Annotated in this window: 48 protein-coding genes, 1 tRNA gene and 1 pseudogene (2 of these 50 only partly in view); 29 read left to right on the top strand and 21 right to left on the bottom strand. The window is 62.0% G+C overall.

Annotated features, from left to right (window positions below; all coding sequences use genetic code 11):
- The 4 genes from GTK09_RS18975 to GTK09_RS18960 all read right to left on the bottom strand — a co-directional run.
- Positions 1-443, bottom strand: the 5' portion of a protein-coding gene (locus GTK09_RS18975) for a DUF7146 domain-containing protein (RefSeq protein WP_163465002.1). It extends 622 nt beyond the left edge of the window; the window shows 443 of its 1,065 coding nt (coding positions 1-443); it begins with the start codon at positions 441-443; its stop codon lies beyond the left edge, outside the window.
- A 68-nt stretch (positions 444-511) separates the two neighbouring features.
- Entirely contained in the window at positions 512-2,638 is a 2,127-nt protein-coding gene (locus tag GTK09_RS18970; RefSeq protein ID WP_163465001.1) for a ParB/RepB/Spo0J family partition protein, read from the bottom strand.
- A gap of 179 nt (positions 2,639-2,817) precedes the next feature.
- On the bottom strand, positions 2,818-3,189 hold the full coding sequence (locus GTK09_RS18965) for a DUF2958 domain-containing protein (RefSeq protein ID WP_163465000.1): 372 nt from the start codon (positions 3,187-3,189) through the stop codon (positions 2,818-2,820).
- Positions 3,186-4,148 carry an ArdC family protein gene (locus tag GTK09_RS18960; RefSeq protein WP_163464999.1) on the bottom strand — a complete coding sequence of 321 codons (963 nt, stop codon included), beginning with the start codon at positions 4,146-4,148 and terminating at the stop codon, positions 3,186-3,188. Before GTK09_RS18960 ends, GTK09_RS18965 begins: the two co-directional genes overlap by 4 nt.
- A gap of 311 nt (positions 4,149-4,459) precedes the next feature.
- Between GTK09_RS18960 and GTK09_RS18955 the strand changes: the two genes are divergently transcribed.
- The 3 genes and pseudogenes from GTK09_RS18955 to GTK09_RS18945 form a co-directional block, all read left to right on the top strand.
- Complete coding sequence (locus GTK09_RS18955) at positions 4,460-5,077, top strand: type IV toxin-antitoxin system AbiEi family antitoxin domain-containing protein (RefSeq protein WP_163465020.1); 618 nt, start codon at positions 4,460-4,462, stop codon at positions 5,075-5,077.
- Positions 5,070-5,942, top strand: coding sequence for a nucleotidyl transferase AbiEii/AbiGii toxin family protein (locus GTK09_RS18950; protein WP_163464998.1), 873 nt, complete (start codon positions 5,070-5,072; stop codon positions 5,940-5,942). Before GTK09_RS18955 ends, GTK09_RS18950 begins: the two co-directional genes overlap by 8 nt.
- Positions 5,943-6,010: 68 nt before the next feature.
- Positions 6,011-7,777: pseudogene (locus GTK09_RS18945) on the top strand (TrlF family AAA-like ATPase); the annotation flags it as partial.
- 128 nt (positions 7,778-7,905) lie between these two features.
- Here the strand turns inward: GTK09_RS18945 and GTK09_RS18940 are convergent.
- The 5 genes from GTK09_RS18940 to hemP form a co-directional block, all read right to left on the bottom strand.
- Positions 7,906-9,249 carry a tyrosine-type recombinase/integrase gene (locus GTK09_RS18940; RefSeq protein WP_163464997.1) on the bottom strand — a complete coding sequence of 448 codons (1,344 nt, stop codon included), beginning with the start codon at positions 9,247-9,249 and terminating at the stop codon, positions 7,906-7,908.
- 433 nt (positions 9,250-9,682) lie between these two features.
- The gene (locus GTK09_RS18935) at positions 9,683-10,483 is read right to left on the bottom strand and encodes a heme ABC transporter ATP-binding protein (RefSeq protein WP_163464996.1); all 801 of its coding nucleotides are present in this window, start codon (positions 10,481-10,483) and stop codon (positions 9,683-9,685) included.
- A gap of 5 nt (positions 10,484-10,488) precedes the next feature.
- Positions 10,489-11,574: a FecCD family ABC transporter permease gene (locus tag GTK09_RS18930; protein WP_163464995.1), complete on the bottom strand. Its 1,086-nt coding sequence runs from the start codon at positions 11,572-11,574 to the stop codon at positions 10,489-10,491.
- Positions 11,571-12,467 carry a heme/hemin ABC transporter substrate-binding protein gene (locus GTK09_RS18925; RefSeq protein WP_163464994.1) on the bottom strand — a complete coding sequence of 299 codons (897 nt, stop codon included), beginning with the start codon at positions 12,465-12,467 and terminating at the stop codon, positions 11,571-11,573. The genes GTK09_RS18930 and GTK09_RS18925 overlap by 4 nt, the downstream gene beginning before the upstream one ends.
- An 11-nt stretch (positions 12,468-12,478) precedes the next feature.
- Positions 12,479-12,670, bottom strand: coding sequence for a hemin uptake protein HemP (hemP, locus tag GTK09_RS27860; RefSeq protein WP_312869924.1), 192 nt, complete (start codon positions 12,668-12,670; stop codon positions 12,479-12,481).
- 194 nt (positions 12,671-12,864) lie between these two features.
- Here hemP and GTK09_RS18915 point away from each other — a divergent pair, with 194 nt between their 5' ends.
- From GTK09_RS18915 to GTK09_RS18900, 4 genes are all read left to right on the top strand, one after another.
- Positions 12,865-15,084, top strand: coding sequence for a TonB-dependent hemoglobin/transferrin/lactoferrin family receptor (locus GTK09_RS18915; RefSeq protein ID WP_163464993.1), 2,220 nt, complete (start codon positions 12,865-12,867; stop codon positions 15,082-15,084).
- 170 nt (positions 15,085-15,254) lie between these two features.
- Positions 15,255-15,572 carry a heme-degrading protein HmuQ gene (hmuQ, locus tag GTK09_RS18910; RefSeq protein ID WP_163464992.1) on the top strand — a complete coding sequence of 106 codons (318 nt, stop codon included), beginning with the start codon at positions 15,255-15,257 and terminating at the stop codon, positions 15,570-15,572.
- Between the two features lie 439 nt (positions 15,573-16,011).
- Positions 16,012-16,461 (top strand): plasmid mobilization protein, encoded by a 450-nt coding sequence (locus GTK09_RS18905; protein WP_163464991.1) that lies wholly within the window; start codon positions 16,012-16,014, stop codon positions 16,459-16,461.
- Complete coding sequence (locus tag GTK09_RS18900; protein WP_163464990.1) at positions 16,458-19,232, top strand: AAA family ATPase; 2,775 nt, start codon at positions 16,458-16,460, stop codon at positions 19,230-19,232. Before GTK09_RS18905 ends, GTK09_RS18900 begins: the two co-directional genes overlap by 4 nt.
- A gap of 21 nt (positions 19,233-19,253) precedes the next feature.
- Here GTK09_RS18900 and GTK09_RS18895 read toward each other — a convergent pair whose 3' ends face one another.
- The 5 genes from GTK09_RS18895 to GTK09_RS18875 all read right to left on the bottom strand — a co-directional run bounded on the left by GTK09_RS18895 (position 19,254) and on the right by GTK09_RS18875 (position 23,456).
- Positions 19,254-19,661 (bottom strand): hypothetical protein, encoded by a 408-nt coding sequence (locus GTK09_RS18895; RefSeq protein WP_203561107.1) that lies wholly within the window; start codon positions 19,659-19,661, stop codon positions 19,254-19,256.
- Positions 19,658-20,047, bottom strand: coding sequence for a hypothetical protein (locus tag GTK09_RS18890; RefSeq protein WP_163464989.1), 390 nt, complete (start codon positions 20,045-20,047; stop codon positions 19,658-19,660). Before GTK09_RS18890 ends, GTK09_RS18895 begins: the two co-directional genes overlap by 4 nt.
- Positions 20,048-20,054: 7 nt before the next feature.
- Positions 20,055-21,428, bottom strand: coding sequence for a DUF8370 family protein (locus GTK09_RS27550; protein WP_246217996.1), 1,374 nt, complete (start codon positions 21,426-21,428; stop codon positions 20,055-20,057).
- A gap of 461 nt (positions 21,429-21,889) precedes the next feature.
- Positions 21,890-22,555 carry a hypothetical protein gene (locus tag GTK09_RS18880; protein WP_203561106.1) on the bottom strand — a complete coding sequence of 222 codons (666 nt, stop codon included), beginning with the start codon at positions 22,553-22,555 and terminating at the stop codon, positions 21,890-21,892.
- Positions 22,527-23,456: an ArdC family protein gene (locus GTK09_RS18875; protein WP_163464988.1), complete on the bottom strand. Its 930-nt coding sequence runs from the start codon at positions 23,454-23,456 to the stop codon at positions 22,527-22,529. Before GTK09_RS18875 ends, GTK09_RS18880 begins: the two co-directional genes overlap by 29 nt.
- 570 nt (positions 23,457-24,026) lie before the next feature.
- Between GTK09_RS18875 and GTK09_RS18870 the strand changes: the two genes are divergently transcribed.
- The 4 genes from GTK09_RS18870 to GTK09_RS18855 all read left to right on the top strand — a co-directional run bounded on the left by GTK09_RS18870 (position 24,027) and on the right by GTK09_RS18855 (position 29,124).
- On the top strand, positions 24,027-24,305 hold the full coding sequence (locus GTK09_RS18870) for a type II toxin-antitoxin system TacA family antitoxin (protein ID WP_163464987.1): 279 nt from the start codon (positions 24,027-24,029) through the stop codon (positions 24,303-24,305).
- Between the two features lie 15 nt (positions 24,306-24,320).
- On the top strand, positions 24,321-24,803 hold the full coding sequence (locus GTK09_RS18865; RefSeq protein WP_163464986.1) for a GNAT family N-acetyltransferase: 483 nt from the start codon (positions 24,321-24,323) through the stop codon (positions 24,801-24,803).
- A gap of 108 nt (positions 24,804-24,911) precedes the next feature.
- Entirely contained in the window at positions 24,912-27,206 is a 2,295-nt protein-coding gene (locus tag GTK09_RS18860; protein WP_163464985.1) for an ATP-dependent nuclease, read from the top strand.
- Complete coding sequence (locus tag GTK09_RS18855) at positions 27,199-29,124, top strand: UvrD-helicase domain-containing protein (protein WP_312869923.1); 1,926 nt, start codon at positions 27,199-27,201, stop codon at positions 29,122-29,124. Before GTK09_RS18860 ends, GTK09_RS18855 begins: the two co-directional genes overlap by 8 nt.
- A gap of 320 nt (positions 29,125-29,444) precedes the next feature.
- Here the strand turns inward: GTK09_RS18855 and GTK09_RS18850 are convergent, their stop codons facing one another.
- On the bottom strand, positions 29,445-32,771 hold the full coding sequence (locus tag GTK09_RS18850) for a tetratricopeptide repeat protein (RefSeq protein WP_163464984.1): 3,327 nt from the start codon (positions 32,769-32,771) through the stop codon (positions 29,445-29,447).
- A gap of 709 nt (positions 32,772-33,480) precedes the next feature.
- Here GTK09_RS18850 and GTK09_RS18845 point away from each other — a divergent pair.
- The 6 genes from GTK09_RS18845 (at position 33,481) to GTK09_RS18820 (ending at position 38,469) form a co-directional block, all read left to right on the top strand.
- Positions 33,481-34,002, top strand: coding sequence for a hypothetical protein (locus GTK09_RS18845; RefSeq protein ID WP_163464983.1), 522 nt, complete (start codon positions 33,481-33,483; stop codon positions 34,000-34,002).
- 363 nt (positions 34,003-34,365) lie between these two features.
- Positions 34,366-35,619 carry a hypothetical protein gene (locus tag GTK09_RS18840; protein WP_163464982.1) on the top strand — a complete coding sequence of 418 codons (1,254 nt, stop codon included), beginning with the start codon at positions 34,366-34,368 and terminating at the stop codon, positions 35,617-35,619.
- Between the two features lie 188 nt (positions 35,620-35,807).
- Entirely contained in the window at positions 35,808-36,350 is a 543-nt protein-coding gene (locus GTK09_RS18835) for a hypothetical protein (RefSeq protein ID WP_163464981.1), read from the top strand.
- A gap of 3 nt (positions 36,351-36,353) precedes the next feature.
- Positions 36,354-36,728, top strand: coding sequence for a hypothetical protein (locus GTK09_RS18830; protein ID WP_163464980.1), 375 nt, complete (start codon positions 36,354-36,356; stop codon positions 36,726-36,728).
- Positions 36,725-37,033 carry a hypothetical protein gene (locus GTK09_RS18825; protein ID WP_163464979.1) on the top strand — a complete coding sequence of 103 codons (309 nt, stop codon included), beginning with the start codon at positions 36,725-36,727 and terminating at the stop codon, positions 37,031-37,033. The genes GTK09_RS18830 and GTK09_RS18825 overlap by 4 nt, the downstream gene beginning before the upstream one ends.
- Positions 37,030-38,469 (top strand): type IV secretory system conjugative DNA transfer family protein, encoded by a 1,440-nt coding sequence (locus GTK09_RS18820; RefSeq protein WP_163464978.1) that lies wholly within the window; start codon positions 37,030-37,032, stop codon positions 38,467-38,469. Before GTK09_RS18825 ends, GTK09_RS18820 begins: the two co-directional genes overlap by 4 nt.
- Positions 38,470-38,716: 247 nt before the next feature.
- Here GTK09_RS18820 and GTK09_RS18815 read toward each other — a convergent pair whose 3' ends face one another.
- On the bottom strand, positions 38,717-38,968 hold the full coding sequence (locus tag GTK09_RS18815) for a hypothetical protein (protein ID WP_163464977.1): 252 nt from the start codon (positions 38,966-38,968) through the stop codon (positions 38,717-38,719).
- 62 nt (positions 38,969-39,030) lie between these two features.
- Here GTK09_RS18815 and GTK09_RS18810 point away from each other — a divergent pair, with 62 nt between their 5' ends.
- The 4 genes from GTK09_RS18810 to GTK09_RS18795 all read left to right on the top strand — a co-directional run bounded on the left by GTK09_RS18810 (position 39,031) and on the right by GTK09_RS18795 (position 42,151).
- Positions 39,031-39,510 (top strand): hypothetical protein, encoded by a 480-nt coding sequence (locus GTK09_RS18810; RefSeq protein WP_163464976.1) that lies wholly within the window; start codon positions 39,031-39,033, stop codon positions 39,508-39,510.
- Positions 39,511-39,536: 26 nt separating this feature from the next.
- The gene (locus GTK09_RS18805; RefSeq protein ID WP_163464975.1) at positions 39,537-40,139 is read left to right on the top strand and encodes a hypothetical protein; all 603 of its coding nucleotides are present in this window, start codon (positions 39,537-39,539) and stop codon (positions 40,137-40,139) included.
- 139 nt (positions 40,140-40,278) lie between these two features.
- Positions 40,279-40,617 carry a hypothetical protein gene (locus tag GTK09_RS18800; RefSeq protein WP_163464974.1) on the top strand — a complete coding sequence of 113 codons (339 nt, stop codon included), beginning with the start codon at positions 40,279-40,281 and terminating at the stop codon, positions 40,615-40,617.
- Entirely contained in the window at positions 40,610-42,151 is a 1,542-nt protein-coding gene (locus GTK09_RS18795; RefSeq protein WP_163464973.1) for a recombinase family protein, read from the top strand. Before GTK09_RS18800 ends, GTK09_RS18795 begins: the two co-directional genes overlap by 8 nt.
- Here the strand turns inward: GTK09_RS18795 and GTK09_RS18790 are convergent.
- Positions 42,130-42,201, bottom strand: a tRNA-Leu gene (locus GTK09_RS18790). The genes GTK09_RS18795 and GTK09_RS18790 overlap by 22 nt on opposite strands.
- Before the next feature lie 590 nt (positions 42,202-42,791).
- On the opposite strand from GTK09_RS18790, the gene GTK09_RS18785 reads away from it, so the two are divergent.
- Positions 42,792-43,025, top strand: a complete 234-nt coding sequence (locus GTK09_RS18785) for a hypothetical protein (RefSeq protein WP_163464972.1) — start codon at positions 42,792-42,794, stop codon at positions 43,023-43,025.
- 240 nt (positions 43,026-43,265) lie between these two features.
- On the opposite strand, the gene GTK09_RS18780 is transcribed toward GTK09_RS18785, so the two are convergent.
- Positions 43,266-44,102 (bottom strand): class I SAM-dependent DNA methyltransferase, encoded by an 837-nt coding sequence (locus GTK09_RS18780; protein ID WP_163464971.1) that lies wholly within the window; start codon positions 44,100-44,102, stop codon positions 43,266-43,268.
- Between the two features lie 157 nt (positions 44,103-44,259).
- Positions 44,260-44,916 carry a pyroglutamyl-peptidase I gene (locus tag GTK09_RS18775; RefSeq protein WP_163464970.1) on the bottom strand — a complete coding sequence of 219 codons (657 nt, stop codon included), beginning with the start codon at positions 44,914-44,916 and terminating at the stop codon, positions 44,260-44,262.
- Between the two features lie 291 nt (positions 44,917-45,207).
- Here GTK09_RS18775 and GTK09_RS18770 point away from each other — a divergent pair, with 291 nt between their 5' ends.
- Positions 45,208-45,420: a cold-shock protein gene (locus GTK09_RS18770; protein ID WP_163464969.1), complete on the top strand. Its 213-nt coding sequence runs from the start codon at positions 45,208-45,210 to the stop codon at positions 45,418-45,420.
- Between the two features lie 608 nt (positions 45,421-46,028).
- On the opposite strand, the gene GTK09_RS18765 is transcribed toward GTK09_RS18770, so the two are convergent.
- Positions 46,029-47,168, bottom strand: a complete 1,140-nt coding sequence (locus GTK09_RS18765) for a site-specific DNA-methyltransferase (RefSeq protein ID WP_163464968.1) — start codon at positions 47,166-47,168, stop codon at positions 46,029-46,031.
- Positions 47,169-47,391: 223 nt separating this feature from the next.
- Here GTK09_RS18765 and GTK09_RS18760 point away from each other — a divergent pair, with 223 nt between their 5' ends.
- Positions 47,392-48,072, top strand: coding sequence for an HAD family hydrolase (locus GTK09_RS18760; protein ID WP_163464967.1), 681 nt, complete (start codon positions 47,392-47,394; stop codon positions 48,070-48,072).
- Between the two features lie 517 nt (positions 48,073-48,589).
- On the top strand, positions 48,590-50,374 hold the full coding sequence (locus GTK09_RS18755; RefSeq protein ID WP_163464966.1) for a methyl-accepting chemotaxis protein: 1,785 nt from the start codon (positions 48,590-48,592) through the stop codon (positions 50,372-50,374).
- 140 nt (positions 50,375-50,514) lie between these two features.
- Here the strand turns inward: GTK09_RS18755 and GTK09_RS18750 are convergent, their stop codons facing one another.
- Positions 50,515-51,099, bottom strand: a complete 585-nt coding sequence (locus tag GTK09_RS18750; protein WP_163464965.1) for a hypothetical protein — start codon at positions 51,097-51,099, stop codon at positions 50,515-50,517.
- A gap of 129 nt (positions 51,100-51,228) precedes the next feature.
- On the opposite strand from GTK09_RS18750, the gene thrC reads away from it, so the two are divergent.
- The 4 genes from thrC to GTK09_RS18730 all read left to right on the top strand — a co-directional run.
- Entirely contained in the window at positions 51,229-52,647 is a 1,419-nt protein-coding gene (gene thrC / locus GTK09_RS18745) for a threonine synthase (protein WP_163464964.1), read from the top strand.
- Positions 52,644-53,945 carry a M16 family metallopeptidase gene (locus GTK09_RS18740; protein ID WP_163464963.1) on the top strand — a complete coding sequence of 434 codons (1,302 nt, stop codon included), beginning with the start codon at positions 52,644-52,646 and terminating at the stop codon, positions 53,943-53,945. The genes thrC and GTK09_RS18740 overlap by 4 nt, the downstream gene beginning before the upstream one ends.
- A gap of 82 nt (positions 53,946-54,027) precedes the next feature.
- Positions 54,028-54,672 carry a GNAT family N-acetyltransferase gene (locus tag GTK09_RS18735; protein WP_163464962.1) on the top strand — a complete coding sequence of 215 codons (645 nt, stop codon included), beginning with the start codon at positions 54,028-54,030 and terminating at the stop codon, positions 54,670-54,672.
- A gap of 152 nt (positions 54,673-54,824) precedes the next feature.
- Positions 54,825-57,671 carry the 5' portion of an EAL domain-containing protein gene (locus tag GTK09_RS18730; protein ID WP_163465014.1) on the top strand. Its footprint extends 42 nt past the window's final position, so 2,847 of the gene's 2,889 nt are visible here — the first part of the coding sequence; its start codon is at positions 54,825-54,827; the stop codon falls past the right edge of the window.

The raw sequence follows: 57,671 nt of genomic DNA, 5'->3' as shown, positions 1-57,671 counted from the left end.
CGCATACGGAAATACGATTCTGCGAGTGTGCCCATAATCGGCTGCGCCATCGAGAACAGACGTTTGGCTGCGAGCGGTGAACCCGTTGGCGCGGGTGACTTTCGCCCCGGTGAAGATGCCGGCTCCGTCTCGGGATGCGGCAGACTGAGAAACCGCCGCGCCTCGTTCGCCACCTCCCTGAACTCCGTCAAACCGCAGCTTTCACGGATGACGTCGAGCAAATCGCCGTATTCGCCTGTCGCGGCGTCGGTCCATTTGCCCGCCGCACCCTTTCCGGTTTCGGGACCGGTCAGCCGCACGAACATCGAGCGACCCTTGGTGTTGCGCACGTCGCCCACGATCCAGTACCGGCCGGATTTGTAACCGTTCGACAGATATTCGCGGCACACCGCCTCGGCCTCCCGGGCGAGACGCTGCGCCAGTTCGGATGCGTTCTCCGGCATCGTGTCCTCCGAAACGAAAAAGGAGCCGCCATCGCTGGCGGCTCCTGACAGTGCAGTTGGCTCCTTGGTTATTCGGCCGCGGTCGCGAGGCGTTCGAGCGCGACCGAGTCATCCTCCGCCATGTCTTCGTCTTCGGCCATGGCCGTTTCGCCACCCGTTGCCGCCGTTTCCTCGACCGTCGTATCGGTGCCCGCTTCGGCGGGATCGATGGCGGCGGGTTCCACGGCCTCCGGCGCTTCGCGGCCCGGCGTGCGCAGCGGTTCCGGAAGCCACCCAGTCTCGGCCAGCAGCGTCTCCGCCTGTTCCGCCATCTCGGCCTTCTTCAGGTGCTCGATCCGGTCGGCGACACGCTGGCCTTTGGCTTCAGCGACAGCCTGGAGAATGCGGGCCTTGGTGACGCGGCCAAGGAACGTATCGACCGTCGGCCGCCACCCGGCCGCAGCCATGTCGAGCCCGACCGCTCGCGCCAGTTGGTCGGCGTGGGCGAGCGCGCGCGGCCGCCGGTTCCAGGCCTCGTGCACGGCGTTGACCGACAGGCTGACGACATGGGCGAAGAGCATCGCCTGGCTGTCGCCATCCCACTCCTGGAGCGCGTCCCAGAGGTCGGCGGAGTCCTTCGGCAGAACCTTCGCCCAAGTCTCGTGCCGGACACGGATCGCCTCGGCCGAGGCGCTGCCGTTCAGCCCCGGCGCCTGCGTCCCAAAGCCGACGCTCTTCAGGTCCAACTCCAGGCAACTGTCCGACCCATAGTGATAGAAGACCCTGAGCGTCAGCGCGTGGAGCGCCGCGTGGAAGGCGATCTGCGGATGCTCGCCGAGTGCGTGCCGCAAGCCGAGCGTGCGATGAGCGGTCAGCTCCGTCATCAGCCGGTCGGAGATTGGCGACAGCGTCTCGTCCTCCTCAGGCTCCGGCGCGGAGGTATCGGCCTCGGTCTCAGGATCCTCCTCGCCGTCATTGCCGGATTCGGCCCCAGAGTCTTGGCCGCTATCGTCTTCCTCGGGATCCGTCTCGACCGACCGATCGTCCTCCGGGCGAACATAGCCGCGCTCGACTCGGAGCCGCCCGTCGGGCGCAATGCTGACGAACGCGCCGGCCCGGCCGATCTCGTCGGGATCGAACGACAGCGGCCGCTCCGAAAAGGCCTCGAGCGCCGTTTCCAACTCGCCGAGCCGTTCATCGACATCGTCCGGCAGTTCGTCGGCGTCTTCGTGCTCGGCGACCAGGCGATCGTATTCGGCCTGCAGGGCGTCGCGCGTGGATTGCGCCTCGGCCGTGAGCGGTACGGGCTCGCCGCGTAGCTGACGGAGGCCGAAAGTATGGCCGTAGGCGAAGTCGGGCGCGACCTCGATCCACTTCCAGCCTTCCGCGGCGATCGCCTCGGATTCCGCCTTCAGCTTGGCCGCGACCATCTCGTCGAGCAGCGCCACGTCCTGAAGCCAGCCGCCGTCGTCGCCCTGGAACAGATCGCGAAGCACGGTGCCGCCGGCCTCGATGTAGGCATCGACGCCGATAAACTCGGCGCGCTTGTCGGACGCTCGCACCGCGCCCTCGGTCAGCATGCGGCGGATGACGTAGGGCTGCTTGTCGTAAGACGCCTTCAGACGCTCGAACACCTGCTCCTGGCGCTCGTGATCGCCCGAGACGGTGAAGGCCATGAGCTGGTCGAGCGTCATGCCGTCCTCGGCGTAGATATCGAGCAGCGCCGGTGAGACCGAGGCGAGCTTCAGCCGCTGCTTGACCACGTTGACCGAGACGAAGAACGCGGCGGCGATCTCCTCCTCGGACTGGCCCCTTTCGCGAAGCGCGAGGAAGGCGCGGAACTGTTCGAGCGGATGCAGCGGCGCGCGCTGGACATTCTCCGCCAGCGAGTCCTCCTCGGCGATGCCGCCCTCCCTGATCACGCAGGGCACCGGCGCCGTCTTGGCGAGGCGCTTCTGCTTCACCAGCAGTTCGAGGGCGCGATAGCGGCGGCCGCCGGCGGGGATCTCGTACATGCCGGTCTCGGCGCCGGCCTCGTCGACAACGGCCCGCACGCTCAGCCCTTGCAGCAGCCCGCGCCGGGCGATGTCCGCCGCCAGCTCCTCGATCGAGACGCCGGCCTTGACGCGCCGGACATTCGACTGGCTAAGCACAAGCTTGTTGAAGGGGATGTCGCGCGAGGACGACAGGGCGATTTTCTTTACAGCAGTCGCCATGGGGATTTACTCCGCGACGGGCGCCGAGAGCCTCTCTCTCAGCCCTAAACCCGTCACGAAGCGAAGCGCCGCCCTCTACCTCTGAGGACGGCGCCGCCTGCCGGCGATCCGGAGACGCGCAGAGCCGGAGACGCGGATACGCGCATCCCCGGCTTCGCGGATTTCAGGACGGAAGGGCGTCACCCCCCATCACGAGGAGGCTGCGCCGCGCGATGGAGGATGCGCTCGGCCGCGCGAATGCCTCCGGCCTCGCGGGCGGCTTCCGCCCAGACCGAGATCGGGAAATCGCCGGTGAAGAGGATGTCGCGCTCGATCCCCATGCCGAACGGCAAGCGGATCGAGGTCAGCTCCTCGAGCGAGAAATTGCCCAATTCGGGATAGCCGATATCGGCGAGGCCGAAGAGCGTATCGCCGTCCGCGTCGAGCTCGGTCGCGAGCCAGACGCCTTCGCCCAGCGGGTTGAAGAACTTGACCACCGGCACGTGGTCGACATCGCGCTGCCGACCATTGGCGAGCAGGAGATCGCGCTGGTCGTCGATCAGGAGGATCATGCCACCCTCCTGTCGAGAGAGAGCTCTTTCCCATCGCACCGCTGCTCGTCTTGAGGCAGGAAGGCCAGAAGCCAGTCGGCGGCCTTGCTCGCCTGGCTGGCGGCGCGAACGATGGCGCGATTGTCCTCGCGCAGCACCTCAAGCCAGGACCCGATGTAGTCGGCATGCCGGACCGTAGGCTCGATGCCGAGCGACGCGCAGCAGAAGGCGGCGTTGATCTCGGCGATCAGTTCCTCGAAGGCGTATTTCTTCGATCCAAAGGAGCCGGAGAGATCACGGTTGAGCCGGTGGGGGGCGCCGCTGGCATGCCCGAGTTCGTGCAGCGCCGTGCGGTGCCAGTTGATCGCTTCGAAATAGGCCTGCGGCGGCGGCACCTGCACATAGTCATGTGCGGGCACGTAGAAGGCCCGATTGCCGCCGATTCGGAAATCGATCCCCGTCGCCGCGATCAGCGCCTCGACGCGCGGTTCGATCAAGCCCGTCGGTGCCGGCGGCGCGGCAGTCGCCACATCGTCGGGCAGGTTCTCGCACTGGTCGGTGTTGAAAACGGTGAAGCGCTTCAGGAACGGGATCGCCTGGGCGTCCTCGCCGGTCTCGTGAGCGCGCCGCTTCTCGTCTTCGGGCACGAAGCGGTCGGCATAGACAACGGTGGTGCCGCGCTCGCCCTTCTTGACATTGCCGCCGAGCGACAGCGCCTGGCGGAAGGTGAGCCAGCTCTGGCCGGAAAAGCCGCGCTCGATGACGGCGCCCCAGAGGAGCAACACGTTGATGCCGGAATAGGTCCGGCCAGTCGAGGCGTTCTGCGGCATCGAAAGCGGCGCCTTCGCCGCCGCCGTGCCCCATGGCTGGACCCAGGGCACACCGCCGGCCTCCAGCTCGGCAATGATCTTGTCGGTGATTTCGGAATAGAGATTGGTCCGGTCGCGCCTGGCGCCGGCGTTTCGCTTGTGTCTGGACATCGCGGGTCTCCGCGACGGGCGCCAAGGGCCTCTCCCTCGGCTTCCAACCCGTCACGGCAAACCCGTCCGCACTCTCACTCTCGGGGCGTTGCGGGGTGTCCCCGCAGAAGGGGTCGGCGGAGACTACAGGCTCGGCCGCAGGGGAAGGCCTTCCCCTCCCGGGCTTTCCACGTCGCGGTCCATTCGCTTCCAATCCGCGGCGCGGTGGCTTCCAATCAGCCGATTCAACAACCTCGTTGGTCTTTTCCTTTAGTGCTCCACGCGATACAAAACCTCGCACTATGGATGTTGAAGTGCAAGAGTATGTATCTATGTCTCAGGCCCGATCCCAGCGCGAGATAGCCCGCGACCTTCTCGCGGCGCGTGGGATTCTGCGCCTTGCGGAACTCAGGGCCGCCGGCGTGACCGCCGCAACCGTCAGCCGCATGGAGAAGGATGGCGAGGTCATCCGCCTGGCGCGCGGGCTCTACCAGCTTCCCGACGCAGAACTCGACGCAAACCACAGCCTCGCCGAGGCGGCCAAGCGTTTCCCCAAGGGCGTGATCTGCCTCGTCTCGGCGCTTGCCTTTCATGAACTCACGGATCAATTCCCCAAGAAGGTGTGGATGGCGATCGGTCGGAACGACTGGACGCCGAAACCGAGCGACATGCCGATCCGTGTGCTGCGTTTCTCGGACGATCTGCTTGCCGACAGCGTGGAAACCCACGTGATCGAAGGCGTATCGGTAAAGGTGTTCGGCGTGGCGAAGACCGTTGCGGACTGCTTCCGGCATCGCGGCAAGATCGGTCTTCCTGTCGCGCTCGAGGGCCTGCAGGAAGCCCTGCGTCAACGCAAAGTCACGCCGGCAGAGATCGCGAGGGCGGCGGATACAGGCGGGGCCGGCACGGTCATCCGCCCCTATCTGGAGGCGCTGACCGCCAATGGCTAAGGAGATCAAGAATATCGGCGCCTCGGTGCGCGCCCGGCTCCTCAACCTCTCCAAGGCGAACGGACAGAGCTTCGATCTGGTGCTCACGCGCTTCGCGCTGGAGCGCCTTCTGTTCCGGCTCAGCCAGTCACCCCATGCCGACCGCTTTGTGCTGAAAGGCGCGATGTTGATGATGAGCTGGTTCGACGATCCGCACCGCGGGACGCGCGATCTTGATCTCCTTGGTTTCGGCGACCCGAGCGAAGCTGCGATGCTAGCGACATTCCGGGACATCCTCGCTCAGGACGCCGACGACGGCGTCGTGTTCGATCCGGACACGCTGCGTGTCGACCGCATTCGCGAGGAGCTCGACTATGGCGGTCTCCGGCTGCGTGCGATCGCTTCGGTCGGCGGCGCCCGGATCAACCTGACGATCGATATCGGCTTTGGCGATGCGCTGGAGCCTGGGGCGGAAGTCGTCGACTACCCCGTCATGCTCGATCTCCCCGCGCCGAGGCTGCGCGCCTATGCGCGAGAGACGGTCATCGCCGAGAAATTCCAGGCGATGGTGGCGCTTGGGCGGGCGAACAGCCGGATGAAGGACTTCTACGACATCTGGATTCTCAAGCGGTCGTTCAGCTTCGATGATGACCGGCTCGCCCGCGCCATCGCGGCCACGTTTGCGCGGCGTGGAACGGCAATTCCGATCGAACCGCCCGACGCGCTGACGCAGGCATTCGCTGCGGATGAACAGAAACGGAGGCAGTGGCGGGCTTTCGTTGAGGATGTTGCGGTTGATCCAGGATCTCTTGCGCTGGTTCTTGAGGAACTCGCCGGCTTCTTGATGCCACAGGCCAGTCGAGCCAACGAATTCGGGCGATACTAGTATATTAGTAGAGTGGAGGGTTGCGTTGAAACGAATACTCAGGGACGAAATGTATTAGGGGGGGGGTTATGCTGAATCGTGGATCGGAGTGGCGGAGATGGGAGCCACATGTCCATGCGCCGGGTACCATCATGAACAATCAGTTCAGCGGGCCGAGCGCATGGGATGACTATCTCACAGCGCTTGAACAGGCGACGCCGGTCATCGAGGCGATTGCGGTCACTGACTACTACGTGACCGACACTTATCGGGAAGTCCTGCGACACCGGCATGCGGGCAGGCTCCCGAACGCAGCCCTCATCTTTCCGAACGTGGAGGTAAGGCTCGACGTTGCGACCTCGAAAGGAGGCTTCGTCAATCTGCACCTGTTCGTCAGCCCCGAAGATCCCCAGCACATCGATGAGCTGCAACGGCTATTGTCTCGTCTGCAGTTCAACGCGATGCAGGATCGGTTCGACTGCACGCGCGCCGACCTGATCAGGCTGGGCAAGAAGGCGGATCCGAATATTACCGACGATGGAGCCGCACTCGCCTATGGCGCTAGCCAGTTCAAGATCAATTTTCAGCAGCTTCGGGAGGTGTATGCGGAGAGCGGCTGGGCGAAAAAGAACATTCTGATCGGCGTGGCAGGCGGGGCGAACGATGGAACATCGGGCGTTCGAGAGGCCGCCGACCAAACCATCCGACGTGAGATCGAAGGGTTTGCCCATGTGATATTCGCCAGCAGCGAGGCGCAGCGGGAATTCTGGCTAGGCCGCAAACCCTCAATGTCTGCAGATGAAATTCGTAAAGTGTACGGTGGCTTGAAGCCGTGCCTGCATGGAAGCGACGCACATGACCTCGAGAGTGTTGCTTCTCCGTTCGGGGACCGCTTCTCCTGGATCAAGGGTGGGCTCGAATTCGACGCGCTGCGGCAAGCATGTATCGACCCGGGCGACCGGGCGCATGTCGGGAGCGAGCCGCCAGCGTCGGCAACGCCTTCGCAGGTGATTGCCGGACTCGAGGTTCTCGATGCGCCATGGATGAAGACGTCGACCATACCGCTCAATCCGGGCCTGGTAGCGATTATCGGGGCCCGCGGTTCTGGCAAGACGGCGCTGGCAGACATGATCGCAGCTGGCTGCGATTCGATCCCTGACGATGCCTGGAAAGCCGACGAGTGGGCGAACCCCTCCTTCCTTGTTCGCGCTCGCCCGCTTGTGGGTGACGCAAAGGTGAGGGTGACGTGGGCAGCAGGAGACCCCGAAACGCGCGCCCTTGATGGCTCGGACGCCAACGGTCCGTTCAGCTATGAACGCGTGCGATATCTGTCTCAGCAGTTTGTCGAGGAGCTTTGCTCGTCAACCGGCCTGACCAACGGGCTGCTCCGGGAAATCGAGCGTGTGATTTTCGAGGCGCATCCTGATGAAACCCGGGACGGCGCGCTGAATTTTGCAGAGCTGTTGGAACAGCGAGCATCACGGCATCGTCTCGCTCGCGCCAGAGAGGCCGAGGCTGTCGCCCAGATCTCTGATCGCATCAGTACGGAGTTGGAGAAGGAGAAACTCGTCGCCAGCTACGAGGCGGAGGTGGCGAAGAAGAAGAAGCTCGTCGATGCCTATACGGCCGACCGCGCCAAACTCGTATCGAAAGGCAGCGAGAAAAGAGCTCAGCGACACACGGAGCTGGCCGGTGCGGCCAACCAGGTCCGAGCAAAGCTTCACCGGTACACTGGGCAGAGACAAACATTTCTCGCCATGCAGGATGAAGTGAAGGACATGCGCCGCAACCAGGCGCCTGAAGCGCTTCGCCATGCTCAGTCACGCCATGAGCACAGTGGAATGACAGACGAGCAAAGGAAGCCAGGATCGTCCGCCCGCACCGGGCGACGCTCAATCAGCGCATAACGCTTGTATCATTCCGCAAACGGCCAAGCCGCCGCCCATCCCCCGCGAGCGGGCTCGTTCTTCGGCCCACTTGGGGCTTAGGACGCGTCGGAGTAGCTCGCTACAGTGCTCTGCCGGTTGCTTTCATCAACGCGGTTCTTCTGCAACTTTCGGGCCCGTGATAAACCACCCGCGATTTCCAGGATATCGACTATCTCGCCGGCCACGCGGTCCGCAGCCAGCCTCAGTGCTTCATCGATGTGGACATAGCGCTGCGTGACGCCGCGAGCGGAATGGCCGAGAAGTGCTGCGATGGTCAGTTCGGAAAAGCCGAGATCGCCGGCCACGCTGGCAAAGGTGTGGCGAAGCGTGTGCGGGGTCACATCGGCAAGCCCAGCCTTCTGGCAGATACGATCGAGAACTCGCACCACGCCGATAAAATGGCCATCGCCCCAATCCGCGGGGAAGAAGAACGGCGACTGGGTCTTTGGCTGGTTGCGAAGAAGATCGACGGCCACCGTGCCGATCACGCGGACCTGAGCGCCGCTCTTGGTTTCCGGGAAATGGATCGCGCCTTCTTCCTCATCGAGCCAAGCTCGCTGCAGCCCCAGCCCCTCCATGCGCCGGAAGCCGGTGAGCAGGAGAAAGCGGATCGCCGCAAGTCCCCTCGGATGCTCTCCACCCTCAGCCGCCACACCAAGCGCCTTGCCCAGCCGTTCGATCTCGCTCCGGCTGAGCCGGCGATCCCGCGGAGCGCCCGCCAGTCGACGGACTCCCTTCGCAGGATTGATGTCGATCTTCCCGAGGCGCGCCGCATGTTCAAAGATGGAGTGGAGCGTCGAAATCGTGCGCGCAGCGACGCCATCGCCGCCGGTCGTGGCGCCGCCTCGACCTCCAACGCGGGGCTTTGACGTCTTGCCCGCGGCAATATCGGCCTGCATCGCTTCGATATCGCCGAGCTTCAGCGAACTGACCCGCTTTCGCCCCAGCAGCGGCTTGATGTGAACTTCAATCCGGCTCTTGTCCATTGCCAGCGTGGACGCCTTGATCGGACGTCGACGCCGCCCGAGGATCCGTCCCGCCTCTGCTTCGGCAAGATACCAGTCACAAACCTCGGCGACCGTCTGCTGTCCGGCGGCAATTGCTTCCTCGGCGACAGGATCGGTTCCCTTTGAGACGAGGACCAGCTTTTCGTGCGCGAGAACGCGAGCCTCCTCCACCGTCATCAGACCATAGCGGCCAATGACGGATCGACGATTCCTACCTTCCGGCGTGCGGTACTGGATGACGAAGCTCTTGAGCCCCGATGGCATCACTTGCACGCCGAAACCGCGCAGGTCGCGATCCCAGAGGAATTTCTCCCGAACCTTGACCCCAACCTGGGAAGGTTCTGGAGCCTTGAGAGCGTCCACGACTCGCTTCGTCAGCTTTTCCGGTGCCATGACAGCAGCTTGCTCAATATCTGCTTAGATCCATCCGATCATACCCCGATCGAAGCAGAATCCAAGCACTTTTTGGAAAGTCAGCGGCTACCATGGCGAGGATATGACGGCCCTATATCCTCCATAATCAACTGCTTTATATCGCTTTATCGCGCCACATCGTAAATCCGGATAATGCAGAGAATACGTGCCAGCGACCTTGCCAAGGTTGGGGTCGAGGGTTCGAATCCCTTCGCCCGCTCCATTTTTCCTTTTAAATCAATAGGTTGCCATCGACGAACCGGGCTGACGGTTCGGCGTGCGTGATCCTCGCCGTCCGCGCAGGTGCTGCGATTTTTCGGGGCCTCGCGACGGCGATCATCCGTCTGGTCGGTGATCCGACGCCGTCAGGGCGAGCGGTCGGAGGTCATAGCGCCGCGCGCTATGGGCCGCGCTATGGAAGGATCCGGGGAAGATCCGGGAGAACCGCCGGCCGCGCCCAGCCCGGCGGCTTCATGATGACCATGCCGGTGCCGAAGGTTTCCGCCAGCATCGGCCCTTCCAGAAGCTCTTCCGGCGCGCCGTCGGCCACCAGCCGGCCGCGCTGCAGGACCATGAGGCGATCGGAAAAGCTGACCGCCAGATTGAGGTCGTGGAGCACTGCGACGACGATGCCGCCCCCGTCGGCGAAGCGCCGCGCGATCGACAGCACGGCGATCTGATGACGGACGTCCAGGCTGGACGTCGGCTCGTCGAGGATGAGCAGCTTGGCTCTTCCATCCTTCACCGGCTTGCCGATCTGGCAGAGGACGCGGGCGAGCTGGACCCGCTGCTGCTCCCCGCCGGACAGGCGCTGGTAGAGCCGCTCGCCGAAGCCTTCGAGGTCGACCGCAGCAAGCGCCCGCTGCACCTCCTGCCGGCGCGCTGCGGCGTCCATGCCGGCCCGCTGGCGCAGGCCGAGGCCGACGATCTCGAACACCGTGAAGGGAAAGGCGATCGACGTCGCCTGGGGCAGGACCGCCCGCTGCGTCGCAAGATCGGCCGGAGCGAGGGTCGATACGTCGTCGCCATGCAGGCGGACCCGCCCGAGGGCCGGACGTCTTTCCCCGCTGATCGCCTTGACGAGCGTCGACTTGCCGGCACCGTTCGGACCGATCACGGCAACCATCGTGCCGGCTCCGATCCGGGCCGTCACCTTGTGCAGAATCGCGCGTCCGCCGGCGACGACACCGACGTCGTCGATTTCCAGTCCCATGCCGGTCAAAATCCTTCGAAGTCGCGGCGGCGCATCAGGAGCCACAGGAAGAACGGCGCCCCGATCGCGGCGGTGATGATGCCGATCGGCAGTTCGGCCGGGGCGACGAGCAGACGTGCGCCGATGTCGGCGACGAGCAGGAGAAGCGCGCCGCCGAGACAGGAGGCCGGCAGCAGGAACCGGTGGTCGGCGCCGACGGCGAGCCGCAAGAGATGCGGCACGACGATGCCGACGAAGCCGATCGTGCCCGAGACGGCGACGGCGACACCCGTCGCCGCCGCGACCAGGAGGATTGCCAGCCGCTTCAGCCGCTCGACACGCAACCCCATGTGAAACGCCTCCGCCTCGCCGAGCACCAATGCATCAAGTCCACGCGCAAGCATCGGCGCCGCGGCGAGGACGAGAAGCATGATCGGGCCGGAGATCGCGACCTTTTCCCAGGTCACGCCGCCGAGCCCGCCGAGATTCCAGAAGGTGATGTCGCGCAACTGCGTGTCGTCGCTGAGGAAGGCCAGATAACCCATCAGGGCGGCAGCGAAGGCGGCGAGCGCAATGCCGGACAAGAGCATCGTCGCGACCGAGGTCAGGCCTTCGCGCGTCGCGATGGCGTAGAGGATCAATGTCGCCGTCAGCGCCCCGGCGAAGGCGGCGAGCGGCAGGGCATAGCCGCCGAGGATGGCGCTGACCGGCGCCAGCGCGCCGCCGCCGAGGACGATCATCGACACCGCGCCCAGCGCCGCGCCGTTCGACACGCCGAGGATCGCCGGATCGGCGAGCGGATTGCGGAACAGCCCCTGCATGACCGTGCCGCCGAGCGCCAGCATCGCGCCGATCAGCGCCGCCATGATCGCCCGCGGCAGCCGGATCTGCCAGACGATGATGACGTCGCCGAGCGGAAACGCCGTCGTCTTCGGCCCCGCCGCGAGGATCTGGATCACCCGCGAAGGCGAAATCGCCGCCGGCCCGATGCCGATCGCCAGCACCGCCGTCGCCAGGACGCCGAAGGCGAGCAGCGCCAGGGCGACGGCCTGGACGAGCGAACGCTCGCCCGGCGCCCGGGCCAGCGGCGAGGACCCCGTCAGCGCACTCATTCCGCCGGCTCGATCGCCCCCGGGTAAAGCCGGGCGGCGAGATCGCGCGCCGCATCCGCCGTGCGCGGGCCGAAGCCGAGCAGATAGGCCGCGTCCATCCGCACGAGAGCGCCGGCCTGGCCGGCCGGCGTCGCCTTCAGCGCCGGGATGGCGAAGGGATCGACGGTGGCGTGGTTCGGGCCGGCCCCGGTCATCATCACGACGACGTCCGGTGCGAGTTCCGTCGCCGCTTCCGCCGAAACCGTCTTGTATCCGTTAGCGGCGGAAAAGACGTTGATGCCGCCCGCCAGCGCGATCATCGCGTCGGCGGCCGTGTCCGAGCCGGCCACCATCGGCCGACCGTCCACCAGCGACAGGATGAAGAGGACGCGCTTTTTCGGCCCCGCCTTCGCCAGTTCGCTCTCGAGCCGCTCGAGATCGCCCTCGACGCCCTCGGCGAGCGCCTTGCCTGCCTCGGGCTTTCCCACCGCTGCGGCGACCGCCTCGAGCTTTTGCGCGATGGCTTCGACGCCATGGCCGTCCGGCATCGTCTCGACCGCGATGCCGGAGCTCTTCAGGAGCTGGATGGCCGGTGGCGGGCCGGCCCCCGCCTCCATCAGGACGAGATCGGGGGATTGGGAGAGAACGCCCTCGGCCGACAGCGCGCGCATGTATCCGACATTCGGCTTTTCTGCCGCCCGGGGCGGAAAGACCGAGGTCGTGTCGATCGCGACGATCCGGTCCTCGACGCCGAGGGCATAGAGCGTCTCGGTGATGGCCCCGCCGATGGCGACGATGCGCCGTGCCTCTTGGGCCTGCGCGCTTGCGGGCGACGCCGCCGGCAAGGCCGCAATGGCGAATGCGAGAGGAAGAAGTGCGCGGAGGGCCGGATGGAGCGGCTTTCGGATCGACATGGCTGTGAGCTTCATTTCGTGAGGATCAGCTTGCCGGCCTTGGTCAGCCGCAAGCGATAGACGGCATCGCCGTGGTGAATTTCGACTTCCCTTGCCTCGCCCAGCAACGCACCGGCGGAAAGGACGCGCCGCCCCTTTTCGGCGGCTGTCTGCACGGTTCGATCCTGCGCTTCCCCATCGTGCCGCCCGACGTCGTCACCCACTTTAGAACCGCTCCAATTACGCAGCAATTTCAAGGCAATAGAAGTTGACTCTGATTATCATATTAAATATCCACGTCAACGGTGATGGCGCGAACCGAGGGGGTTCGCTCGCCGATCGAGGACGTTAGCACGCCGGACCGCGCCAGCGCGGACGCCAGCCAGGTCCCTGTCATCTCAAAATCGAGGGGATCCACATGGCTCGTCATTCGCGCCTGCTTGCCGGCGCAGCGTCCAGCATCGTCATTTCGTTCGTTCTCGCCAACGCGGCGACGGCCCAGCAGGCCGATGCCGCGGGCGACACCTCCGTCCTGCTCGATCCGGTGATCATCTCCGGCGAGCGCGCCGACGAGGATCCCGGCAACCAGACCGCGACGCGGGCCGCGACGGTGCTGACCACCCGCATCACCCGCGACGAACTCGACCGCGCGCAGATCTTCGACGCCGACGACATCTCACGCCTCGACCCGGGCGTCGGCTACAACAGCTCGAACGGCAGCTTCAGCGTTCGCGGCCTAGACAAGGCCCGCGTCCTGACGACGGTGGACGGCATTCCCATTCCCTGGCTGAACGATGGCGCGCGCGGCGTCCAAGGTGGCAGCAGCACCTTCGATTTCGACACGCTGTCGGCGCTCGACATCGTCAAGGGCAGCGATTCCAGCGTCTTCGGCGCCGGCGCGCTCGGCGGCATCGTCGCCGTGCGGACCCTGAACCCGGAGGACCTCCTGCCCGGCGACAAGACCTTCGGCGGCCTGTCGCGCGCCTCCTTCGACAGCGCCGACGAGAGTTGGGGCGTCGATCAGGCGCTGGCTGCGCGGATGGGCGACACCTACATGCTGCTGCAGGGCGGCTACCGGGCCGGACACGAAGAGGACAACAGGGGCGACGTCGGCGGCTATGGCGCGACGCGGACCGAGCCCGATCCGCTCGACTACGACCGCAAGAACGTCCTGGTGAAGCTTCGCCAGCATTTCGGCGTCGATCAGGTCTTCGGCGTGACCGGTGAGCTTTACGACCGCGACGACGACATCGATTCACGAAGCTCCTCGACGTCGACATACGAGGCGGGCTCGGTGACGAGGCGTGAGGTCGAAAGGCGGAAGCGCATCTCGGCCAGTTACGAACTCGGCGCCGGCGCGGGGGCCTGGCTCGATGCCGCCGAGGCGGTGGTCTACTGGCAGCGCCAGGAGCTTTCCGACGATCTGTGGGGCAAACGGCGATCGTCGCCGACCGGCGCCTACGCGCGCCTCAACGACATCGAGGACACGACGTTCGGCATCAACGGCAGCGTCATGAAGCACTTCGACGTCGGCGGCCTCACCCACAAGATCTCGGTCGGCGGCCAGGCCTTCGGCAATCGCACCGAGCAGATGGCCGAGGGCGAGGACAATTGTCCCCCGCCGCCCTATCCGCCGTTCAACAGCTGCAACTTCCTGCACACCAACCAAGCCGACATGCCCGAGGTTCACGGCGCGTCGCTGGGCCTGTTCGTCGAGGACGAGATCGCGGTGACGGACAAGTTCCGCCTGACGCCCGGTATCCGCTTCGACTATTACGAGCAGAACCCGCAGGAAACCGCCGCCTACGAGGACAACGTCACCTATACCGGCCTGCCCGCATCCTCCAGCGACAGCGCCGTTTCGCCGAAGCTGCGGGCCGAGTTCGACGTCACGCCGAACGCCACGGTCTATGCCCAGTGGGCGAAGGGCTTCCGCGCCCCGACGGCGGAGGAACTCTATCTCAGCTACGGCGGCCCCGGCACGTATCTCTCCATCGGCAACCCGGATCTGGAGGCCGAGACCAGCGACGGCTTCGAGGTCGGGCTAAGGGCCAAGCATGCGGACTTCGACTGGAGCGTCTCGACCTTCTACAATCGCTACAAGAACTTCATCGACACCGAGACCGTCGATCCGTCGGTGCTGGGGCTCTCGCCCGGCGACTATCCCTTCGGCATCACCCGCTACTACAACCGCGCCAATGTCGAGATCTATGGCGTCGAGGCCTCGGCGCGCTGGCAGATGGACCCGCTGTGGCACAGCGCCCTCAGCGTCGCCAGCTACATCGGGCGGGACATCGACACCGACGTGCATCTCAATTCGATCCCGGCCGCCAAGGGCATCCTCAATCTCGGCTACGACAACGGCATCTGGGGCGGCGACGCCTATCTGACGCTGGCGGCGGCGCGCAACGACGTCGAGAACGACATCTCGAAGACGCCGGGCTATGCCCTCCTCGACCTCACCGCCTGGTGGAAGCCCACCCAGATCGAGGGCGTGAAGCTGCAGGCCGGGCTCTACAACGTCTTCGACGAGAAATACTACGATGCCCTCGACATTCCGGACAGCGCCATTCAGGCCAAGGAATTCTATACCGAGCCCGGGCGCAGTTTCAGGGCGACGCTGACCTATCAGTTCTGACGCCCCGAACCGATCCCGGCACAGGCGTGACCCTTCAGCGGCAGGCGGCAACGCCCTCTGCCGCTTCCGCGCGGTGCCGACGACCGACCGCTCCCATCGAAGATCACCGAGGCCCGGCGGCGCACCGCCGGTCGGCCGACGAGGCCAATCACCGAAACGAGGAACCGACGATGTACATTGCCATGAACCGCTTCAGGGTCGTCCCGGAGAGCACCGAGGCGTTCGAGGAACTCTGGAGGACACGCAAGTCCCATCTCGATCAGATGCCGGGATTCATCGAATTTCACATGCTGAAGGGCGAAGACAAGAACGACCACGTCCTCTATGCCTCCCACACCGTCTGGGAGAGCCGGGAGACCTTCGAAGCCTGGACCCGGTCGGAGGCGTTTCGCGCCTCGCACGCGAACGCCGGCCGCGGCGGACCGAGACTCTATCTCGGCCATCCAGAATTCGAGGGATTCGAGGTGATCCAGCGCATCCCTGCGTGAGAGCGGCATGCACATGAAAGCATTGCTTCGGTGAGCATGCCCATCCGCCGGAGCGGCGATCGAGCCGACTGCAAACCTGAAGCGACCAAGCGGTCGCTTCATGGACCCGGCGGCCCGGAGAGCACTCCTTGCAAGAGAGCTGCTCGGTACCAGCCGGCGGCGAACCGAGGGCGAACCCGGCCATGTGCACGGACGCCCCCGTCACGAGCCGGCGTTTTCGGCGGATGCCGCCATCCTCGGAGAATGGTGCACGCAAGCCGAGTAGCATAGAACCGGAATCGCTGTCGAAAGTCTTCGACGAGTTGAAGGATTGGGAGGTTTGCCTTCGCGCTGATCCCGCGATTGCGCAGAAACTTCTGGTCATTGATGAGAAGCGGCGGACCGACCCGTCAGCGCAGAAAATCAAGAAGCGCCCGACCCTGACGCGGGGACCGTCGCTATGAGTGTGCTGCGCCAGGAATTTACCGCAGCTACTTCCCCTTGCGCGGGCGATGGCAGTGCCGACACGCCCGAAAGGGTACATCACAAAACCACGCGTGACTGCCCGCGCGTGACAGTCCGATTTTCGCCGAAAGATTATGAACGCCTGCAGACGCTGGCGGATGGAATGACGCTCAGCGTCTATGTGCGCGCGATGGCGCTCGGCGAAGAGTTAAACCGCCGCAATTCGCGTTCTCCTGCATCAATCGCTGATAAGGCCGCTGTCGCCGAAATCCTCGGCCTGCTCGGCGAGTCCCGGATCGCGAACAATCTGAACCAGCTCGCCTATCACGCGAATGTCGGGACGCTCGCGATCGATGACGAGAGCCGGTCGAAGATCGATGAGACTTATCAGATGATCTTCGCCATGCGGTGCCTGCTCCTGAAGGCGCTCGGGCGGCGGGGATGATCCTCAAGGGCAACCAGCGCGCCAACGGGCACGATCTGGCGCTCCATCTGCTCAACGTCGATGACAATGAGCACGCCGTCGTTCATGAGCTACGCGGGTTCCTGGCTGATGATCTGATCGGCGCCTTCAAGGAAGCCGAAGCGATCTCGCTGGGCACGAAATGCCAGCAATATCTCTTCTCACTCAGCCTCAGCCCGCCGCGATCAGCTAACGTCCCGGTCGAGGATTTCGAAAAGGCCATTGCCGACATTGAGCGGCGTCTCGGATTGAGCGGTCAGCCGCGCGCAATCGTCTTTCACGAGAAGAAGGGCCGCCGCCACGCACATTGCGTCTGGTCGCGGATCGATATTGGCAAGATGCGGGCGATAAACCTTCCGCACTACAAGCTTCGGCTGATGGATATTTCTCGGACGCTCTATCAAGAGCATGGCTGGGAGATGCCGCCGGGCTTCAGGAATGCCGACGACCGCGCCCCATCCTCCTTCACCCATGCGGAAGCCGGACAGGCAAGCCGGGTCCAGCGTGATCCCGCTGCGCTCAAGACGCTCTTCAAGACCTGCTGGGAGGGTTCGGACTCCCGCGTGGCCTTCGCGGCGGCGCTGCGCGAACAGGGATTTTGTTTGGCGCGCGGCGACCGACGCGGCTTTGTCGCCGTCGATGCCGATGGCGAGGTCTATTCCCTCTCACGATGGTGCGGCGTGAAGCCGAAAGAACTGCGCGCCCGGTTCGGTGAGCCAGATGATCTCCCCACCGTTGAGGAAGCCCACGCCTTCTTCGCCGGCGAAGGACAGGCCAGGGATCCGCACAATGCGAAACCGCGCGCTGCCCATAGCGAAACGTTCAGCCATCGTCTCATCGATCTGGTGCGCCGCCAGCGAGCGGAACGATCGGTGCTGGAAAAGCAGCAAGAGCAGCGGCGCCTTGCGGAAATCAAAGTGCGGCAAGCGGCCCTGCCGAAAGGATTACGGGCCACGTGGGCGCGGCTGACCGGGCAAGATAAGCGGATTTTAAAAAAGCTGGAGCGCGATGCGGCTGCCAGCGCCGAGCGCGATCGTCGTGAAACCCAAACCCTGATCGACCGGCACCTTGCCGAACGGCGAGCACTGGAGCGCGACTTCGATACGCCGAGCTTCCGGCAAGAGCTGGAACGCGCATTTCGTGATCGGGAGTCCAAGGACGGCAAGCGCATCTACCGCCCCGATCCGGCACAGCCCCTTTATCTGCCGCCGGACGATGCGCCGTACACCAAGGCGCAGATTAAGGCCAAGCCCGAGCGCATTCTCGACGTGCTGTCGGACAGGAAGGCACGCTTCACCCGCGCTGAGATCATAACGCGGCTTTCTGACTTCATTGATGATCCGCTGACGCTCCAGACCGCGACTGACACTGTGTTCCGCTCGGACAAGCTGGTCTGGCTATTGGATTCAGCACCGCAAACCTTTTCGACCAATGATTTTGAGAACGCCCAAACCAAACTGACGACGACCGCCCGAGAGATGGCGAACGCCGGTGGCTTCGGCGTCGGCGCGCATCATGTCGAAAACGCGATCGAAAAAGAAAACGTTCGTCTAGGAAGACGGTCGGGCGCGCGGCTCAGCGACGAACAGGTCGCGGCCATCCGGCATGTCTTGAAGCCCAACCAGCTTTCTGCCGTCGTCGGCCTTGCGGGTGCGGGCAAGAGCACGCTTTTGTCAGTCGCGCGTCAAGCTTGGGAAGAACAAGGCTACCGCGTCCACGGCGCCGCCTTGGCGGGCAAGGCGGCGGATAGCCTGCAATCGGCATCGGGCATTTCCGCCCGAACGCTGGCTTCCCTCGAAGCAAGCTGGAAGGCCGGATATGAGCCGGTCGGTCACCGCGATATCGTCGTCATAGACGAGGCGGGTATGGTCGGAACGCGGCAAATGCAGCGGGTCGCCAAGGCGCTACATGAACGCGGCTGCAAGCTCGTGCTCGTCGGCGATCCCGATCAGCTTCAACCGATCGAGGCCGGAACACCGTTCAAAGAGATTGTCGAAGCCACCGGAGCGACCCGTCTTACCGAAATCCGCCGCCAGGAGGTCGATTGGCAGCGCGACGCGTCGCGTGCCTTTGCCGCCAGAGATATCGGCACAGCCATGCAGGCGTATGCCGATCACAATGCCGTCCAGCGGGAGAACGGCCGCGACGAAGCCATCGCCGCTTTGGTCGAGGACTATTTGGAGGACCGGAGGGCCAATGGCGGGGCCGTCTCACGCCTCGCCCTCGCGCATCGCCGCAAGGACGTTCATGTCCTCAATCAGGCGATCAAGATGGGGCTCCGAGAGCGTGAAGGCGTCAGGATCGAAAGCCTTTTCGACACGATTCACGGTCCACGCGCGTTCGCCGAGGGCGACCGCCTGCTCTTCACCCGCAACGACGGCGCGCTCAACGTGCGGAACGGGATGCTTGGCACGGTCCAAAAGCTCGATGATGACGAACTCACTGTTTGTCTTGATCCGAACGAAAAGGGCGAGGCCCGCAGGGTCAGCTTCTCGCCGAGCCACTTCCCGTTCTTCGATCATGGCTTTGCCGTCAGCATCCACCGCTCACAGGGCTGCACGGTCGATCGCAGCTTCGTCCTCTCCAGCCGGACGTTGGACACACATCTCGCATACGTCGCCATGACACGGCATAGGAAGGCAGCTACCTTTTACACCGCCCCCGAGATAGAACGCAGTTCAATGATGTTGACGCTGGATCAAAAGAAGCCGGGCGCCTCGAAGACGTACGCCGCGCCAAGAATTAGGATGTAACCAGACCGCACACCCGTGCCATTATACATCTTCTTCGCTGATTTGACGCCAATACTCGATAGATTCACTTGTGATCCAATAATTTTCACCAAAATCCGGCAAATACTTTCGATAGCGAGTGTGAAACGATCCCAAGGCCGTCTCAAATTGAACCATCGTCAGCACCGCGTCACTCATCTGCGGAAGGGAATCTTCATCCAGCTCCATAAGGTACTTCCCAGCTGGCTCGTTCTTCAAGATTTCCAGCAAATCTTTCAAAACTCGATTCACGAGTTTTACCTTGCTGGAGCTCATTGTAGCTTCTGGTTTTTTCTTCGAGAGTTCTCTAACCTCGCGGATGATTCCTTCAAAAACAGGACTGCTGGCCTCGTAAATGGATACGGCCGCATTTGTAGTGATATGATCAAAGTCGTCCGTCGAATAAGTCATTTTTTATCGCCCCCTACTTTTGTCGCCATCTTAGCGTCAATGTTGCTAGGGACGCCGTTGAGAATGTACTGCCATCTATGCGCGCTATAGATCACGTTGTCAGATCGAAAACGTTCGGCCTGCTCAATGTACTGCGTGAGAATCATCGTCACGTCGCTATTGGTGGGTAAATCGTCCTCCGCAAATACGGAAAAATCATCAAACGGTCGATACCGTCCTTTGAGTATCTCATTGCCACTTACTAGGACCTTATTAACAATTTTTAATTTGAATTTGTTAAGCCCATCATTCGGAGATTTCTTCGCGAGTTGCGAAATCTCATCGTGCAGCCCCTGCAACTGAACAACAAGCTTTTCTAAGGCTTCTATATCTTTCTGCGAATCCATATTTTCCTCACGGGCACCTTGCTCTGAATTCATTGTATTTTTTAACGATCACGTCAATCGGATCGCGCTGCTTGCTCTCAAATAGTTCTACCATCTGACCAACATCTTCGTCGGTAAGTGATATAATTGCTTTGCGTTGACCAGACCATAAATCAATTGTTCTTGTAAGAATGGCTTTCTTCATCGGATTTCGCGTAACAAAAATACCGAATTTGCCCAACTCTTCGGAGAGGTATCGGTTTAACTGATCGACGTGCTCTCTTCCCACTTCGGCAACGTTCTTCATCTCCAGCGTGATCTGTTTCGATCCGTAGTCATTATGCATATCTTGTAAAAATGGCGTGCTAGCCGTGTTGTAGAAAATAAGGTCACGTATACTTACGCCACTATCTGTACGTGCCTGTTCTTGTGTAAAATCGAGTTTTGGATAAAGGATTGATGGCAAAAGCTGACCGATTGCGTTTTCATATTTCTTGTCTGCGTTGTCTTCCTTCCCTGAGGGCAATTTTTTTATAAGGGCAAACTTGCGCTTGGCCGAAGTGACAGGGATTTGCGAGAAAAGAGGATCGTTCTTGCAGTCTTCGAAGGTGCGCTCCTTCGCTTTGATATATGCATCAACAACACCGTAGTGGTCCCGGTTATAGTCCAGAACCTCCACTCGGAGTAGTTCGTCCGGTTTGTGCGAGATTTCGTCCTGAGGACAGTACGTCGAAAAGTATTCGTCGTAATTAATCCAAGGTACGAAGCGCAGCCATCTTTTCGGAACAAATAGAAGCGGCCTTCCATTGATCGGGTTCACAGGGAGGGCTAGACCATTCTGCGTTTCGAATGTGTTCTTCCGATAATCGTAGACGTTTAAGACATTGACATCTTCCCGCGGAATTCCAATTTTTTCACATTGCTGAATAGTGAAGTCTATCAAGAAAGATTTAAGAAAACTGCAGCTTATGTCGCTAATACGATCTTTCGAAATTCCGTCGACGAAAAATTGAATCTCTTCGAAGTGCCGGAATCCTCGCTGTGCGTAATACGGAATACGCTTGAAGAGTGTCAAAATCTCCTTCGCCTTGGTTGCTCCTATACGTTTGCCTTTTCGTGTTACGGACGTTCCAAGTCCAACCTCATCACATTCAGAGGCAGCGATAAGGGTAGCCATTGCCTGTGCCTCCTCGCCTTGCGAGACGAGATAGCCAAGGTGATTGAAGGCGTTTATCAGGCTGGTATGAAGGGCCTGGTCCTGTTGCGATGGCGATCGCCAAAGCATGAATGGATCAACGTATAGCGGTATATCTTCGTCAAAAAATGGGATCGCGAAATCGAGCTCCGCCTGTGGAGCCATAATACCATGATGATCAGTAAGGCGCGGTCGAATAAGTGGCATGGTAGACCTAGAAGAGGCTCCCCCTGAGGCTTCTGCAGCGGATAATGAACCGCAGCATGCTCCTGAGGTCCTCATAGTAGAAACCTGCCTATCGGAGGTCACTACGTCAAGCTGGACGCCCTATTTGCTCCACTTCTTTTTTTGCGTACACAGAACGGCCAATACCGAGTCGTTGGTTCCGAGCTCAATCCGGCGAAGATTAAAAGCAGCGGCTGCTTATGAGGGCGACGAAGAGCTGGGGCAGAGAGCCGAACGGCGTCTTTCGCTTTGGGAGGCTCGGAAGCTGCCAGGCCATCCCTCCGATTTCTGCTAGTCTGGGCCGCGTCCCTCCCGCAGACTACACGCCCATGACGTCGTGCGTCGCGGCTGAGATTGAGCCGGAGATGGACCGCGACCGAGACGACACGGACAATGAGCCGGACCGGTAGGTCCGGCGCGATTTTTTCCTCGGGATGGCCGCCCTACGCCTTACGGTAATCCGGCAGGATCGGGACGGGCTTTCCCTTCAATGCCTGCTCAACATGCGCGGCAACGACTTTCGCCGCAAATGTTTCCGGCGTCAGCCCAGGCGCGGGCTCGGCCTGAAACCCCATGAAACTGCGATAGCCGGTCTGCGAGATGAAGGGTTTGTCCCAATCGACAGCCTGAGCGGCAAAACCGAGCCATGTTGAGAAACCGGCGCCGATCCCGAACAGGCCGTGCATTTCAATCCGAGCGCGGATGCCGTTGGTCTCGATGACAAAGCTGCCCGTCTGGCCCCAGAGTGGCACGGCACCGGTTTCTGCTGTCGTGAGCCGTTCGAGGCGGCAGCCCGGCGCCTCCGGCCCGGCGAGAATGCCACGTTCGCCGCCATTGAGCTTTTCGGCGAGACGATGCGCCTCGCCGCGCAGGCGCAAGGCTTCGTCGATATCGGCGGTCAGCATCGCCGCGTGATGCGCGGTGATGAGATCGAAGAGATAGGGGACCGCCGCCTCCATGGAGCCGGGCAAATGCCCGGTCTCCCTTTCGAAGGCAGACTTGCGGTTGGTTTCGGCGGCCTCGGCGAGCAGATCGTCGAAGCCGAGTTGCGGGGCGATGTGGATTGTCATGGCCGCCCCCTTACGCCGCTGCCTGCTGGGGCGGGACATCGGTTCCGGTGTCTTCGCCGTCACCCGCCGCGCTGAACGCATTCAGGTAATCGGCGGCCTTCTGCGCATGGGCGGCGGCGGTGAAGATCGCGCGGGCATCCTGCGTCAGGACGGTGAACCAGTGGCCGATATAGGCGGCATGATCCTCGCGCACTTCCGGGGTGATGCCCAGATCGGCGCAAAGGAACGCCGCTCCGAGTTCGGCAACCAGCTCCTCGGCGGCATAACCGGCATCGCCCCAGCGCTTGCGGCCCAGATCGCGGTCGAGTCGATCCTTGTGCTTGGTCCAGTGGGTCGCCTCATGGGCCAGCGTGGCATAGTAGCTTTCCGCATCCCGGAACGCCTCAAAAGGCGGCATCTGGATATGGTCGGTCCCGCCGCAATACTGCGCAGAATTCCCGCCATGGCGGATATCGGCGCCTGTGGCGGCGAAGAAGGCCTCCGTTTCGGCGTTACGCTCGACCGGATCAAGCTGCGGCGCGGCAAGCTGGTAGAAACGCTCCGGCAGCCCCTCGACCTGCTCGGCGTTAAAAACGGTGTAGCCCTTCATGAAGGGAATATCCCGCTCAGTCTCCGCGCCGCTGGCCTCGTCCGTCTCAGTCTTGGAAAAGGTGCTGGCATAGACGACCGGGCTGCCACGCTCGCCCTTCTTCACATGCCCGCCCAGTTCCTGCGCCTGCTTGAAGGTCATCCAGATAGGTGCCAAAAAGCCCTTGGTCACGGCCTCCGACCACAGCATGATGACGTTGATGCCGCGATAGGCCTGCCCGTTCGCCCGTAGGGGACGGGTGATGCGCCCGGCGGCATGCTCGCCGCTCCACGGCTTAATCCACGGCCTGACGCCGCACTCCAGATCGGCAATAATGTGACTGGTGATCTTCAAATAGATATCCTGTTTCATGGGTGACGCTTTTCGCCGTAAGGGGTTGATGTCCTGGCGCTAAGACTTCTTCCCCCTCCGGGAGGGATCTTCCTTTCGCGCCTGAACCCCTGCCCAGCGGCGAGCGACCCGAAAAACCAAAAGCAAAGAGGCGCGCGCGTGCGCGCGACCGCATTCGGGGCGTTCGATGAAATTCCGGGGATGGGTCAACGGTCTTCTCGGGAACCGTTAGGCGGGCTTGGTGCGGATACCGCGCCTTAGCCCCGCCTTACGGCGGAAGGCCGTTGACCCACAGCCGTAGGCGTCCTCGGATTTCATGTAAGCTGGAATGAGGGGTTCCCGGCGTGTGTAAACGCGCCACAGACAAAAGCCGGGCTCCGTTCGGGCGGAGTCCGTCCATCTTCTTTTCCTGCCAGCGATCGTCACCCGGATGGGCCGAAACCGCCCCGCGCGGGTTCGGTGAAGGCGGCCCGCCGCCGGAATAGAGCGCGGTGCGCCACAGGGCGCGAGGCAGCCAACTTTTGAATCTTATTGCGAAAAGCCCACATTTGTGGGTATAATCATCAAGGGAGCGCGACAATGGACCGAACGATGACCAACACGCCAGACAAGGGCGATATGCTGAAAGTGCGCATGGACGCGGTGACGCTGTCGATGATGGACACCGCGCGCGCCTATCTCAAACTCGACAAGAGCAAGTTCATCCGGGAGAGCGTCCGCGAGAAGGCGGAGGCCGTGATTGCCGAGCACCAGAAGACGCGGTTTTCCGCCGAGGACTGGACGGCCTTCTTCGGCGCGCTCGATGCGCCCGCCGCGCCGACGCCGCGCATGAAGAAGGCGGCGGCGAAATTCCGCGACATTCAAGGCTGAGCAGGCAGCGGCAAGGTGGAATTCGCCGCGCTCGATCCGAAGGGCCACGACCGCAAGTCATTCGATTGCGGCGTTCCGGCGCTGAACGAATATCTCCAGCGCTACGCGAACCAGGACCTCAAACGCAGCCTGACGCGCATCTATGTCCTCGCCGACGGTCCCTCAATCATCGGCTATTACTCGATCAGCGCTCATTCCGTCCGCCGCGACAACCTGCCCGCCGATATCCAGGCTGGGCCGTACGAAGACATTCCGTTTCTTCTCCTCGGGCGTCTCGCCGTCGATAGACGCTGGCAGGGCCAGGGCTATGGCGATGCGCTCATCGTCCATGCCTTCCACACAACCCGCAAGGCTGCGAGCCAGATCGGCATCCTCGGCATGATCGTCGAAGCGAAGGACGAGAAAGCCGCTGCCTTCTATGAGGGGTTCGGTTTCCGGCGTCTAACCGGCACACCGCGCCGCCTTGTTCTACCTACCACAGCAATGAATTTGCTCTAGAAAGTTTCAGCCTAATCCCACGCAACTCCGCAATAAACGCCAAATGGCGTGCAATTGATATTTTCAAGTGGGATATCATTCGTTAGACTTCGTGTTGGGGGAGACGCGATGCATCTACATTCCTATCGACTGCGAAATTTCAGGCGGCTTGCGGACGTTCATGTCGAGCTTGCATCCGACATTTCCATTTTTGTTGGAGCGAACAACAGCGGCAAGACGTCTGCGACGCAGGCGATCCAGATGTTTCTCACGGGGGGTAAAAATGCTTTCTCGCTGTACGATTTTAGCTCGCACGCTTGGCCGCTCCTTGATGAGATTGGCGAACGAGAGGGGGAGGTCGCTGAGGCTGAATTTCCTACCATCTCGCTCGATCTCTGGTTTGAGGTAGGGGCGGAGGACCTATATCTAGTAATCCCCATTTTGCCTTCGACCGAGTGGGCCGGGACGCTTGTCGGCATCCGTGTCGAACTCGCGCCTAGAAACATCGCCGAACTGATTCAGCGTTACCGCGCCGCTCGCGACGATGGTCGGGCAAAAGCAGCAGCACTGGTTGGCGGCGCAGGCGATTATGTGCCCTGGCCAAAATCGCTATCGGCTTATCTCCTGAAGGAACTGAGGCACGAGTACGAGTTACGATACTACGTCCTCGACCACACGCAGTTTGATTCGAAATTCCAGGCGGTGCAGGGTTATCAGCCGCTTCCGTTGGGCAGCGAGCCGGGCGGTAGTGCTGTACTACAATCGCTTATCAAGGTCGATTTTCTGAATGCGCAGCGGCACCTCGCGGACCCATCAACTGCATCCGGTGGCGGACGCTCAGAAGATTTGTCAAAGCGTCTAAGCCGCTTCTATCAACGTAATCTTGATCAGCGTCAGGACGACCACCAAGCACTCAAAGCACTGTTCGATTCTGAGGTCGGCCTCGACAAGCACCTTGCAGAAGTTTTCAAAGGCACGTTGGAGCGATTGCAACATTTGGGTTATCCCGGCCTCAACAACCCGAAGCTCGAAATCAAATCGGCGCTGAACCCCGCATCGATCATGACACAGGATGCGCGCGTCCACTACGTCGTGGGGGAAGCCGCGCAAACAGTAATGCTACCTGATACCTACAACGGGCTTGGCTTCAAAAACCTGATCTATATGGTCGTTGAAGTACTCGACCTTCAGGAGCGGTGGAAGGCCGAAGAGGAGAAACGTGCGCCTCTCCATCTCATTTTTATCGAAGAACCGGAAGCACATCTTCACGCGCAGCTCCAGCAGGTGTTCATTCGCAACATTCTCGACCTGCTGGTCATTCCAGGTGAGGCTGGAGGGTCGTTCGCCACACAGGCAGTTATCACGACGCATTCGCCGCACATCTTATACGAGCGTGGCTTTCAGCCGATACGCTACTTCCGGCGTGATTTGGTCGGAAACGATCAAATTACTGAAGTGATCAACCTCTCCGCGTTCTATGCGCAGGAAACCGAACACCGAGATTTCCTAGAACGGTATCTGAAACTCACCCATTGCGATCTGTTTTTTTCTGACGCCGCAGTGCTCGTGGAAGGCAATGTTGAGCGATTGCTACTCCCGATCATGATATCGAAGGTGGCGGCATCGTTACGATCTTCTTGTATCTGCATCCTGGAGGTCGGCGGTGCTTTCGGCCACAAATTCAAATCCCTGATAGAATTTCTCGGGATCGTCACACTGATTATCACTGACGTGGACAGCGTTACATTGTTGTCTGCCGACCATAATGGCAATGATGACGACGATGACGAGCTTGAGATCGAAGTCGAGGCCCCTGAAGTGGACGCCGCGAACGATTTCAATGAATTGCTCGGCGGTGACGCTCCGGCTGCACAAGCTGGCGAGACCGCCGATCCTGCGCCCGCCCGTCGTTACGGAAAAAAGTGCCTGCCTGGTGTAGCCGGGGCAGTCACGTCCAACCAGACTCTCGTGAAGTGGCTTCCGGCAAAGCTGTCGATCGACGAGCTTTTCGCAGCAACGGAGCAGGAGAAAGAAACGCCGACGGATGTCACGCCCCGTGTCCGCGTGACGTATCAAACGCCCGTTCCAGTCGTATGGAATGGTCAGAACGTAGAGCTGGCTGGTCGGACGTTGGAAGAAGCCTTCGGGCTGGAAAACGCCGAATGGTGCCAGAGCGCGGAACAGACGAAATTGGGTCTACGCCTACGCGGTGCATTGGCGGACCCGGCGGCGTTGGCAGCCGGGCTCCATAAGAGGGTCAGCGCCGATAAGTTCGACAAAACCAAGTTCGCGCTTGGAGTGCTTACGGCCCAACCGGAAGAGTGGCAGGTTCCGACATATATCCGTGACGGTCTGGTTTGGCTTAAGGCACAGGTCGATCTCGAAGTTGAGGCCGAGCTGGAAGGTGGTGTAGTCGGTGAGTAGCCGCGCGCAACAGCCCGACACACAAGCCGACATAGATCTTCGGCAGTGCTTGGAATCTCAGCCGCCGACCAGTTTTAACATGGTCGCCGGGGCCGGGTCGGGCAAAACCACTTCGCTGATCAAGGGGCTCGCCTCGATCCTGGCTATCCATGGCAAACGTTTGCGACTACGCAGGCAACGCGTGGCCTGCATAACCTATACAGAGATAGCTGCCGGAGAGATTTGGGCGGACGTGGGGAGCAATCCTCTCGTCCACGTCTCCACGATTCATAGTTTTCTTTGGTCGCTCGCACGCGGCTTCCAACAAGACATCGCCGCCTGGGTTGCAAACAGGATCGACGAGAGGCTCAGAGAGTTGCAGCACGATGCCGCCAATTTTGGTCCACGCGTTCAGCAGAAAACGCGAGACAAGAACGCCCGCGAAATCACGCGCTACCAGCAGCAGCGTGAGGCCATTACTCAAGTTCGCAGCTTCACTTATGGAACAGGAAGTGACTACGCCAAAGGTATCCTCGGCCACGATGACATCATCAAGATGGCTTCGCAGTTGATGATTCAACGGCGGCTTTTCCGAACTCTCGTCGCACAACAATTCCCGTTCGTTTTCGTGGATGAGAGCCAAGATACCTTTCCCATTATCGTCGAAGCGTTTATGGCGGTCCAGCAGCAGGAGCGGGCCCGCTTCTGCCTCGGGTTCTTCGGCGACCCGATGCAGCGCATCTATCCCACCGGTATCGGCACGGTTCCCAAACCCGACGATTGGCGGGCGATCCCCAAGCCAGAAAATTTCCGTTCGCCAACCTCGATATTGAACCTGGCAAACGCCATTCGGCGTGACGGTGACGATCTGGTTCAGATCGGTGGCCGAAAGGAAAAAAATGGTGAGCAGGAAGTGTCGGTGGTCGGAACGGCGCGATTGTTTGTCTTGCCGACAGATGCTCATCGGGACGAACGCGTTGCGCAGGTTCGAGCATGGATTGCGAACGCAAACGATGACGAGTTGTGGCAGCCCGCTCTCAAGAACGACCAGGTTAAAATGCTGGTGATCGTGCATCGCATGGCGGCGAAGCGATTGGGATTCGGCGACCTGTATGCGGCGCTCAACGATAAAGCGCCTGAGGCCTTCAAGAATGGTTTTCTGGACGCGTCCGCGTGGCCGCTGCGCCCGTTGGTGTCGTTGCTACTGCCGCTTGCGGACGCCGTTCGGGAAGGGCGAGACTTCGATACGATGCGGCTGCTTCGGCTCCATTCGCCGTTACTAGCAAAGGCCAACCTCCAAGGCGTGAACATTGCCGAGCGCCTCAAAGAACTTCAGGTGGTGAGCAATCAGGTCGACGAGCTGATGGGGTCTCAGTCGCAGGCGACCATCCGTGACGTGCTGACACTTGCCAAGGAAAGTCGCTTGGTGGAGTTCGACCCCCGTCTGTCCGCGTATTTGGAAGATGTTGCTGCAAACGAATCCGAAACCGATGAAAATTTAGACGAAGGCGAAGAAGGACTTTCAAGCGAGATCCGTTCAATGGCCGCATTCCTAGCCTGTCCGGCTAATCAGCTTCGACCGTATCAAGCTTACGTCAACGAGGAATCGCCTTTTTCCACCCAGCAAGGCGTTAAAGGGGCCGAGTTCGATCGTGTGCTAGTTGTCCTCGACGACGATGAAGGCACGCATGTACAATTCTCTTACGAGAAATACTTAGGTCTTAAAGAGCTTTCTGCGCGCGACAGGAAAGTTTTGCAGGAAGGCGGCGAGACAAGCGTAGAGAGAACGCGGCGGTTGTTCTATGTTTGTTGCACACGCGCTCGGCAAGACCTAGTGGTCGTCCTTTTTGTGCCCGATCCAGCAGCGGCGGTAGTGCATATTCGCGGGCTTGGGATATTCCCTGAGGCGGATATATTCTCACAGGATGCGCTTGCTTAAGCGGAACGCGAGCCATACCAGATAAGCAGATAAGCACGCATACGTAGTCCGAAATAATGATGACGCTCATTTCTGGAATTTAGTGTTCCACCCTCGGTGCAATTTGATAGGCTTCCGCTCAGCGTCATCTGCGCGTGCTGCTCTTCGTGAAGCAGGTTCGCCCGATGCCTGGGCAACACGTCCTCTTCACGACTCCTCCAGAGGGATGCAACGGGAGGCTAAGCCTCCCTTGCCGAGATGGTGGGGTCTGCCCCCACACATCTTGCGCGCGCATTGCGTAGGCTGGATCAGCTCTACTCTTTAGAATAAGGTGCTTGCGGCTAAATTTTGTCCTTCAGCCTCAAGCCTTTCCTAAAATATCTCTCGTATTTATGGACCTTGACCGGAAGATTTTCAGCCACAAGCGAGCTTCGGTTAATTTCGATTGCGCCGTCTCTGGCGACGTGGAACTCAGCTTCAAACAATTTATCGCCAGCAATCACGAAGGCGGATATACAGAAATTTTTAGTTGACCAGCAATCGTCAGACCGTCGGACCATTGATGGCGCAGAAATGGAAATTTTGCTGTCGAGGAATTTACCGAGCGCGGTATCGTTCGCAAAGTGAATGTCGTCAACCGAAGACAAAATCGCAAACGGGCCGTCATCAACGTAGAACATTTGACAGAAAAAATGTAGGTATTGCACATAATGATGGTAATCATATAGCGTCAACGCTACATTATTTAAAATGTCGAAGCGCTCTCTTGATCTGTCCATCAAGACGGCGCCTTTCTTCGACACAAGAGCGCTAAGGAATAGCTCTTCGCTGCTGAAAACTCTTATAAATCGCACGTCAATCAGGTCGAATCCGGAATAGCAAGAGAGCTTCGATTGGCGCATCGCCGTAATGCGAAGTCCTGAAAATAAATGGGCGTAGCCTTCCAGCGTTGCTGCACGTGATATTTTCCGCATGATATCGTTCATTTCAATAATCGGAACGTTTGACCAGTCATTCGCGAGCCAAGGGCGTTCATTCCAGCTAGGCTCGGATGGAATGTTTGCCACTGATGTAACTCCGATATCACTATACAATGTCTCCATAAAATCGTTGTGGAATACAGAGGAGAGAACTGCCAGGCATAGGCCTCTCCTATAAATGCCGCTTTCGCGAATTTTGCAGTACCACTTAAAAGCCTGAGTGAGGTCTTTGTTAACGCCATTGCCTTGCTCGTAGCAGGCACCTAAACGCTCCATTGCATCGACGGAGTTTTTGTCCGCTGCCTTTTGATACCATTTCACGGCTTCGGCAGGATTTTTCTTCACGCCGGTACCATGTATGTAGCAGTTGCCTAGTGCTGTCATTGCATGTTCGTTGCCTTTTTCTGCCGCCAGACGGTACAGATCTATGGCCTGTGTCGTATTTTGCTCAATGCCCTCGCCCGATTCATAGCAGTAACCAAGTTCTAATATGCATGCGGTTGAGCCTAAATTCAGTCCTTCAATCAAAAACTCGACAGCGCGTTTGCTATCGGATTTGGTGCCAATGCCGTACTTATAGAAGTAGTGCATCAAGGTATAAGAACGATGGTAATTTGATCTGTAAGCCTTTTCTAATAGTGCGAACGCTTTGTTGTCGTTTTTTTCTGTGCGTTCGCCCTCTAGATAATCTAACGCAGCACTGCATAACGCAGCTGGTTCTCCGGCTTCTGCCGCCCGGTTTTTCCAGTGAAATCCAAGGCGATCAGATTTTTCTACTAAATAGCCTGCCGAATAGAAGAAGCCCAGCAGATGCATTGCCGGCGGAAACTCCGCGCTTGCTGCCGACTTAAGGGTTTCGAACAAATTCTGCGGAGGCCTGCCAATTTTGGCTGAATATAGATCATCCAGAATCCGGACCGCACTTGCGCGGTACTCCAGGTGTGCACTTTCATGACTGGGCACGAAATCCAAGACAGCGAGAGCGACCTCATAGCTCGGAAAATCTTGCGCTACTCGTTGCAGGAACCCCGCTGTAGCGCTTGGATCGAGCGCCCACGCCTTTTCCATCAGTGCAGGAAGTAGATGGGCCTGTTTTTCCAAAACCGACAGTACATACCACTCTCCCAATAGATCGGGAAAGAGGCCGGGTAGGATAGAGCCAGGCCATTGAGTGCCGGTTGCCACGGGACCGCCGACGAGTATCAGCGCCGCTTCAAAATCCTCGTCAGACAACTCTGTCCAGCCGCCAAGAGTCTGCAGCTTGAACCGGCTCACCGATCTTAGGATGGTCGCTAGAGCGGTAATGTGTATTGATGGCTTGTTTGCCGAAAGGCGAGGTGCTGACTCGCCAAATTTCCTCTTCCAACGGCGCTCGCGTTCGGCCGTCAGAACATAATTCAGCAAGTCCTCGCGTTCCCATGCAGCGTTGTAGTTATCCCCAGCTAGAGCGATACCGACAAAATAAGCATAGAGCGGTCTCCCCGCACCGTCGAAACGCTTGATCGCGGATAAGATGAAATCGCTCGAATAATATGTCTCACCGTCCCGAGATCGCCTGCGAACAACATCCTCGGCTATCGCGACCAAATCGGTGTCATCCAGCGAGTTCAGTTCGATGATGCCGTCATCACCAAATATGATGGGCTTCTTCGTCAAGGCGACCGACTTGTCGACCGATTTCGCATCGGTGACTAGTTCATCGAACCATGCGGCGGTCTCGTGCTCGGACAACTGAAACACGGGTTCGACAGCGATGCGTTTGTCGCCTGAGATGCTGACGCTTTGTTTGGAGACTTTGCGAATGCCGCCGCGATCGCGCCGCTGGCGCTCCAGGATGATGAGGCGGACTTTGTGGCGGAACTTTTCCGATCGCGCGATCAGGTGGGCCATCATCTGACCGACAGGTTTGTCCCGTTCGATGACGTAGTCGATAACAATCAGGATCGGTCTGACCGGAGTCCAGTCTGCCCAATGCTTTTTAAATGCAAGGAGGTCCTCGGCGTCGATGAAGCCCGCCTTATAGCCGAGTTCGTCGCGAGCCTCTAAGATGAGGTCCCAGGCCATCCGACTCTTGCCTTGTCCGGCGGCACCGGCCAGTTGTAGCCATTGAAAGCCAGCCTCGCCGCCCAGAAAGGCCCTCAACTGCGCGACTTGATCGGAGCGTCCACGGAACGCGATCTTATCGTCGCGGTCGTACCCGTAGTTATAGAATTCCGACCGGTATTCGGCGTCGCTCAGCTTTGGTTCAAGATCGACGCGTTCGAATATCGGTGTCTTAAATCTGTCTAGGTAGCTTTCACCGAATATGACGTCGTCAATTTTTTTGGCGTAATCAGGATGATCCAGGTCGTAGTGTAATCGGTAGTGGATACCGAGAGCGTCTTTGAAACTGGCACCCTTGGTAGCCATACCGTTGATTTTTTCTGCGTCGTATTGTCCTAGGGAATTGAAATAATCACCGTATATGGACTTTGTTTTTGTGACAAAATTTTCCCATTTTTCATCTATTGTCCCAACATATTTTGCAAAATGATTATCTCTATAGGCTTTTGCCTGAACGCCAATCGTTTCTACATACAATGAGCGAAGTTTAGCATTCACACTTTCATCGATTATTTCGTTGATTTTGTTACGGAATTTCTCAAACGTCACAATTATTTTGACGTGGTCGGCTTCATCGGCAGACATAATCCACTCCGCTTGCAAGCCCGATTGGGGTGTACAACTTATAGAGTAGGTTTGGGGGTGTTGGCGGGTTTTGTAAACGGCGTTTCGTAGTCCATGTCACACTCGCGGCCCTGCGCTTTGATCTCCCCGGTTCTTGAATCGCGACGAATCACCTGTGGTCCAAGTAATGGATCGCGGGGGCGACCAGCGGTGTAAAACCGTTCCGAAGTATGAATACCGCTCTCCGTATTTCTGAAGACCGTCGCCGGGCCCGTGGTCCGGTGGAGTTCATCCTTATGATGCCATTCGAGTTGTTGCGGCCGTCCAAGTTTGTCGAAGACGATCTCCGATGGTGAGTCATCGGGCGGACTCTGCCGCAATCCATTGAAGGTGGTGCGCTGAAATGTCCGTAAACCAGTGTCTCGGTCATACACGGTCTCGGTAACGTAAACATCCTCGCTGGGTTTGACGTATTTCACACTCAATAGTAGCAAATACAGTGTCAAATTGCAATATTGGTCTCGTTTTCAACCATCGTCGCAATTCCCTGCCGTTCCACGGTCTTCCCCACTTTTTCCCTGATCGCTGGGGAAGCCTTCCGCTCATCCTGCCGCCAATCTCATTCTTGGACGGGCCAAAACCCTGTCTGAGCAACGGGTTGGCCAACTCCCGGAAACACAAAGCTAGCACCGAGAACGGGCCCGTTTTCTCCAACCCTCAGGAGAAAACGATGGGGTACTGGAAAGACGAACTTGAACTCAACCGTGGACGCATTCTCCTGCCTGACGGGCAGTGGGTTCGACCGGTTGGACCGGTTCTTAAGGTTTGGGACGGCGATATCTGGTGCGATCCGAAGGAGGAAATCGCACAGCCGGCCTACGAACAGAGCCTCGCCCGTTTCATGGAGACGGTCGTCGCGGCGCGCTTTTGCGGACGTTCTGGCAGTGCGCGGTTCAATTTCGTGTATCAGAACGTCACTGACCGGGCGAACGGCGACCTCTTCGATTGGACGGAACGGTTTATCGAACGGGATGCGTTGCCACGAAACCCGGAAGATGAAGTATCGATCTGCGACCGGTTCGGCTTCGCTCCGCGACGGACGATGAACCGGCTCAAGGAGCGGATTGAGGCGCCAAGGGAATACTTGCTTCAGGAGCGTGGTCTTTGGCGCATCTGCTATCTGTCGCTGGCGAGGAAGTGCTTCCTTGCTCGCATCGGATATCCGAGCTTCTGCGCGCGGCAGATTTCCTAAGGCGTCTGCATTGACCGTTTAACAGGTCTTGGACCGGGCCGATCGTCGATTGGCCCGGTCGCTTCATTCTCGGCCTGTTGTCCGTCCGGCCACTGCCCACCCGTATCACGATGTTTCCGTACCCCCGAGAGGGGCTTGTTTCCGGATCGAACGCCACGTCATGGTCAGCAAGGCCGAAAAGTTCGCGGCGCAAACCGAAGACATCCTTGCCGACTGCGTGCTTCCGCCTGGGTCCGGGAGAGCGCATCGGAGCTGCGGCTTCGAGCGCGTCGAAATCGAAGATAACGCCCGGATCGAGCCCTCAAACATTCGGTGCCTCCTTCAAAACCAGGGTCTCACCACCCCTCGGAAGGAGACAGAGAAGTGACTACTGACGATAACCCTAAGAAACCCGACCGGCTGAAGAAGCCAGAGCGCGCGCCCTATCTCAGCGTCGTTTTGGTGATCCTGCCGCTAATCTCTGCGATTATGCTCTGGGTCGCTCTCAATAACATCGGTATGGCAGGAGGCGGGTTCACCGGCTTCTTGAAGACGCTGTTGCTGCCGGTCGCCGCGTTCATCGTTGCGTACACCGTGTATAGGCTCGCCATCGAGCGCGGAGCGACGCTTTTTTCGGTCGGATATATTTTGGCTGGCGTTGTCGGAATTTCCTCGATTCTGATCGTCGGTGCGGGTCTTTATCTAGGTACGCTTCCGGGGCTTATAATAAAAGAAGTCGAGGAGCGCCGCCTGCAGGTCTACGCCACCGAAACCGCCCGCTACGCAGATCACAGGATGACGGAGGCCGCGCAGGCGGGGCGTGTCGTCCCGGTTGTCATGGCGATCGCTTCCGATCTCAATACCAAGACGGAATGCGAGAAGGCGACTTCCTGCGTTTCGCTGCGCGGTTCCGGCGGCTATGGCAGCACGACGCGAACGCTGGAAGCGCTTGCGAGCCGTGCGGCGGCGGTTCGGGATGAGGCTTCATCTGGTCTGCAGCAGCGTGAGGCTATTCGCAGCGAGCTCGCGAACCATCTGGCGCGGATGGAAACGGTCCTTGCAGATGAGGAGCGGGACATCTGGGAGCGCCGGACGGCCTTGCGGGAACTCGATGCCGGTCTTGAGCAGGTCCTGAACCGTCTGGACGAAGCCGTCCCGACGGCGATGCTCGCCGCGTATGCCGGCGAGTTGCGGGCCGGCGTGACCATTCCGGATCAGCCTGACGTCACGGGCCGTCTTAACGCGCTGCTGGCGGGTTATGCCGCAAACCTCGAAGCGGTTTTGGGTCAGGCTGAAAGTGAGAGGATCGAGCGGCCTGTCTTCCCGCCGCGTACGGGAGCGATCCAGACGTTGTCATACATCGGGGAGTTCGCCCCAGTGGCTCTCCTCGTGCTGGCAGTGGAGCTCGTATTTCCCCTGGTCCTGTGGGTTTACACGGTCCTCTCGCTCCTGTGGGCGCGGTATCAGGCCAACCCGGAGGGTGACAGCCCGCCTCCACGCGAGAGCGACTTCGACGATCTGACCACGCTTCGCCCTATCGACGTTCCGAAGCGTTCTCGCGCGCGGAAGGTTGTCGAATACGACGACGATCCGGACGTCGACGACGCGCCGCCGGTTCGCCGGGGCCGCGCCCGCTGACGCGAACTTCCACGATGCTTTTTGATCGGGGGGCCTTTTGGCCCCCCGATCTTTCGATTTCAGGGTGACCGAATGGCGTATTGCCAATTCCGCCCGAACCCCGCCGATGGGTGCTGACGAAACCTCCTACCGATGACTGGCCGGGCATTGCGCGCGGCTTTTTGCAGTCATCAGGAAAGGCATTCGTCATGCCCATCGATTTCTCCTCACTTCCGATTTCAGGGGGCGTGCTCGTCGCTGGCGCGGTCTGGGCGGGGGCTTCGGCCTTCGTGCTCGGTCCGCTGGTCGCCGAACGCAGCGCCGAACGGATCGGCTGGTATTCGGACTGCGAACAGCGGATCGCCGCCGACATTCAGACCCGCGAGCCGGTGCCGGAGTCCGAGTTCACCTTCCAGTGCGGTGATCTGCTCGGCGTCCTGCCGGGCGAACAGCGGCGGGTGCTGGACCTCTTCGGCATGGGCCGGGCCTGCGAGGCATTCGATTACGCCGAAATCCAGAAGCGCCGCCTGGCCGAGCTGAAGCGTCAGCGCATCGAACGCGCGGCGGCCGAGTCCGGATCGCGCTGCGCCTGCGCCGTTTCGCACATGACCATGACCAAGCGCTGGAACTTCGCCATCGCGGCCGGAACCGCTCGCACCGTCATCCCGGCATCCGTCGCCAATCTCCGCGCCTCGCTGCTCGAATCCCTCGCCAGCCCCGCCTGCGCGGGCGTCGCGAAACTGGAGGACTGATCCATGATCTTCGGCACTGTCACCATCGACGGCCACGCCGTTCACACGCAAAAAGACACTTACCGGATCGCCGACCTCAGCGTCTTCTCGGTCCGCCGTCCGTTTCTTGCCGTCGGCGCCACGGTCGCGGCCGGTACGGCCGCCTTCGGCTTTGTTCATGCCGATCTGCTCTATCTGTCCGAATGCCTGGCGATTGGCAGCGTTTCCGTCGTTTCGCTCATCGGCGGTCTCATGATCGGACAGTTGCAGTTCCTGAGCCGAGATTTGCGCGGCTCGGAACTCGCCGGCGCGATCTATGGCACCTACGGCCATCTCAACCGCGTGCGCAAAGAGGTGTTCTCCGTCCAGCGCAGCCTGCAGACGGGAGGCCGGCCATGATCCCCGGCGGTCCGAACCTGCGCGCCATCCTGCGTATCAATATCCAGATCGCTTTCGGCCTCGCCTTTGCGGGCGTGGCGTGGCTCTCCTGGGCGAATATGTCGGTTGTCTGGTGGCAACTCGGCCTGATCGCAGGTCTCACCGCCGCTGCGGCGGTGGGGCTGCTCACGACGGCGCTTGGTGAGATCAAGGGCTTTGTGATGCGTGATCTGCGCGTCAACGCCTATCGCCGCCAGGGCGCGACACCGAAATCCGATGGCCTCGTTACCTCCGACGCGCTGCGCAATGAGGGGGTCATCAAATGAGCTGGCCCTTCCGCAAATCCAAACCCGGCCCTGTTCCGGCGACTGCCAAAGCCGTCATTGATCCGCAAGGCCGGCGGCTCCTCGGGACGACGTTCGCAGGCGAGCCGATCTGGGCACCCAAGGGACATTCACTGCTTCTGAGTGCGAACGGCGGCGGCAAGACCACGTGTGGCGCGATGGTCTGGTTCTATTCTTTACTTTCTTCGAGAAAGCGCCCGGCAATCCTCGTCTTCGATAGCAAGAATGGAGAAGTGGCCGCCCAGGCTGCCCCCATGATCGCCGAGATGGGCATTCCGGTCGCAATCATCGACGATATGGGCGTGCTCGGGGCTGATAACCCTTACCGGGTTTCGCTCAACCCATTCGGCGGTGTCATCTCATCCTACGAGAATAATCCAGGAGACCTCGTCTTCGCGACCGAAAATGCCAACCAAGCTCTTATTCCCGATCCACCAAACGATGCCCGTAACCAGTATTTTCGAGATCAACCTAAGACAATTAATGAGTTTTGTACTCTGGCTCTGCTGAAGCGCAGTACTCGGCTTGCCACGCCGGGCGGCATCTGGGGTCTAATCTCGAACCCGGAGATGCTCCTCAAGGTGGCGGCGGTCGAAGCCGAAGAGGGCGAGGACATGCTGCAGGCGCTCGCCCTGGATGTACTCGGCATGGCCGATCATGAGCATTGGGAGCAACATCGTTCGGCCGCGTTGAAGGCGCTTCGGGTGTTCGCTGCCGGATCACGGCTGCATCGCGCCGGTCTCGATACGGGCACCACTCATGCCGATCTCATCCGCCAGCCGGCCGTTATCTTTCTCGTCGGCCCGCAAGCCTTCATGAATCGTCTCGGCAACTACTACGCGCTGCACATTCTGAGTTTCTGCGAGGCGTTGTACGGCGGTGCCGGCCCGCTGACCATGATTGCGGACGAGTTCACGAACGCGCCGCTCAAGCCGCTGGTCGAGTCTCTCACAACGCTGCGGGCCTTCGGGGCGGAATTCCATGGCATCGCCCAGAGCCGATCCGAGATCGAACGGCGGTTCGGGCGTCTGGAAACCCAGACCATCGAAGAGAACGCCATTATCAAACAATGGTTTGGTTTCTCGTCCTTCGACGAAGCCGCGCGCGTATCCAAGGCGATGGGCGAGGAAATCGTCGTCTCGTCGAACTTGAGCGCCGGTCATGAAGATGTGCGCCTGCAAAGTACCTTCCAGACCAGCAAGGCACCGGTGATGACGGGCGCCGAACTCATGGCCATGCCGCGCGGCCATTTTCTCTATCATGCCAAGGGGCTTGGCTTCGGGACGGGCCTGATGACGGGCATGCAGAATATCGATCCGTTCTGCCACATGATCCGCCCCAATGATCTGGAAGGCGGCCGCCTGACGCCCGATCCGAAGTTCACCTTTCGGATGCCGGGCCGGGAGGACGCGCAATAATCGTCCTTCGCTATCTCTCGCTCATCCTGTGGGTCGCCGCGCCAGCGGCGGCCCTCAGCATCTATGCCGGCTGGGGCCTGCCGCACGTCATCTTCCAATACAGCTACCGGGACAACGGCCATCCGCACGATCTGAGCGTGGCAAGGCACTATCTGACCTGCACCTTCGTCGGTCCCTATGGCGCCATCACCGTCCCGGCCGAGAGCGCCAAATGCGGATGGGTTCGCTTCCTCAAAAACGGAGCGGGTCAGTGAGGCGCGCCGGGCGGATGCCAGATACGGCGCTCCAGCCCGAGTTTGCGGGTCAGCTCGACGCGGGCGAGCGTTTTCAGCCCACGCAGTACCAGCGCCTCGGGTACGTCTCCCCGCGCGATCTGCGCATCGCATGATGCGCGGTCCTGCAAGGTGAGCCGATAGGGCCGTGTCTCCTCCCAAAAGGCGGCATAGCCCATCGGCTGAAGCCATTCGATGACGTCCTCGACATGTTCAAAATCCGGCATGTCCCAAGCGTACCAAACTGCCGGATTCCAACGCAAATTTGATGACGAGAAGGAGAGCTTCCTTGAGCTCCGATCTGAGAAGCGAACTCGGCAAGACCTTCGATCTGGCGATCCGCCGCCACGAAGCAAAAGTCCTCAAGACATCCCACGACTGGAAGACGCTTCAGGACATCGAAGAGCGCCACAATCGCGCCCGCGAGGCGGCGGACCAAGGGTATCGTCAGGAGTACGGCACGCGCGTCGAACAGGCGCGGCTCGATATCCTTGCCGAGAAGACCAGCCGCACGTTCGATATCCGCCCGCCCTTCGGCACGGACAATTTTAGGAAGGACGCGATCGACCGGGAAGCACATCGGCGCGTCCAGGCCGATCACGACGCCACCATCGCCGGGATCAATGAAAGGGAAGTTCGTGCGATCGAAACCCTGCTGAGCGAAGCCACCGAACGGCGCGCGCTCGACGGCGCGGCCAGGAAAGAGTTCGGGCGCGCCACAGATCGTCGGTCGGGCCGCGATCGCCGCATCAATCCATCCTTCGATTAACGCTGACACCGGAAAGGATCAGGACCATGGCACAGGATGACGACGCCCGCATCGCCGCCGCGCGGGAAAGCTTCACCGGGCGGAACCTCACCGGCAGCCAGTTCGACGAGGCGCAGATGATCTGCGGGATCGTCAAGCGCCGGATCGAGAAGACCGGTTCCTTCCGCGAGGCGCTGACCGATTACGCGCACGCCTTCGCCCGCTCGGAGCGTTTCGACGCCGTGCAGGCCGAGACGGTTATCCGCGACATGTTCAAGGCGCTGAACGGCCAGACTATGAACGCCATGCGCGAAGGTCTCAAAGAGCGCGACGCCGAAATCGAACGCACGCCGAGTGAAGACATCCACCTCATGGCCCGCTCGATCCCGGATCGCATCAAGGACGGGCTGACGATGCCGTTCTACCGGGCCTATGACGAGGCAGGGCTGGAGCTTTCGCAAAAGCTCGGCATCACTGAACAGACTGCCAAGGCGCTCATGAAGGAGACCTTCCAGGAGGCCGAAGGCATGGATCTCTACGAGTACTGCAAACGCGTCGAAGAAGCTTATCACCGGCCGGTGCGTGAAGCCGAGCGTGGCGCCCGAAAAGCGGAAGCATTCGAGAAACATCACATTACGCCGACGCTGTGAGAGCGCCAGCCTACGATGTATTCCGATCTTATAGGAAAGTAATCCTTGACTTTGCGAAATAATTGCGTCTACAGTGTTCCTGTTATGTTCTTATGAACGCAGGAGGCTAGAGACACGAGAAAGAGAAGGAGCGCCGCCGATGAACCACCCACCCAAACAGCCAGAGACGGCAACGATCCAGCCAAGCCTGCCGCTAGAGCTGTTGGCAGCACAGGCGGCCCCGCCTCATGCACAGCCTTCCCTCACGATCGACTGGCAGCTCTACGCTGCCTATCTCGACGAGTCGGATGCGTCGGACGAGGAGAAGCAGGCCCTGATCGAGAGCCTGTTCTCGATCATCCTCGGCTTCGTCGATCTCGGCTTTCGCCTCAATCCGCTGCAGCATGGCGCGGATGGTGATGGCGACGCTCTCCCGCAGATCATCGCCGAGGTGGTGCGCGAATCTGATAGGCTGGACGCCGGAGGTGCGCATGACTAAGGATCAGAGATTACAATCGGTTATTTATTGCCGGGTGTCCTCGAAAGGGCAGAAGGACGAAGGCCACGGCCTCGAAAGCCAGGAGACGCGTTGCCGCCAATATGCCGCGCTCAAGGGCTACGACGTGGTTGCCGTCTTCCCCGACACGATCAGTGGTGGCGGCGACTTCATGAAGCGCCCCGGCATGAAGGCGCTTCTGGCCTTCCTCGATGCCCAGCCTAATGAGCGCTTCGTTGTCATCTTCGACGATCTCAAGCGCTTCGCCCGTGATACGCGCTTCCACTTTGATCTGCGCGATGCGTTTCGCCAGCGCAAGGCGACGATCGAATGCCTCAACTTCAAGATCGACGACACGCCGGAAGGCGAGTTCATCGAGACGATCCTTGCTGCGCAAGGCGCGCTGGAGCGCAAACAGAACGGCCGGCAGGTGGCGCAAAAGATGCGCGCCCGGATGGAGAACGGCTTTTGGGTCCACATGGCGCCGGTCGGATACGCCTACCGGACCATCAAAGGGCAAGGAAAAGTGCTCGTCCCGCACGAGCCGCTTGCCGGCATCGTGCGCGAGGCCTTTGAGGGCTATGCCGCCGGCCGCTTCCAGTCGCAGGGCGAGGTGAAGCGCTTCTTCGAAAGCTTCCCGGACTTCCCCCGGAGTAAGGCGGGCCATATCACGTTCCAGCGCGTCGGCGAGATTCTCGGGCAGTCGCTCTACACCGGCTACATCTGTAGCGAGACCTATGGCCTCAACTGGCTCAAAGGCCAACACGAGCCGCTGATCTCGATCGAGACCTTCGACAAGGTGCAGGAGCGCCGGACAGGCATCTCGAAGCTGCCGATCCGCAAAGATATCGGCGATGACTTCGTTCTGCGGGGCTTCGTTGTTTGCGGCGACTGCGGCGTGCCGTTCCGCAGTTCGTGGTCGAAGGGCAGGACCAGACACTATCCCTATTATCTCTGCCAGACGAAGGGATGCTCCAGCTACGGCAAATCGGTTGCGCGCGACAAACTCGAAGGCGAGGTCGGACAGATTGTCCGGACCCTTCAGCCGAGCGAGAAGATGTTTGAGCTCGCGACTCGAATGTTCCGCGACACCTGGGCGCAGCGCGCGGCGATGGCCGTTGACATGGTGAAGTCCGGCAAGGAGCAACTACGCGGCATCGAAAAGCGGATCGAAGGGCTTCTCGGCCGCGTCGTCGATGCAACCAACCCTACGGTCATCAGAACCTATGAAGACAAGATCAGCGAGCTGGAACGCGATAAGCTCAGACTGCGCGAACAGGTGGCGAGTTTTGTGCCGGAGGACGGCAGACTGGAAAATTTGCTAGAACTCTCCCTCAGGTTCCTGTCAAACCCTTGGAAACTCTGGGAAAGCGGCAATATCACACTGCAGCGAACGGTCCTCAGACTGGCCTTTGCAGACCGCCTCGAATACGACCGAAATACGGGGCCTAGAACCCCCAAAACCACCTTGCCATTCAAGGTGTTAGAGGGGTTTTGCACTCCGCTTTTGGGAAATGGTGCGGACGACGGGACTTGAACCCGTACTCTCTGTCGAGAAGCAGATTTTCGTACCACTTCGGCTTTCGCCGCCGCCTTGTCGGCGTTCGTGGTCTGGACTGTCCCTTCGCCATGGCCCGAAGGCGTTAGGCGCCGCCCGTCCAGTCTCTACACCTTCCCTCGAACGCGAAAATTCGGATCGAGGGCTTGGCTCGGGATTGGCCTGGGGCATTTCCGCCCGTTAGCGTTCCCCGACTTTGAGCGGTTCTACGCCGCGGATTTCCCCGCGGGCACTCCAAATCGTCAAAAGTCTGCTGCGTCTACCGATTTCGCCACGTCCGCCCGTTCGTCTCCTCGATCGCGCCCCCGCGGTCGTTTCGGGTCCCGCTTTCGCGACGGCGCGCTCCTGCCTTAACGCTTTCTCACGCTCCAAGGCAATCGCCCGCCCGCCCACGCGTCGAAGGCTCGAAGACGGCGCATCATGCGACGCCGCAGGTGGCGCGCCAAGCTCCTTGACCTCGGATCGGGATCCGTCGCTGGTTGTAGCCCCGGCACTCAAGTTTTGTTGAGAGCGTGCAACATCGCGAAGAAAAGCGCTTAGCAAGAGCCAAAAAATCGGCTATGGTCTCCCCATGCCTTGGAAGTGCCGGATTCGATGATTTCCGACAGGAGGGATCGCCGTGGCATCGCAGCAAGAAAGCGAAAACCGGCAGGCGACAGGGACCGGACTGTCCTGGGTCGATGCGCCGGAACTCTTTGAAGACGAAGCATTTCTGCAGCGGCTGCGCGCCAATAACGACGCCCTAGACTGCTTGCGCCAGGCTCTCGATGACGAAGGCCATGGTTTTGCCCGATTCCTGCCTCGCGATGCAGCGGAGACAGGCGCCGAAGTCTTCGTCGAAACCGATCTCTGACTCAGCGTGACATCGAGGCGGTCGATCTCCGGCGGCCTTTTCTCCAGCCGCCGGCACCATGCAGGCATGGGCGCTGATGCGCTCGCCTCTCGTGCGCGCCGCAAGCAAGCGACATGTCGGCGAGGCTCTGGCATCTGCCCACTTTTCCAGTCGGGTGCCCGGTCGAACGTTTGAGCGGCATGCGCCGCCGCGACCGGCGTGAGATGCTGAGATCACGCCACAAACGCCATCGCCCGACCCTCAGCCAAGCCGGCGCGCGACGAGGAGATGGCCGGGCGCCGGTTGCCCCTCCTGCATGCGCACGGTGATCGGCTCGAAGGCGAGGATCGTGAATCCTGCCGCTTCGAGAGCCGCCCGCACATAGGCCTCGCCGTGATGGAAGCGATGATCACGGCCGACGGCAAAGCCGCTTTCGGCCCCAGCCCCATCGCTCGCCGCATCGACAAGGGCCTCGGTGGAGGCGACGAACAGCCCCCGCGACGAAAGCCGCGCGGCGACGCGGGCGAACAGCGGCGAGAGATCGCCGAGATAGGGCAGGACGTCGGCGGCTGCGATCAGGTCGAAGGGCTCGGACTCCTCGAATTCCTCGAGAAACGCCAGCGCCTCGCCGATATAGAGATGATCGTAGGCGCCGCCGTCGAAGGCGATCTCGACCATGTTCTCCGACAGATCGACGCCGAGCATTTCGTCGACCCGGCCGTCGAGTGCGGCCCCGACGAGCCCGGTGCCGCAGCCGAGATCGAGCGCCCGGTCGAAATGCTCGAAACCGAGCCGCGACAGGGCGTCTGCGATAAGGCCCGGCACGCCGTAGCCGAGCTGGCGCACCAGAATGTCCTCGAACGTATCGGCCTGCTGGTCGAACAGCGTCGTCACATAGGCCTCGCCGGCCGAGGCCGGTGCCTCGCCGGCCCCGAGCGCGGCCAGCCGCAGCCGAGCCCCGACATGGTCGTCGGGATCGATCTCCAGGCAGGCGCGATAGCCCTTCGCGGCCGCATCGGTCCGGCCCGCCTTCTCGGCGGCCAGCGCCTTGCGATAGGAGGCGTCGAGCGCCTCCTCGTCGAATCCGGTCGTGGTCATGTCCAATCCTCTTGGCGACGGGCCAGGGCGCAGACGCGCCCGCTGGTCGCAGACATTGCGGTCCCGAAAGTGATTTGCAATGCCGCTCGGCATCCATACCCGTTCGCCCGGGCGGCACGCGAGCCTCTGGCGAGCATGAAGAGACCGGCGGACCGCATCACTCTCTTGGCGGTATCATTTCGCCGGGCCGCGCCCCCGACGAGGTCGCCGCCATCTCGATGAGCGCCAGGCCCGCCGCCTCGATCCTCTCCATGGGCAGGCTCAAAAACACATCGGGCAGGGGCGGATGGGCGAGAAGCGCCTCGATGCCCTCGTCGCTCGACGGCAGGTGGAAGAAGCCGAACCGCTCGACCCCGATCGCATCCGCCGCGAGCGCCAGCCGGTAGAGCGTGTCGTTGCACAGATAGCTGCCGGCATTCGTCGACCATTCGAAATCGACGCCGGCCTCGCGCAGCGCCCGCGCGACATGCGCCCAGTCGAGCCGGCAGGGCAGCCGCTCCGGCCCGTCGCCGACCGACGGTCCGGCGGGAAATCCGCCGAACGCGTCAGCGCGGCCGAGCTCGCGGCGATTGCGGGCGACGAGTTCCACCCGAAAGCGTTCGGCCCGCAGATGCGCCCCGAACATCAGGACCGTCCGCGCGCCCCGCCGCCTGATCTCGGCCTCCAGCCGAGGCCAGCTCGCCTCCCAGGAAACGTCGAGGACCAGCGTCGCCACCTCGGACGGCACACGGCGAGCGAGGCTTTCGACGAGATCCTGGGACGGGTTCCGGCTCACCCCCGGGAAGGCCGCGAAGCCGACGACGAGAATAGACATGGTCGAACGTATTCCACACGTTGTTGGGTGGGACAGTAATGACGGTAAGGCTGTGCCGCTACGAGACGCCCAGATCGTCAGGAATCTTTCACTTGCAAAGACGCCGGGAACCTAGCATTGTTCGAGCTGTTCGGGCAAATTCGCGAACACGGATAATGGACGAATTGCGTATCGGGAGCGCCTCTCCCGGGTGGGCTCACGGGCCCGCGATGTATCGGTTCCTATCCTCGTCAAGACTTGCCTGCCGCCGCCCTCAGGGCGCCCATACATGCCGGGATAAGGAGTCCGATAATGGCACAGACCGGGACGGTCAAATTCTTCAATACCGAAAAAGGTTTCGGCTTCATCAAGCCCGACAATGGCGGAGCCGACATCTTCGTGCATATCTCCGCCGTCCAGGCCTCCGGCCTGCCGGGCCTGGAGGAGAACCAGAAGGTTTCTTTCGACACCGAGCCGGACAAGCGCGGCAAGGGCCCGAAGGCCGTGAACCTGCAGTCGGCCTGAGCCAACCCCCTTTATCAAGAAGATCGCGGGCGCCGCACGAACATTGGCGACCGTGACCTTGGATGGATTTTGATCGATTGTCGGCGGATCGCCTCGCCGGCAATTCGTCGGCCGGAAGCGCCGCGCATCCTTCATTTCGCCGACCCGGACACGGCCTCCGCGCCTCAGATCGTTGCCGCGGGTGGCCATGCAGATCTCCTGCGATGGCAGGCGGTTTCGTTCGGGAAGTTCCGGCCCCTTCTCTTGCGCCTCGAACCGGCTGCCGGTCGACCGTGAGCCCCTGAAGTCTCTCGGGTCACTTGACCGGGCGTCCCGCCGTCGGATTCGTCGCTTCGCGGGGAGCCCGTGTTTCGCCCGTCCTCCAGACCATCGCCGATGCCGTCGGCATCGACTGAATTCGTCACCGGACGGCACCAGCAAAATCTCGCGTCTGTCGAACGATCACCTTCCCTCCGGACCGACCTCAGGTCGTGATGCTCCGCCGGAACGAGGCGCCTCGGCTCCCGGGGCTGTCACAAGCGCCGCCGTGCAGCGGCATGCCGCCTTCCACGCCACAGGTCGAGACGCTCTCGCCGATCGGAGAATTCCGCCCCCCGTCCGTCGCGACGTCAGGCGCCGCGTGAAGTGATCGCCATGCGCTCGCGCACCAGCCGGCGAAGCTCGTCGATGGGCCGCAGTTGCCCCTCCGTCTCGACATGCCAGAAGGTCCAGCCGTTGCAGGCCGCAAGACCCTGCACCTTCGCCCCGACCCGGTGGATCGACGCCGCCTCGCCGGAGACCGACACCGTCCCGTCTGCCCGCACATGGGCGACGTGGCGCCGACCGGCGTCGGTCAGCTGCGTGCCGGGCTCGATCAGCCCGGCCTCGAGGAGGCTGGCAAAGGGCACCCGCGGCTCGGCCCGCTTGCCGGCGGCCATTTCCAGGCTCTCGGCCGAAAGCGGCTCGACGGCGGCGATCCGCTGCTCGGCGGCCGCGATGTAGTCTTCGTCCCGCTCGATGCCGACGTAGTGGCGCCCGAGGCGCTTGGCGACCGCTCCGGTCGTGCCGGTGCCGAAGAACGGGTCGAGGACGACGTCGCCGGGCTTGGTGGAGGCGAGGATGACCCGCGCCAGCAGCATCTCGGGCTTTTGCGTCGGATGCAGCTTCTGGCCGTCCTCGCCCTTCAACCGCTCGCCACCGGTGCAGATCGGGAACAGCCAGTCCGAGCGCATCTGTACGTCGTCGTTCGCCGCCTTCAGGCTGTCGTAATTGAAGGTGTAGCCCTTGGCATTCTGGTCACGCGACGCCCAGATCAGCGTCTCGTGGGCGTTCTGGAACCTGCGGCCGCGAAAATTCGGCATCGGGTTGGACTTGCGCCAGACCACGTCGTTGAGGATCCAGTAGCCGAGATCCTGCATCGAGGCGCCGACCCGGAAGATGTTGTGGTAGGATCCGATCACCCAGATCGTGCCGTTCGGCTTCAGGACGCGCCGGGCAGCGAGCAGCCAGGCCCGGGTGAAGGCGTCGTAGGCCTGGAAGCTCTCGAACTGGTCCCATGCGTCGTCGACGGCATCCACCTTCGACTGATCCGGCCGGTGCAGGTCCCCGGCAAGCTGGAGGTTGTAGGGCGGATCGGCGAAGATCACGTCGACCGAGTTCTCCGGCATCGCTTCCATCTGCGACACGCAGTGTCCTTTCAGGATGCGGTCCCGGACGTCGGGTGCCGGATCAGGAAAGGCTTTGCGAAGGGCGGAGCGGGAAAGAGCCATGACAAAAACCATCTACGCGGGAACAGTCGATATCGGGCATGGTTACCGAACAGCGTAAACAATCGATAAAGTCGGCGAAGAATGTTCCGGCCCGGCCCGCAGAAGGCTGCTGCACGGCGAGGAGCGGTTTGCGGGCGCGCGCCGCCGTGCTAGGGCCCCGTGGCCGGGCGTCTCTCCTCCTTCCGACGACGACACCCCGCCCAAGATCCCAGAAAGGGCCGCAATGGCGAAGCCACAGCTCATCATCTTCGACTGCGACGGCGTCCTCATCGATTCCGAGGTCATTGCGGCGCAGGTCCAGTCCGAAATGCTGCGCGAGGAAGGCATCGAACTCGATGCCGCGGAATCGGCGGCGCGCTTTGCCGGTCTGACCTGGAAGACCATCCTCGATCGGCTCAGCGAGGAGACCGGCCACCGCTTCTCCGAGACCTTCATGAACCGCGTCGACGCGGAGATCGACCGCCGGCTCGGCAGCGAGGCCGAGGAGATCGTCGGGGCGCGGGAGATGCTGGAACGGCTGGAACTGCCGCGCTGCATCTGCTCCAATTCGAGCGCCGCCCGCCTCGAGCTCGAGCTCGACCACGTCGGCCTGTGGGATTTCTTCCGTCCCCATGTCTTCAGTGCCGGCGACGTCGGCCGGGCAAAGCCCGCGCCGGACGTCTTCCTCCATGCCCTGAAGGTGTTCGAGGTGGCGGGGCCGCAGTCCGTGGTCATCGAGGATTCCGTGCATGGCGTCACCGGCGCCAAGGCGGCCGGATGCCGCGTCGTCGGCTTCACCGGCGCCGGGCACAGCTATCCCGGCCATGCCGATGCGCTCACCGAGGCAGGCGCCGAGACGGTGATCAACCGGCTCGCCGACTTTCCGGCCGTCGTTGAGGTCTTCGCCGAGTGGCAGGACGGCTGAAGCACGGGCAGAACACCGCCCTTGCAATCGCCGCATTCTTACCCAAGGGAAGCACTCGCTCGTCGATGCTATACTTGCTTCGGCAAGTGTCGATCGATCTTGACCGCCAGCGGCAAGCCACAATGCCGCAGCCCCGCCGAGCCTGCGCAGCGCCGGATCCAGGGTGCGAACTCGCGCCGCGAGATCGCTTCGTCGCTGTCGGCAAGTTGCGGGCTGGCCGCCCATTCCCGATCGGTGTTCCCTTCGTTCTCCGGCTCGAGACTTCGACGTCGCCACCCGATCTCGGCCCTCGATGGTCTGCGCAAAGATCGGCAGTTTTCAGAATAGTCTGCAAGTCAAAGCAGTTTCCGCGTCGGCACAAGCAATAACTCCCAAGAACTCGATATCTCACGTTAAACGATTTTTATTTTTTTCAACTCATCAATAAACCCACCTCGGTTCCGCGGCGGCGTTTCATGCGCAGCCGGTCCCATCGAGCAGGCAGTCCGTTGGTCGCACCCCTTTTCAAGAGAAACGAATGTCCCTCCCCTTCCGCCGTAACGGCCTCGCCGCTCACAAGATCGCAGCGATCAACGCGCTCCGTACCAACGTGATGATCGCCGATGCGAAGCTCAACATCACCTACCTCAATCCCGCGCTCGAGCGCCTGCTGCGCGAAGCCGAGCCGGAGTTGAAGCAGGAACTCTCCCGCTTCAACGTCGATACGCTCGTCGGCAGCAACATCGACATCTTCCACAAGAACCCGAGCCATCAGCGGAACATGCTGGCGACGCTGCAGAACCCCCACAATGCCACGATCAGGGTCGGCGCCAGGGTTTTCGACCTGCTCGTCACGCCGCTGCGCGAGGGCAGCACCACGGTCGGCTTCGTCGTCGAATGGGCCGACGCCAAAGAACGCCTCCTCAACGTCGACTATGCCGGGCAGATGGCCGCCGTCGCCCGCTCGCAGGCAGTGATCGAATTTACGACCGACGGCACGATCATGACGGCAAACGAGAATTTCCTGCAGACGATGGGCTACTCGCTGGCCGAAGTCACCGGCAAGCATCACTCGATGTTCCTCGACGCCGCCCAGCGCGACCATGCCGACTACCGGACATTCTGGGACAATCTGCGCGCCGGGCGCTTCCAGGCCGCGGAGTTCCGCCGGGTCGGCAAGGGCGGCAGGGAAGTCTGGATCCAGGGCGCCTACAATCCGATCCTCGATGCCTCCGGCAAGGTCGTCAAGGTCGTCAAATTCGCGCTCGACGTCACGGCTCGCGTCAAGGCGGTGGCCGAAATCGCCTCGGCGCTCTCGGATCTTGCAGAGGGCAAGCTCGACCGGCGCATCACCATGCCTCTGACGCCCGAGCTCGACCAGCTGCGGTCGGACTTCAATCAGGCGCTCTCGGGCCTCGAGGATGCGATGAGCCAGGTCAAGGGTGCCACGACGACGATCGGCGAGGGCATGAGCGAGATCAACACGGCGGCGTCCGATCTCTCCCAGCGCACCGAGCAGCAGGCCGCAAGTCTCGAGGAGACCGTCGCCGCCCTGTCCGAGATCACCCGCGGCATCAACGGCACCGCGTCCGACGCGATGAAGGCGAACCAGGCGACGGCGACGGCGCTTCGCGATGCGGAAAATGGCGGCACCGTCGTCGCCCAGGCGGTCACGGCGATGAACGCCATCGAAGGCTCTTCCCAGAAGATCAGCCAGATCATCGGCGTCATCGACGAGATCGCCTTCCAGACGAACCTCCTCGCCCTCAACGCCGGCGTCGAGGCAGCGCGGGCCGGCGAGGCCGGCAAGGGCTTCGCCGTGGTGGCACAGGAAGTTCGCGCGCTCGCCCAGCGCTCGGCAGAGGCCGCCAAGGAGATCAAGGGCCTGATCATGACCTCGTCCGAGCAGGTCGAGAGCGGCGTCGAGCTCGCCCGCGCCTCCGGCAAGTCGCTGGAGGAGATCGTCGCCCGGGTTCAGGAAGTCAGCAAGCTGGTCGCCGAGATCTCCCGCAATGCCGAGCAGCAGGCGAGCACGCTCAGGGAGGTCTCGACCGCCGCCGACCAGATGGACAAGGTGACGCAGCAGAATGCCGCGATGGTCGAGGAAACGACGGCCGCCGCCCGCAATCTCAGCGCCGAGACCGAGCAGTTGGCCACCCTCATGGGGCGCTTTCGCACCGCCGAAGACGCCAAGGCGGCGGCCCGGAAGGTACCCGCGAGACCGACTGCCGTCCGTCCTCGGGCAGCGAACCAGGCGCGTCGCACGGTCGGCAACACGGCGCTGAAGGCGGCACCGAGCGAGGAGAGCTGGACGGAGTTCTGAGCAGCGCGCCTGTCCGGCAGGGCCGATCCCGCATCGCCGGCCGATGTGGCGGACCACCGGTCAGAGACATCAAACCGGCGGCCCGGGGCGATATCGCCGCCCCGGGTCGTCCTGCGTTTTAGCGCCGGCCGAGCCGAGCCTCAGCCCTGCTTCGGCGGGCCTTCGTCGAAACCGGTATAGACGACGACCCCGCCCGCAGCCGGGGCGATAAGGATCTTGTCTTCGACATAGCGGAAGGTCTGGGCCGTCCCGCCCTTTTTGACAGGCAGGGAAAGCTTGCCGAGATTGGAATAGATCACCCCGTCCTGGCCGACGACCGCGACGCGAATCGGCAGTTCGATGGTGCGGTTCTTCGCCGCGCGGCCAGGCATCAGTCGTCCCTCGACCCCGACGGTGATCTGCAGCTGGCCGTTGACGATCCGGCAATCGCGCTTTGCATTGACGATCACCGCCTGATAGTCGAGCGCGTCGCCGTCCTTGTTCTGCATGGTCGACGTGCCTTCCCGGATCGATGCCTGCGGACAGAAGCGCGCTTCCGTCCTTTCACCCGCAGCCGTCCGGACCGCTGCGTCGTCCGGCGCCGAGGCCGGCTCGGCGGTCGCAACTTCTGATGCGGCGGCGGGAGGACCGAGATCGGTGTTCTGCACACTATCCGTCGTGCAGGCGGCAAGGCTTGCCGCGAGGATTGCGACGAGGAGGCTCCGGGTGGCCGGCACGGTATGCATCGCTGGGTTCTTCCCTTACTGTGACGGGCGGTTCTATATCAGCCGGATCTCGGATAGGCGACCCGACCGCCGGCGGGCAAGACGGACGATGGCCGGTTCACGGCCGCTCCGGCAAGGAGTTTTGAAGACGTGAGGTATGTGAGTACGCGCGGTGAAGCCGAAACTCTCGGCTTTGCCGACGCCCTTCTCAAGGGGCTTGCGGACGACGGCGGGCTCTATCTGCCCGAAAGCTGGCCGCAGTTTTCCCCAGCCATGATCGAGGAATTCGCCGGCCGGCCCTATGCCGACGTTGCCGAGGCGGTGTTCCGCCCCTTCGTCGGCGACGACATCGCGCCTGGGGCCTTGAGGGCGATGATCGACGAGGCCTATGCGACCTTCGCCCATCCGGCCGTCGCGCCGCTGGTGCAGATCGGACCGGCGCACTTCGTCCTCGAGCTGTTTCACGGGCCGACGCTCGCCTTCAAGGACGTCGCCATGCAGCTGATCGCCCGGCTGATGGACCACGTCCTGAAGGAGCGCGGCGAGCGCGCCACCATCGTCGGCGCGACGTCCGGCGATACCGGCGGCGCGGCGATCGCCGCCTTCGCCGGCTCGGAGCGCACCGATCTCTTCATCCTGTTTCCGCACGGCCGCGTCTCGCCCGTCCAGCAGCGGCAGATGACGACGTCGGGCGCCGCCAACGTCCACGCCGTCGCCGTCGACGGCCACTTCGACGACTGCCAGGCGCTGGTCAAGGCGATGTTCAACGATCGCCGTTTCCGCGACGGCGTCGGGCTTTCGGGTGTCAATTCGATCAACTGGGGCCGGATCATGGCCCAGATCGTCTACTATTTCACCAGCGCGGCAAGCCTCGGCGCGCCGCGGCGCAAGCTGACCTTCACCGTGCCGACCGGCAATTTCGGCGACATCTTCGCCGGCTATGCCGCGATGCGCATGGGCCTGCCGATCGAAAGGCTGGTGATCGCCACCAACGCCAACGACATCCTCGCCCGGACGCTGGCCACCGGCCGCTATGAGACCGGCAATGTCGAGGCGACGATGTCGCCGTCGATGGACATCCAGGTCTCGTCGAATTTCGAGCGACTGATCTTCGAGGCCAGCGGCCGCGACGCCGCCCTCGTCCGGCGGCTGATGTCGGGTCTGTCGCAATCGGGCGGCTTCGAGCTGCCGGAAGGCGTGCTCGATGCGATCCGCCGGGATTTCGACGCGGCCTCCACCGACGAAGCCGCGACCGCCGCGACGATCCGGCGCGTCCTCGACGCCTGCGCCTATCTCCTCGATCCGCACACCGCCGTCGGCGTCAATGTCGCCGAGAGCCGCGGCATCGCGCCGGGTACGGCGACGATCACGCTCGGCACCGCCCATCCGGCGAAGTTTCCGGCGGCAGTGAAGGCGGCCTGCGGAACCGAGCCGGCCCTGCCGCCGACCCATGCCGGGCTGATGGAACGGGCCGAACGCTTCGACCGGCTGCCGGCCGATCTGACCGCCGTCGAGGACTACATCAAGGCGCGCACGCGCGCCGCAGCAATGGCGGGAGCAAGGCCATGAGCGTCGAGATCACCCGGCTCGCCAACGGCCTCACCATCGCCACCGAAACCATGCCGACGCTGGAAAGCGCGGCGCTGGGCATCTGGGTCAAGGCGGGCGCCCGCGACGAGATGGCCAACGAGCACGGCATCGCCCATCTGCTCGAACACATGGCCTTCAAGGGTACGAGCCGACGCACCGCGCGCCAGATCGCCGAACAGATCGAGGACGTCGGCGGCGACCTCAACGCCGCGACCAGCGTCGAGACCACCTCCTACTACGCCCGCGTGCTGAAGAACGACGTCCCGCTGGCGATCGACATCCTGACCGACATCCTGGTCGATTCCAGATTCGACGAGGCCGAGCTCGAGCGCGAGCAGCAGGTCATCCTGCAGGAGATCGGCGCCGCGGAAGACACCCCCGACGACATCGTTTTCGACCATTTCCAGCAGGCGGCCTTCGCCGACCAGATCATCGGAAGACCGATCCTCGGTACGCGCCAGACGGTGAAGTCCTTCACGCCGGACGATCTGAGGGCCTATCTCGCCCGCCACTACGGCCCCGACCGGATGATCGTTTCGGCAGCCGGCGCGGTTTCGCACGAGGCGGTCGTCGCCCAGGTCTCGGCCGCGCTCGGCTCGAGCGCCGTGCCGGCCCCGCCGGCCACCGAGGCGCGCAACCCGGCCACCTATGTCGGCGGCGAATTTCGCCAGGAACGCGAACTCGCCGACGCCCAGATGGTCCTCGGCTTCGAGGGGCGCCCCTATTACGCGCGGGATTTCTACGCCTCCCAGGTGCTGTCGCTGATCCTCGGCGGCGGCATGTCCTCGCGGCTCTTCCAGGAGGTGCGCGAGCGGCGCGGCCTCTGCTACGCGATCTACGCCTTCCACTGGAGCTTTTCCGACAGCGGCGTCTTCGGCATTCATGCGGCGACCGGCGAGGACGAACTCGCCGAACTCGCCCCGGTGATCATCGACGAACTCGTCGCGGCGGCGAACGGCATCACCGAAGCGGAGGTGACGCGGGCAAGGGCCCAGATGCGCGCCAGCCTTTTGATGTCGCAGGAAAGCCCCGCCTCGCGCGCCGGCCAGATCGCCCGGCAGCTGATGTTCAACGGCGAGGTGATCCCCAACGCCGAACTCATCGCAAGGCTCGATGCGATCACCGCTCCGCGGCTCGCCGATCTCGCCGGCCGGATCTTCTCCGGCTCGACGCCGACGCTCGCCGCCATCGGCCCGGTCTCGCATCTTCCCGATCTCGGCGAACTCGGCGCGCGCCTCGATCGCGGGCCATCGCCGCGGGCCGCCGCCGGGCGGTGACACATGACCGTCTTGCGACGGCGCGGGCTCCTCGGCTAACCGACTTTCAGCGTAGCAATCCGTCAACACCAGCAACCACGCCATGGGCCTGATCGACTATCTCAGCCGGCCGAACGTGCCTGTCCTGACCGGCGAGGGAATCGTCCTGCGCCTGCCCCGCCGGTCGGACTTCTCCGCCTGGCGGGCCCTGCGCGAGGAGAGCCGGGAATTCCTCACCCCCTGGGAGCCGGTGTGGACGGGCGACGAACTGACTTTCGCCTCGTTCCGCCGCCGCATCGCGCGCTACGATCAGGAGGCGCGGGAGGGGGCCGGCTACAGCTTCTTCCTTTTCGACGCGACGGAGACTTCGCTGCTCGGTGGCATCAGCGTCGGCCATGTCCGCCGCGGCGTTGCCCAGTCGGCGACGCTCGGCTACTGGATGGGGGCGCGCTTCGCCGGCAAGGGGCACATGCGGCGCGCCGTGGAGGCGGTGAAGCTCTTCGCCTTCGAGGTGGAAGGCCTGCACCGGATCGAGGCGGCGTGCCTGCCGAGCAATCAGCGGTCGATCCGGCTGCTCGAACGCTGCGGTTTTACCCGCGAGGGCCATTTGCGCGGTTACCTTAAGATCGCCGGAAAGTGGGAAGACCATTGCCTATACGCTCTCCTTGCCGAAGAATGGTCGCGTTCGGTGGCTAACGCCCCGGCCCGCCGGCCGGTCTCGGCCGGCGCCGTCGAGCTGAACGGTTGACTGCAACTGCACCAGTCTGCCGAAGACTGCGACAATCCAACGTGGCGGCGAATGCAACGACGAATGGGACGGGAACGAGTTTTGGCGGCAAGGACCACCCGCGCGTGACCGACGCGATGGCCGGGCCGGCCCAAGGGAAAGCGCCGGAGGGGATGCGTTTCATCATCGTGCGTTGGTTGCTCGTCGCTCTCACGTTTCTGCTTCTGGCCGGCCGGATGGAGCCCGCCATGGCGCTCGAGCCGGTCGGCGTCTCCGGCGAGGACGTCGCCATCGATCTGGAGCCCGCGACCGACTTCTATTTCGGCCAGGGCCGCAACTTCCAGGTGACCACCGTGCCGGCCGCCGACGGCATCGTCCGGCGCATCGAGGTCGAAGCGAAGGCGCCGGAGGCGTCCGGCAACTGGGCCGTCTTCGCGCTCGCCAACAACACCGACGAACAGCTCGATCGCCTCGTCGTCGCCTCGCATTTCCGGCTCGTCGGCTCCGGCATCCTGTCGCCCGATCTCGGCTCGCAGCGCATCGCCTCGATCACGCCGAGCCAGGGCTTCGCACTGGAGCGACAAAGCAGCACCGACGCCGACGTCTTCCTCGTCACCCTCGATCCCGGCTCGGTCGTCACCTTCGTCGCCGAACTGACCAGTTCGAAACTGCCGGAACTGAGGCTCTGGGAGCCGAACGGCTACAAGGATACGATCAACGCCTTCACCCTCTATCGCGGCATCGTCCTCGGCATCGCCGGCCTGCTGGCGGTGTTCCTGACGATCCTCTTCGTGGTCAAGGGTTCGGCGATGTTCCCGGCGGCCGCCGCGCTCGCCTGGGCGGTGCTCGCCTATATCTGCATCGACTTCGATTTCTGGCAGAAGCTTCTGCCGCTCGCCCCTGGTCAGGAGCGAATCTGGCGCGCCGGCACCGAGGTCGCCCTCGCATTCACTTTGGCGATGTTCCTCTTCGCCTATCTCAATCTTAACCGCTGGCATCGGGCGCTGTCGATCACGCTTCTGGTCTGGCTCTGCCTCCTGGCCGGCCTCGGCGGCCTCGCCGCCTTCGAGCCCGTCGTCGCCTCGGGGATCGCCCGCCTGTCGCTGGCCGCCACCGCCGGCATCGGTCTCGCGCTGATCGTCGGCCTCGCCTTCCAGGGCTTCGACCGGGCGGTGATGCTCATCCCGACCTGGTGCCTGATCATCCTGTGGCTCGCCGCCAGCTGGATGACCGTCACCGGCCGGATCGACAACGACATCATCCAGCCGGCGCTCGGCGGCGGCCTCGTCCTGATCGTGCTCCTCATCGGCTTCACGGTCATGCAGCATGGCTTTGCCGGCGGCAGCTTCGGCCAGGGGCTCCTGTCGGACATGGAGCGGCGCTCGCTGGCTCTGGCCGGCGCCGGCGACGCCGTCTTCGACTGGGATGTCTCGCGCGACCGCATCTTTGTCGGCGCCGACGGCGAGACCCTGTCCGGCATGCCCATCGCGGCGATGAACGGCGCCGCGCGCGACTGGCTCCCCATCCTTCACCAGGACGATCGCGACCGATTCAAGCTGACCTTCGACACGGTGATCGAGCATCGCCGCGGCCGCATCGTCCAGGAGTTCCGCGTCACCGACGAGGACGGACATTACCACTGGATGCAGCTGCGGGCCCGCCCCGTGCTCGGCTCGGACGGCGAGGTGACGCGCTGCGTCGGCACGCTGAAGGACGTCACCGAGCAGAAGAAGGCCGAAGAGCGCCTGCTCCACGACGCGCTGCACGACCAGCTGACCGGCCTTCCCAATCGCGAACTGTTCCGTGACCGGCTGGAGGCCATCGGCATCCTGGCGGCGACGCGGGACGACGTCCGCCCGACCATCTTCGTCATCGACGTCGACCGCTTCAAGCAGGTGAACGACGATTTCGGCCTCGCCGTCGGCGACACGATCCTCCTCACCGTCGGACGGCGGCTGAAGCGCATCCTGAAACCCCAGGACACGCTCGCAAGGCTCGGCAGCGACCAGTTCGGCCTGATCCTCGTCTCGGAGAGCGACGTCGGGGCCGTCGCCGCCTTCGCCGAAATCCTGCGCGAGGCGATCAAGGCGCCGATCTCGCTCGCCGGCCGCGAGATCGTCCTGACGGGCTCGATCGGTCTCAGCGGCTGGGCCGAGGGCGCGACCAGCGAGGAGACGCTGAAGGAAGCGGAGCTTGCCATGTATCAGGCCAAGCGCTTCGGCGGCGACCGGATCGAGCCGTTCCGCCCGGCCTACAAGTCGATCGGTGCCGGCAGGCTGCAGCTGGAATCGGACCTGAGGCGCGCCTTCGAGCGCTCGGAACTGTCGCTGGCCTTCCAGCCGATCGTCGACCTCGCCGGCGAAACGGTCGCCGGCTTCGAGGCGCTGCTGCGCTGGGAGCATCCGCGCCGCGGCACGATCTCGCCGTCCGAGTTCATCCCGATCGCCGAGAACACCGGTCTGATCGTCTCGCTCGGCCAGTTCGCCCTGGAAGAAGCGGCCAAGCGGCTCGGCGATCTGCACCGGGCGACCGGCGACGACAGCTTCTTCATGTCCGTGAACATTTCGAGCCGTCAGCTGATCCGCCAGGACCTCATCGCCGACGTCAAGAGCGTGCTCGAACGCTACAAGCTCCCACCGACCTGCCTGAAGCTCGAACTCACCGAATCCATGGTGATGGACAATCCCGAGCGGTCGGCCAAGCTGCTCGCCCGGCTGCGCGATCTCGGGGTCGGCCTGTCGCTAGACGACTTCGGCACCGGCCATTCCTCGCTGGCCTATCTGATGCGCTTTCCCTTCGACACCTTGAAGATCGACCAGTCGTTTTTGCGCAACAACAACCAGCCGCAGCGTCCGATCATCCTGCATTCGATCGTCACCATGGCGCATGATCTGGGTCTGAAGGTCGTGGCCGAGGGCGTCGAGAACGAAAGCGACATCGTCCAGCTGCGTCAGCTGAACTGCGAATACGCCCAGAGCTTCGCCTTCTCGCCCCCGCTCAACTTCGAGACGGCCCGGCGG

Origin of the sequence: Jiella pacifica (assembly GCF_010500815.1) — a bacterium.
Lineage (GTDB): Bacteria > Pseudomonadota > Alphaproteobacteria > Rhizobiales > Rhizobiaceae > Jiella > Jiella pacifica.
The sequence above is the reverse complement of the archived record's forward strand: the minus strand, read 5'-3'. Positions and strand labels throughout refer to the sequence as shown.

What these genes read in the sequence shown, in the direction of transcription:
- GTK09_RS18905 (WP_163464991.1), top strand. Translation starts at nt 16,012, where the DNA reads ATGAGTGTGCTGCGCCAGGAATTTACCGCAGCTACTTCCCCTTGCGCG.
- GTK09_RS18845 (WP_163464983.1), top strand. Translation starts at nt 33,481, where the DNA reads ATGGGGTACTGGAAAGACGAACTTGAACTCAACCGTGGACGCATTCTC.
- GTK09_RS18770 (WP_163464969.1), top strand. Translation starts at nt 45,208, where the DNA reads ATGGCACAGACCGGGACGGTCAAATTCTTCAATACCGAAAAAGGTTTC.
- GTK09_RS18795 (WP_163464973.1), top strand. Translation starts at nt 40,610, where the DNA reads ATGACTAAGGATCAGAGATTACAATCGGTTATTTATTGCCGGGTGTCC.
- GTK09_RS18925 (WP_163464994.1), bottom strand. Translation starts at nt 12,467, where the DNA reads ATGTCGATCCGAAAGCCGCTCCATCCGGCCCTCCGCGCACTTCTTCCT.
- GTK09_RS18835 (WP_163464981.1), top strand. Translation starts at nt 35,808, where the DNA reads ATGCCCATCGATTTCTCCTCACTTCCGATTTCAGGGGGCGTGCTCGTC.
- GTK09_RS18815 (WP_163464977.1), bottom strand. Translation starts at nt 38,968, where the DNA reads ATGCCGGATTTTGAACATGTCGAGGACGTCATCGAATGGCTTCAGCCG.
- GTK09_RS18800 (WP_163464974.1), top strand. Translation starts at nt 40,279, where the DNA reads ATGAACCACCCACCCAAACAGCCAGAGACGGCAACGATCCAGCCAAGC.
- GTK09_RS18965 (WP_163465000.1), bottom strand. Translation starts at nt 3,189, where the DNA reads ATGATCCTCCTGATCGACGACCAGCGCGATCTCCTGCTCGCCAATGGT.
- GTK09_RS18935 (WP_163464996.1), bottom strand. Translation starts at nt 10,483, where the DNA reads ATGGGACTGGAAATCGACGACGTCGGTGTCGTCGCCGGCGGACGCGCG.
- GTK09_RS18860 (WP_163464985.1), top strand. Translation starts at nt 24,912, where the DNA reads ATGCATCTACATTCCTATCGACTGCGAAATTTCAGGCGGCTTGCGGAC.
- GTK09_RS18970 (WP_163465001.1), bottom strand. Translation starts at nt 2,638, where the DNA reads ATGGCGACTGCTGTAAAGAAAATCGCCCTGTCGTCCTCGCGCGACATC.
- GTK09_RS18950 (WP_163464998.1), top strand. Translation starts at nt 5,070, where the DNA reads ATGGCTAAGGAGATCAAGAATATCGGCGCCTCGGTGCGCGCCCGGCTC.
- GTK09_RS18960 (WP_163464999.1), bottom strand. Translation starts at nt 4,148, where the DNA reads ATGTCCAGACACAAGCGAAACGCCGGCGCCAGGCGCGACCGGACCAAT.
- GTK09_RS18955 (WP_163465020.1), top strand. Translation starts at nt 4,460, where the DNA reads ATGTCTCAGGCCCGATCCCAGCGCGAGATAGCCCGCGACCTTCTCGCG.
- GTK09_RS18930 (WP_163464995.1), bottom strand. Translation starts at nt 11,574, where the DNA reads ATGAGTGCGCTGACGGGGTCCTCGCCGCTGGCCCGGGCGCCGGGCGAG.
- GTK09_RS18820 (WP_163464978.1), top strand. Translation starts at nt 37,030, where the DNA reads ATGAGCTGGCCCTTCCGCAAATCCAAACCCGGCCCTGTTCCGGCGACT.
- GTK09_RS18740 (WP_163464963.1), top strand. Translation starts at nt 52,644, where the DNA reads ATGAGCGTCGAGATCACCCGGCTCGCCAACGGCCTCACCATCGCCACC.
- GTK09_RS18760 (WP_163464967.1), top strand. Translation starts at nt 47,392, where the DNA reads ATGGCGAAGCCACAGCTCATCATCTTCGACTGCGACGGCGTCCTCATC.
- GTK09_RS18750 (WP_163464965.1), bottom strand. Translation starts at nt 51,099, where the DNA reads ATGCATACCGTGCCGGCCACCCGGAGCCTCCTCGTCGCAATCCTCGCG.
- GTK09_RS18780 (WP_163464971.1), bottom strand. Translation starts at nt 44,102, where the DNA reads ATGACCACGACCGGATTCGACGAGGAGGCGCTCGACGCCTCCTATCGC.
- GTK09_RS18830 (WP_163464980.1), top strand. Translation starts at nt 36,354, where the DNA reads ATGATCTTCGGCACTGTCACCATCGACGGCCACGCCGTTCACACGCAA.
- GTK09_RS18940 (WP_163464997.1), bottom strand. Translation starts at nt 9,249, where the DNA reads ATGGCACCGGAAAAGCTGACGAAGCGAGTCGTGGACGCTCTCAAGGCT.
- GTK09_RS18805 (WP_163464975.1), top strand. Translation starts at nt 39,537, where the DNA reads ATGGCACAGGATGACGACGCCCGCATCGCCGCCGCGCGGGAAAGCTTC.
- GTK09_RS18870 (WP_163464987.1), top strand. Translation starts at nt 24,027, where the DNA reads ATGACCAACACGCCAGACAAGGGCGATATGCTGAAAGTGCGCATGGAC.
- GTK09_RS18880 (WP_203561106.1), bottom strand. Translation starts at nt 22,555, where the DNA reads ATGTCCCGCCCCAGCAGGCAGCGGCGTAAGGGGGCGGCCATGACAATC.
- GTK09_RS27550 (WP_246217996.1), bottom strand. Translation starts at nt 21,428, where the DNA reads ATGCCACTTATTCGACCGCGCCTTACTGATCATCATGGTATTATGGCT.
- GTK09_RS18735 (WP_163464962.1), top strand. Translation starts at nt 54,028, where the DNA reads ATGGGCCTGATCGACTATCTCAGCCGGCCGAACGTGCCTGTCCTGACC.
- GTK09_RS18895 (WP_203561107.1), bottom strand. Translation starts at nt 19,661, where the DNA reads ATGACTTATTCGACGGACGACTTTGATCATATCACTACAAATGCGGCC.
- GTK09_RS18775 (WP_163464970.1), bottom strand. Translation starts at nt 44,916, where the DNA reads ATGTCTATTCTCGTCGTCGGCTTCGCGGCCTTCCCGGGGGTGAGCCGG.
- hmuQ (WP_163464992.1), top strand. Translation starts at nt 15,255, where the DNA reads ATGTACATTGCCATGAACCGCTTCAGGGTCGTCCCGGAGAGCACCGAG.
- GTK09_RS18755 (WP_163464966.1), top strand. Translation starts at nt 48,590, where the DNA reads ATGTCCCTCCCCTTCCGCCGTAACGGCCTCGCCGCTCACAAGATCGCA.
- GTK09_RS18915 (WP_163464993.1), top strand. Translation starts at nt 12,865, where the DNA reads ATGGCTCGTCATTCGCGCCTGCTTGCCGGCGCAGCGTCCAGCATCGTC.
- GTK09_RS18765 (WP_163464968.1), bottom strand. Translation starts at nt 47,168, where the DNA reads ATGGCTCTTTCCCGCTCCGCCCTTCGCAAAGCCTTTCCTGATCCGGCA.
- GTK09_RS18875 (WP_163464988.1), bottom strand. Translation starts at nt 23,456, where the DNA reads ATGAAACAGGATATCTATTTGAAGATCACCAGTCACATTATTGCCGAT.
- GTK09_RS18890 (WP_163464989.1), bottom strand. Translation starts at nt 20,047, where the DNA reads ATGGATTCGCAGAAAGATATAGAAGCCTTAGAAAAGCTTGTTGTTCAG.
- GTK09_RS18825 (WP_163464979.1), top strand. Translation starts at nt 36,725, where the DNA reads ATGATCCCCGGCGGTCCGAACCTGCGCGCCATCCTGCGTATCAATATC.
- GTK09_RS18900 (WP_163464990.1), top strand. Translation starts at nt 16,458, where the DNA reads ATGATCCTCAAGGGCAACCAGCGCGCCAACGGGCACGATCTGGCGCTC.
- GTK09_RS18850 (WP_163464984.1), bottom strand. Translation starts at nt 32,771, where the DNA reads ATGTCTGCCGATGAAGCCGACCACGTCAAAATAATTGTGACGTTTGAG.